Raw genomic sequence first — 56,315 nt, 5'->3', positions numbered from 1 at the left:
GGCGAGCGAGAACAGCATGCGAGCGCACGAGTACAGCCCGCTGTTGCCCACCGAGAGCAGGGCGGTGATGACGACGAAGTTCATGATGTCGGCGGCGTACGGCACACCGACGATGTCGAAGACCTCGACGAAGGGGCTCTCGCTGACGCCCGCCTTGTCGTAGGGCAGGAGGGCGGCGATGACGACGATCGAGCCCACGAACAGCACCAGCAGACGCAGCACCGTCGAACGCAGCGCGCGCGGGATGTTGCGGGCCGGATCCTTCGTCTCCCCCGCGGCGACGCCGACGATCTCCGCCCCGCTGAAGGCGTAGAAGACCGCGAGCGAGGTGATGAGCACGCCGCCGAGGCCGGCCGGCAGGAGCCCCTCGGGCGTGACGAAGTTGCTGAGCAGCACCGCCTCGTGCGGCTCGGACGACAGCGGGGTGAAGCCGAAGATCGCCATGCCGCCGAGGACGATGAGCGCAACGATCGCGAGGACCTTGATGAGGGCGAACCAGAACTCCGTCTCGCCGAACACGCGCGCCGAGATGGCGTTCAAGGTGAACAGCACCGCCGCGAAGACCACGCACCACACCCACACGTCGACGTTCGGGAACCAGCGCTGCATGAGGATTCCGGATGCCGTGAACTCGGACCCCAGAGCCACCACCCAGCACAGCCAGTACAACCACGCCGTGGCGAATCCGGTCGCGGGACCCATCGTCCGGGCGGCGTAGATGTGGATCGAGCCCGACACCGGGTAGGTGACCGCGAGCTCGCCCAGGCACACCATGACGAGCCACACCACGAACGCGCCGAGCAGATAAGCGAGCACGGCGCCGAGCGGACCCGCCTGCGCGATCGTGTAGCCCGAGCTGAGGAACAGCCCCGACCCGATGACACCGCCGAGGGCGATCATGACGAGGTGCCGGGCGCTCATCGCCCGGCGGAGCTGCCGCGGCTCGGTCGATCCGGCGGTCTCGACGGAGGGACCCGAGGGTCGGTTCATGGTGCTTCTCGCATTCGTCGTCGAGCCCGCGCGTTCGGGCGACCGCAGGTCAGAGTAGTTCATGACCGCTGGCTACGCTGAACGGGGCGCACCGAGTCCCCCCGGTGCGGCAGGAAGGACGCCGAGATGGCCGATCGCCCCGACCGCACCGTCAGCGACACCCTCGCCGAGGCGAGCCTCGCCGTGCACGGCGGGATCGAGCTCGACAGCACCCGCGCGCTGCGCACACCCCTGGTGATGTCGAATTCCTTCGCGCTGCCCGACGATCCCAGCGAGATCAGCTGGTCGGCGACCGCGCCCGGCCTCTACACGCGCAACACGGGCGTCAACCAGCAGGCTCTGGAGCGCAAGCTCGCGGCCCTCGAGCGCGGCGAGGACGCCGTGGCATTGGCATCCGGGGTCGCCGCACTGCACGCGGTGTTCTTCACGCACGTGCGAGCGGGAGATCACGTCGTCGTCAGCGACGTCGTCTACGAAGCGACCTGGCGGCTGTGGACCGACCTGCTCCCCCGCCGGTACGGCATCGCGGCGACGTTCGTCGACGTCTCCGATCCGGATGCCGTGCGCGCGGCGATGCGTCCCGAGACCCGCCTCGTGTGCGTCGAGGCCATCGCCAACCCCACGACGAAGGTCGCGGACGTGGCTCTGCTCGCCGATATCGCGCATGAGGGCGGGGCCATCCTGATGGTCGATTCGACGTTCACCCCGCCGCCCTTCTACCGCCCGCTCGCCGACGGGGCCGACCTCGTCGTGCACTCGCTGACGAAATACATCAACGGGCACGGCGACGCGATGGGCGGGGCCGTCATCGGACGGACCGAGCTGATCGAGCCCATCAAAGCCGACGCGATGGTCGACGTCGGAGGGGTGATCTCCCCGTTCAACGCGTGGCTGATCCAGCGCGGGTCGGTGACCCTCCCTCTCCGTCTTCGGCAGCACTTCGCGTCGGCGCAGCGGGTGGCCGAGTTCCTCGAGGCGGATGAGCGCGTCGCGTTCGTCGCCTATCCGGGTCTGCCCTCGCATCCGCAGCACGAGCTCGCTCGCCGCCAGTTCGGCGGGGAGGATTACGGCGGGATGATGGCGTTCGCGGTGACGGGCGACCCGGACGCGCAGAACCGTTTCGTCGCGCAGCTGCGCCTCATCACCTCGGGCTTCTCGCTGGGGCACGACGACAGCCTGATCGTGCACACCGCGGCGGACGGCCCGCGCACGGCGACCTACCCCGAGGAGTTCCGCCGGTACGGTCACCTGCGCCTGTCGGTGGGACTCGAGGACGCCGACGACCTCATCGCCGACCTCGGGGCGGCGCTGGAGGCGTCTCGGCTCTGACCAGGGCCGTCGTTCAGGATGCCGGGAACAGCTGCGCGATCGTGGTGAGGACACCGTGGTCGGCGTTGGAGGGTGCCCGGTGGCGGGCGCGGGCGACGACCTCGGGGTGGGCATTCTGCATCGCGTAGGACCACTCCGCGGCGTCGAGCATCTCGAGGTCGTTGAGGTAGTCGCCGAAAGCGGCCGTCTGAGCCGGCGCGATGGCGAGGGCGTCCTGCAAGCGGCGCAGGGCGGCGCCCTTGTCGACACCGGGGTTCATGATGTCGGCCCAATGGCGGGCCGAGACGACCACGCGGTGCGTCGCCGCGATCTCGTCGAGGGCGCGTCCGACGCTGTCCTCGGCGGGTGCGAAGTCGTAGATCGCGATCTTGAGGACGTCGTCGTCGATGTCGAGCAGGTCATCGACGGCCTCGAGCGCGGCGTAGTAGGTCGCCGCGTGCGCGGGGAAGGTGCCGTCGGTGCGCTCGATGTAGGCGGAACGCTTGCCGCAGACGACGACGCCGAGATCGTAGCCGTCGGCCACTAGGGTCCGAAGGTGGTGGATGGCGCGCTCGACCACGGCGGGCTCGATCACGTCGGCGGCCACCTCCTCGCCCGCCCGAACGACGTAGGCGCCGTTCTCGGCGATGAACGTCATCTCGCTCGAGGCAGCACCGAACGCCTGCTGAAGGGTCGCCATTTGACGCCCGGAGGCGGGCACGAAGGACACGTCACGCTCCGCGAGGCGCGGCAGCATCTCCCAGAGGGGAGTCGGGATCTTGCCGTCGGCGTCGAGCAGGGTTCCGTCCATGTCGACGGCGATCAGGCGGATGTCGTGGTCGGGCACCCGTCCATCCTGGCAGGGCGGGGTGAGGGGGCGGCGATGTCGGTCGGTCGGGGGCGCGGGCGCGGGCGCACACGAACCGTCCGGAACCCCACGGTCCCGTTCGAGCCCGCGGGCGGCGGTCGGCGACGGTCAGAACGGCATCGGTTCTCGGCGCCGAGGGTGGGGTGGCGTCGGTGGTTCGTCGGTGGTGAATCGCACGGCCGGCGCGTACGGCAACGGATGGTCGGTGTAGATCCGCCCGGTGGGTGAGGTGAACTCGATGACTCCGCCGGGGAGTTGTCGGACTTGCCAGCGGGTGAATTGTTTCTGGGTGTGGTGTCGTTGGCAGAAGTGGCAGAGGTTACACACGTGGGTTTTGCCGCCGAGGGCGTAGTCGAGGTTATGGTCTACTTCGCAGCGGATCGCGGGGGCGGTGCAGCCGGGCCACCGGCAGTGTCGGTCGCGGGCGCGGAGGTATCGGTCGATCGCGGCGCTCCGCTGATACGTGTCGGTGCAGAGTACGGCCCCGGTGACGGGGTTCGTCACCACGCGGTCCCAGGGCACTCTCGTCGTCTCGGCGAGGTGTCGGGCGGTGTCGATGTCGATGGGTCCGTGTCCGACGAGTTCGGCGGGGTCGATGTTCTCCCGCTCGGGGTTCAGGACCGACAGTGCGGGGACGACGACTTGCACCCGCGCGCGGATGGCGCCGAGTGCGCCGGGGCCGTCGTCGGTGCGGGTGGGGTCGGCGTCGGGGGCGGCGGTGAGGAGCAGATCGGCGAGGATGTCGGCGCGCACCTGATCCGCGCTGCGAGCGTCCGGGTCGGCGTCGCCGCTCGTGCCCCCGCTTGGGATCGGGTTGCCCCCGTACGCTTCGCCCCCAGTCGACTCGGAGGCAGAGGCAGAGGCAGATGCAGACGCCGTGTCGCCGGATCGGGAAGGCGGGCCCGCAGTGGTCTCGCCCGCCGGTGTCAGACCGAACGCGGCGCCCGCCCCGTCTCGCGTCACCGCCGCAGGCTGTGGCGCGTCAGCGTCCTGCCGCGCGTCGATCAGCGCCCGGGACTGCTGCGTCAACCGGTCATAGATCCCCACCGCCAACACCGTCGGAAGAGTCGCGATCAGATCGGACATCCCGTTCTCACCCCGCACCACCCGCACGCATCGTTCCTCACGGCCCCGCTGGTGCCGTTCCGTGATCGTGGTCGGCTGCAACCGCTCCGCCAGAGTCGCCAACCGTGCCCGCAGCCGTCCGGGACTCAACCCCTCCGCCGTGGCGACGGCGAGAACATCGAACTCCCCGCGCTTGTCGAGCGGCACCGGGGTGCCGGCATCCATGATCGCCTGCACATGAGCCCGGGAGAGCGCGCCCGCCTCCCACGCGTCGACCGTCGCCGGAAAGTGATCGATGAGCGTCATCGCTCGCCCGATCTGCGCCTGCACCGACCGGTCGGACAGGCACCCCGCTGCCGCGATCTCCGACGCCACCTCCCGCAGCGCCATCTCCGCCGCCCGAGACGAGGCCCGCTGCCCGCCCATGACCTCGAGGGACAGACGCCCCGCGCGGGCCAGCGCTCGGGTTCTGCGGGCTTCGGCGGCCGCGAGAGCGGCATCCGCGTCGAGCACCTCGCGCAGCACGACCGCAAGGGGGTCGGCCCCGTCAGGTGGTGGGGGTGAAGGTGTCGGAAAGCTCATGCAGGCATGCTAGCCCGAACCTCCGACATTGGACCGCTGACCGGGGCTTTCTGTGGATAGATAAGGCAGTTCAGCCCCTGGGGAGGAGCCGTCGCTGAACAAACCCGCGGCGGCGAACCTATGAATAACGAAAAGATCACGGCACCCTCTTCCGATCCGTTACCTCACCGTTATAGAGTGCTTGCACGGTAGTTGTTTTGCTGTGGCAGCTACCGACATGTGATTGCAGGACACTCTGGTGCAGGAAAGGGCCGGTCGGGAATCCCCCGACCGGCCCTTCGTCTTCCTGGGCCGCACGCCGGTCCTCGGCATCCGGCCTTCGGCTCGACGACGATCGCCGAGACAGCAGCGGAGTCAAAGCACCCCGACGTTGCGTCGAACAGAGCAGCCCGTAGCCCGCAGACGAAGTCACCAGACCAAAGCCCCGCCCGAGCACGGACGCCGCGCAGACCCGGGCTCACGCACTGCCTGCGAGCGCCCAGCCGACGCCGTCGCACCACACCTTGCCCTGAATACCGGGCCCGCACGCTCGGCCAACTCCGACGCCAAGCCGCCCCCGTCTGAGCCCCCGACCCCCGACCCAACCCACTGAAGACACCCCCGCGGCGAAACCACGCCACCCACCCCGCACCAGAACCAACACCCGGCAACACGACGCCCCGACCCCCACTCCAACCGAGGAGGATGGCGGAGTGAAGGATGCAGATCTGACCGAGCCCGACGGGCGCATCGTGCTCGTTCGCCACGGCGAGACGGAGTGGAGCCGCAGCGGCCGACACACCGGCCTCACCGACATCCCGTTGACAGAGACGGGGGCCTACAAGGCCGAGCTGGCGGGCACCCTGCTCGCCACGCGCCGCTACGACCTCGTGCTCACGAGCCCTCTCCAGCGAGCCGTGGAGACCGCGAACCGCGCGGGCTACCCGGGGGCGGAACCCGATCCGCGACTCGTCGAGTGGGATTACGGCGCCTACGAGGGACTCACCACGCCGGAGATCGTCGCGCAGCTGGGTCGCCCCTGGACGATCTGGCAGGCGGGCGCCCCCGCCGGCGACACCCCGGGCGAGAACGTCGAGCAGGTCACCGCGCGCGCGGAGTCGCTCCTCGCGGAGCTGCGACCGCGCGTGCGGGCCGGAGACCAGATTCTGCTGTTCTCGCACTCGCATTTCTTGCGGGCGTTGGCCGGCACCTGGCTCGGCCTGACCGCCGCGGGCGGCCGCTACTTCGTGCTGGGGACCTCGGCGGTGAGTGAACTCGGCCTCGAGCACGGCAACGAGGTCATCACGCAGTGGAACCACGTCCGCGGCCGGTGACTCCGAAGCGATCGGGTAACGACGAAAATCGGTCACGAAAATATAACGGCGACCTCTTCCCCTCCGTTACCTCACCGTTATAGAGTGCTCGCACGGTAGTTGTTTTGCTGTGGCAGCTGCCGACATGTGATTGCAGGACACTCTTGGTGCAGGGACAAGGGCCGGTCGGAAGCCTCTCCGACCGGCCCTTTCTCTGTGCGGATGCCGCCGCGCCGCCGCCCCGGTCCGCGCAACGCCGAGAGCCGCTGCGAACGTCGGCCCAACGGCTGCGGGCGCCGGAACCTACGTCACCCGCCCTCACCCGTCGTCTCATGCGCCCGAATGCATCCGCCGCGCAACCCCCACCCTGATCGCCCCCGCCTCGGGCGGAAATCCCCCGCTCGCCTCTACGCTGAAGGGATGACCGATCGACGCCTCGCCGTGCAGGCCTGGGAGAGCCTCTTCCGCGCGCAGCACGAGGTGTTCGAGGACATCCGTTCCGATTTCGACAGCAAAGAACTGACGCAGGCCGAGTACGACGTCCTCCTCACCGTCACGCGCGCGCCGCGCATGACCGCGCGCCTGCGCGACGTGACGGGCAACATGCTCATCAGCCAGCCGAGCGTGTCGCGTCTCGTCGAGCGGATGGTGCACCGGGGACTGCTGACCAAATGCGCTGACCCGGAGGACGGGCGGGGTTCCCTCGTCACGGCCACCGAGAACGGCGCCGTGGTCTTCCGGCGCATCGCCGCCGCGCACGGACGCTCGATCGCCGAACGCATGGCGCGCCTCGACGACGACGAGCTGGCGCAGCTGTACGAACTCACCGCGAAGCTGCGCGGCACCGTCTGAGCGCGACGACCCTCAGCACTCGATGACGTTGACCGCGAGGCCGCCCTCGCTGGTCTCTTTGTACTTCGTCGACATGTCGATACCGGTCTGACGCATCGTCTCGACCACGGCATCGAGCGAGACGTAGTGCGAACCGTCGCCGCGCAGCGCCAACCGCGCCGCGGTGACCGCCGTCGACGCCGCGATCGCGTTGCGTTCGATGCACGGGATCTGCACGAGACCGCCCACCGGGTCGCAGGTGAGCCCCAGGTGGTGCTCCATGGCGATCTCGGCGGCGTTCTCGATCTGCCGGTTCGTGCCGCCCATCACCGCGGTCAGCCCACCCGCGGCCATCGCGCACGCCGAACCGACCTCGGCCTGGCACCCGCCCTCGGCTCCCGAAATGGAGGCGTTCGCCTTGAACAGCGAGCCCAGGGCGGTCGCGGTCAGCAGGAACCGACGGATGCCCCGGCGCCGGTTGGCGTCGGCGACGTCGTCGTCGTCCCAGTGCGAGACCTCGGTGCGCGTCACCGCGTGACCGTCGTAGCCGAGCAGTGCGCTGCCGACGAGCTCGCCGTGCGGGGTGACGGCATTGCCGACGCCGAGCCCGGAGTCGGCGAGGAAACGCCACCAGTACATCGCCACCGCCGGGAGGATCCCCGCCGCCCCGTTCGTCGGCGCCGTGACGACCCGACCGCCGGCCGCGTTCTCCTCGTTCACCGCGAGAGCGAACGCCCCGAGCCACTCCCCCGGAAGTTCTCGATGACCGTCGGCTTCGATGGCATCCAGTTGACCGCGGATGACGGCGGCCCGGCGTTTGACCTTCAGGATGCCGGGCAGCACCCCGTCGTTGTGCAGTCCGGCGTCGACGCAGGCGGCCATCGCGTCCCAGATGCGATCGAGGCCGGCGGCGATCTCCTCATCGGAACGCAGCGCCGCCTCGTTGAGCCGCGCGGCCTCGGCGATGGTGATGCCGCGCTCGTCGCACAGGGCCAACAGGGTCGCGGCGTCGTCGAAGGCGAGCGGGAGGGGCGCGGACGCCACCCGGGGCGGCTCCCCCTCGCGGCGGATGAACCCGCCGCCGATCGAGTAAAACGTCTCTTCCGCCAACGCGGCTCCGTCGGCGTCGCGCGCGACGAGCGTCATGGCGTTCGGGTGACCGGGGAGGCGGGTGCGCGGCTCGAGGGCGATGTCGCCCTGGGAGAAGGGCACCTCGTGCTCGCCGGCGAGCGCCAGCGCCCGGCCATCGGGCCAGTCCGACCACGCCCGGCGGACGGCAGCCGGGTCGACGGTCTCGGGATCGAGACCCTGCAGTCCCGCGACGACCGCGTCGGGGGTGCCGTGACCGATACCGGTGGCCCCGAGCGAGCCGTAAAGCGCACAGGAGACGGATGCCACACGCTCCAGGCCGCCGTCGGCGCGCAGGCGGGTGACGAAGTCGAGGGCGGCCTTCATGGGGCCGACGGTGTGGGAGCTCGAGGGTCCGATCCCGATGGAGAACAGCTCGAACGCGGAGGTGTATGCGCTCATCCCGCCAGCGTACGTCTCCTCCCCGACACCCGCCGGTCACCGTTGCGCCACGCCCGGGATGCACGCGGTTCGGGGCCGATTAGACGTCTCACACGGTCCCGGCTATGCTGGACCACGGCCTGCGCGCCGTTTCGCGCGGAGGCCCTGCGCCCGTAGCTCAATGGATAGAGCATCTGACTACGGATCAGAAGGTTAGGGGTTCGAGTCCCTTCGGGCGCACACTGTGTTGAGACAGTGAAAGGCCTGGTCCAGGAGTAATCCGGACCAGGCCTTGTCTCATTCTTGGACGACAAGTCACGGAGGCTGGGCAATTGAGGGGCATTTCGCGCCCCAGATCGAGAGCCCTCAGTTAGTGACGACAAGCCGCTCAAAGGTGCACGCGCCGCGGTGATGTACGGCGACACATCGGTGTCGGGGGTCGACCGTAGCGTCTGCCCATGCCCTCCCGCAGATTGAGCCCACGCACAGCCCTGGATGTCGCATGGTCGGCGACGATCACCAGGAGCTTGCTCACGAACGATCCCGGGCCCGTACTGGATGAGCTACGCGCGCTCGCCGGAGACGATCACGCTGTGCGCCGCGCTCGCCGCCGAGATCGACGGCGCGGGCCCGTGGTTCAGGTACATCGAGAACGGCGCTCACGTGGCAGTCACGGCGCTCCCCGCGCGTAGCTGCGCGTCGGTCTCGACCATCCACGCCGAGACCTCGGCGCAGGCGTATCGCCCTCTCTTGCGCGGCATTGGACCCACGCCCGAGTCGGTCCAGGCTCGCAGCGCAGCGGTGGAGATGCCGAGGCGTCTGGCTGCCGCGGAGGTGGACAGAGACTTGATGGTTGCCATACCCAACAACCTGTCGAGTCCCGATTGAACGTTCGCCCGTCGCACAGTAAAGATCACCCGCCGAACGCCCAAAGTCACCCGAGGTGCGGGTGCCCGAGCGGGAGCGGCCATTCAAACGGCTACGACTGCCCCGTCTCCTGAGGAATCCGAGAGGACCGAAAAGTCCAACGTCTCTGACGATTTGAGGAGCTTGTACGTGTATTCCGCGTCCGACACGACACTCAACTCGATAGACGCCACTTCAACGGTCGCGTCGGGCAGGACTGCATCAGCGAGGGCGTCGATCCACAAGTCCCACAGCACGACGACCGCAGCGTCGTTCTCGGCCTCGATGTTCTTCAAGATCAGCTGAGACACACGCTCCATAGTCATGGTTGCAGGCATCTCGCCACTCTTCAGGTCTGTGACCGTCGCTACGCTCCAACGCCACGACGAGTCTCGGGCGTCGGCCGGGGGCAAGCATTCCTCGGGGATGACGGCGGTGATGCTGATGTCCCGACCGGCAGACTCCCAATCGAGGCAGGAGATGCGAAATTCGTCGATCAGCCGTAGAACTAGCGCTCGCGACGTGTTCTTTTCGTGCCAATCAGCGATCTTGCTCTTCATCTTGCTCAGGCAGTCGTGAACTGCGTCGGGGAAGGCAAACCGATGAAGTCCACGACCGATCCGGGCGGACAGACGGTCCGCGGCTTCTCCGCTTCGCTCCTGGACCGCGTGGGTTAGAACCGCAGCGCCATTCAAGACAGCCCGAGGGACGGAGATTATGCGTTCCAGATCAGCGACGTGGTTCGGCTCCGCGCCGACTGGGATCAGTAGCGGCTTGGCTCCCTTGCGGACCGCCGACATCACCGATGCGGGCACCTCAGAGACGGGCGCTACCAGGACACGGTCACGATCTTGGACCAAGTCGCAGGTCTGACTCATTAGGACGACACCGTTCGGCGTTTCGACCTGCTCGGGGTCTTTGTCGTCACCGACCCAGTAGCTGAGATGGTCGAGCGCGACGGTGTCGCCTTGCGCAGCCTCGCTCCAATTCAGCGGCTCCCCCAAGCCGCCCCGATCCGGGCTCACAGACCCAGGCGTTCCTCAACCGGAACGCCAAATTTGATTCTCTGCGGCGCGTCCGCCTTGGCTGCGAACTGCTTGAAGAGGCTGGGTCCGTTCGAAGAATCGAGAAGAATCTTGCGCCGCTCTTCCGGCGAGCGTGCGGACAGCGAGAAGACCAGCATCTCCAGCTCGCGCAGCCGCTCCTCATGGACCGGAGCTATCGCGGTGCCAGCCGCCCAGTTGTGAATCGACCGCCGAGACACCCCCATGAGCCGACCCAGCTGATCCGCCGTCAACCCAGACTCCACCTTCAGATTGGCCACGAGCGCAGACAGGTCATCGGCGGGCTCCGCCTGAACCGCAAAGGGGCCCGTTGCCGTTCCGATACCGGCATGAAGTACCTCGTCGGAGAAAATCATCCAGGCCGACTCCGCTGCTTCGCGCGGCTCGTCGATAACAACGGCCCAAGGCGAGACAATCATTGCGAGCGACGCCGTGATGCCCAGTCCGGTCGTGGTTATACCGCTCATGAGTGACCATCCAGTCGCTGTTCCGCTTGTTCTTTGAGCACCAGTTTAAAGAAATCGTAGGCCGTGTCGGCCAGTCGACCGGCGACTGCCTGAATTTGGCCGCTCGAATAGACCATCCTCAACTCCTGCGAGGCGTCCAGATCCAGCACCCACGATTGAAGGGGTACTGGCTGGATGGACGGGTCCATTGTTTCGTTGGGACCGAGATAGCCAGACCGCACATGCAGAGTCACGTCTTCCGCCCTGTAAATAGCCTGGCTCAGGGTGTTGACGAGCTGCACGCCGTGGTCCCCCTCTAGACCCGCCATTCCCAAGACGCGACGGTCGAAGATCTCGGGCAGCTCAGACATGAAGTCAGGCTCGGACAGACGGTTCACATACCGAACACCCACGCGATCTGTGACCTGAATCTTCAGCACGCTGTGCAATAGGCCAACGATCTGGTCTAGACGTTCAGCCAACTCGGAGTAGCGGTAGTCCTCGTGGGGGGCGCAGTAGAGACTGACGAATGTCTTCGTCAGTTGAACGACCCACACATCGTCGATGGATCGCCATTGATAGGTGGTTTCACCTCGAACCTGCTGCACACCCTCAGGGGTGATTTGAAATCCCTGATCAACGATCTCGTGGTACAGCGGGAAATTGTCTAGGTTCTTGCCAAACGTGAGCGCAAGCTCTTTGAAGTCCAAGGCGAGATGGCCATGCTCGGGCCAGCGGACCTGTACCAGGACGAGGGCCAGGGGCGCGCGGGACATCTCCACACGGCGCTTTGGGTCGCCGGTGAACGGGCGGAAGCGCACTCTTTCGGTCATGCTTCACACTCTATTTCACACCCCCGACATTGAGCCAGGGGGAACCTAGGAGCATATGATGCAACACCCAGGAGCCCCCGCGAGACGCTGAGCTTCACTGCCGAACAGCGGGTCGCGTGGTGAACCTGGCGCGGGGGTTCTTCGCCCTGCCGACCGTGGTCGACTCGTGGCCCCTCCCGTCCCACAGGGTGGCGGCTTGTGTCCATTCTAGGGCGTGAGTGGCCCCTAGGCTGTGGCCGTGAGCGACGGAGAGTACGGGTGAGCGACGCAGAGCCGAATCAGTTTCAGACGATCCACGAAGAGTCACCCTTCCCGGATCAGTACGAAGCCGAGTGGGCGCAGGTAGAGCGTTTCATCGGGCGGTACATCATCGACTGGAACCACATCGAGTTCTTCCTGTCGATGGGCATCGCGGCGAAGGCCCGAGGCGTACCCAACCTGCAACGCGCGCTCACGACTCAACCGGCGCGGAGCAAGATCGACTTCCTGAGGGGGATACTCCCGTCGACCTGGGATGAGGGTGAACGGCTCATCGCTCACCTGGAGGAAGGCAACTCCTTCCGTAATGCGCTGGCCCACTCCAGCTTGGCCATGGGGGGCTTCGACGGCACACGCCAGCGAGGTTGGCATCTGTGGAACGTCAAGGGAAGGGACGCACGTCTAGACCTCCCCCACGAAGTGCGCGCGGATCGACTCGCCCGGGTAGCCGTTCTGAAACAGGCGGTCATGGCGCTCATGCATGACGGCTACATGACCGCTGACATCGACCCGAACACCCTCTCGTTAGCCGAACGAGTCCTGCGCGCCCCGGGGGGATGGAGCACTCGCAAGGACTGGGAACTCTTCCGCGAGACCGCGCTCAGCATGTTCCCGCCGGCGAGCTAGTTCCTGTCGGTGCCCGTCGTGGCCTCGATGGCCGTCACGTTCGACGGCTTCGGCGCGGGGAGGGTGGGCATGCGGTCGGCAAGCTCGGCGGAGCGGTCATTGACGCGGTGTAGATAGTGCTCCACCGTCGTCCGCACATTCGCATGGCCCATGGCATCCCGAACCTCGAGAGGCAATGCGCCCGCGGCCATCAGGTGCGAGGCGGAGAAGTCGCGGAGGTCGTGTTCGCGAACCCGGCCACGTACACCGGCTGCATCCTGGGCGGGCACCCATGAGTCATCGAACGCGCTGTCGTGTATGAACTCGGAGCGCCCGTTCGGGGGGAATATCAGGGAGCCGTCGAACTCCCCGACGTACGCAGTGAAGTGGTCGTCGATGACCGTAATCATCCAGGCCGGGAGCGTGACCGCGCGGATGCCCTTGCTGCTCTTCGGCGGGCCGTCAATCCACGCCTCCCCCGTCACATACTGGGCCTGCCGCGTCACAGCGACGGCGTAACGCCCGTCGATGAGGGTGAGACCGCTACGTCGCAGGGCGCGCCACTCAGACAGGCGCAGGCCCCCGTACGCGGCGATCAGAACCCCAAGCTTGAACCGAGCATCGACGTGCTGGTGCGTGATGGCCAACTCTTCGACGGTGGGCGGGCGGAACGTCTTCCCCGCGGAGGTCTTCGTGAGCTTGGCCGACACAGGGTTCACCTGCACGATGCCGTCTTCCTCGGCTGTGGTGAAGATCGCACGCAGTAGACGTGCCTCGGCGGCTGCTGCGGTCTTACCCACGGTCATGCGGTCGGCGTGCCATGTGCGGACGCGGGCGGGCGTGATGGCCGTAAGGGCGTCGTCGGCGAAGACGGAGAGGCCCTTCGCGAGTTGCCTCTCATACTTCACGCGCGTCTTGGGGCGGAGGGGTTCGCCCTTCGAGGTGGCGCGCTGGGAGACCCAGGTCGCGGCGTATTGCCCGAACGTCTCCGCGGCGAGCGCTTTCGGGTTTTTCCAACGTCCCGCGATGATGTCGCTGCGCTGACTCGACAGCCATGTTCGTGCGACGGCCTTCGTGTCGAACGTCATCGGCGCGCAGTACCGCACGCCCTCGTGCAAGTAGCTGGCCTGCCACCGGCCATTCGCGCGCTGACGGAGGGTGCCCCGATCCTCGCGGTTCGCCTTGTAGTTTCGCGGCTCCGTCATGGCGTCCCCTCTGATGGCTTGGGCATTCTGTGGGCATTCCAGAATGTCCAAACGAGTCCACAGGCGTCCGTACGATCAGAAGGTCTATAACTGAAGTTCGCGAATTTACGGGTCTGAGCGCGGCATTATCAGCGGCGACCGGATGCCCACGTGAGTGCAGCATCTGACTACGGATCAGAAGGTTAGGGGTTCGAGTCCCTTCGGGCGCACACTGTGTTGAGACAGTGACAAGCCCCGGCCGTGAGGAAACTCCGGCCGGGGCTTCTTCCGTTCCCGGGAGTGCCCGCACACGGCGGAGAGCGCGCCTCAGCGCGACGCGGATTTCTTCTTACGCCTCTCCTCCGACGCGACGGCGTCGGCGTCTTCGTCGCGTTCGGCCGCCGCTTTCTCTTTCGCCCGGCGCTTGGCCTGCGAGGCGAGGCGAGCGAGGTCGACCATGCGGAGGGCGTCCATGCGCGCCTTACGCATCTGCGCGTACTCCGGATCGGCATCCGCGGTCATGCCTTCGACGTCGAGTCGCTGGCTGAGGTTGGCCTCGACGTCTCCCCATGCGGCGATGCGCGCGTCGGCGACGAGTTCTTTCACCCGCTCGGGGTCGTCGGCGAGCAGGCGCAGTTCTTTCGCGACGCCGCGCGACTGCTTCGCCCGGCGACGCAGGTTGCGCGTGTCGCGATCACGGTAGTCGTGAGTGCCCGAGGAGTCCGAGAAGCGACCCCACGCGCGCTTGCGCTGGTGGGTGACCCGCTCGGCCGCCTGGTCCTGCTCATCGGCCAGCGCGCTCAGCGTGGTGCGCGCGAAGTCGGCGAAGACGTCGCCGTCGAACTGGCCCCCGCGGGCGATGGTCTCGACGAGGATGCGGTTGCGCACCGCGAGACGCGCTGCCGCGATCGCGATCGACAGCCCCTCGGCGATGGCCTCTTTCGTGCGCCCCACGTGACCTCCCGTCCCAGGCTATCGCCCGGGGCGTCGCCGCGCTCAGCCGAGCTTCGCCACGACGGCCGCCACGCGACGGGCACGGGTCTCGGCCGCCTTCGAGGACTCGACCTGGGTGACGTGCGCCTTGCGCGCGCTGGGCGACAGCGCATCGAACGCCTCACGCACGCCGGACTCGGCGAGGGCGCTCGCGAGATCTTCGGGCACCTCGACGGTGCGCGGAGCGGTGTCGAGGATGAGGTCGACCGAGATCGGGTCGCCCCCGGACAGCCCGGTGGCGGCCCTCTTGTCGGCGGAGAAGGGGATGAGGAAGCGCCCGCCCATGACGCCGATCGTGCTGGCGTAGACGTAGCCGTTCACATCGACGGTGACAGCGGCGCGTTTCCCGCCACCCAGCTCCTCGACGACCTCGGGCGGGACCTCGATGCCGGTGTTGTTCCCCATCTGCGACAGGGTCGTGTCGAAACGCATGAGCAGAGTGTGCCAGAGCGCCGCGCTAGGTGAACAGTGCGAGAAGCGCAATCCCCTCCGCGCGTGTGCGTGTCTGCCCTAACGTCATGGGTGTTGCGGAGGGCCTCGGAGAGTACTCGGGGGCCTTCTGTCGTATCCGGGGTTCTACCGGAATGCGAGCATGCACGCAAAGGCCAATCCGAAACAGGGCTTACCTCCGAAGATATGGAGAGGCGGCCGGACGGTCGCTGCCAACACACTGGGAGGTTCATCATGAGCTCATCGCCCAACCGCATCGTGGCCACCGTCTTCGGTGCCGTCTACCTTCTCGTCGGTCTGCTCGGCTTCGCCGTCACCGGCGGCGTCGGATTCATCGCCACCGAGGGCGGACTGCTCCTCGGCATCTTCGCCGTCAACCCGCTGCACAACATCGCCCACCTCCTCATCGGTGCCGCGCTGCTGGTCGCGGGCCTCGCGAACGCGCGTGCCGCGAAGGGCGTCAACACCACGGTCGGTGCCGTCTACCTGCTGCTCGGTATCGTCGGCTTCTTCCTGGTCGGAACCGCCGCGAACATCCTCGCGCTGAACACCGCCGACCACTTCCTGCACCTCGCCAGCGCCGTCGTGCTGCTGGGTGTCGGCCTCGGCACCGAGCGCAACGTCCCGCGTACCGCGGCGGTCTGATCGTGACCGCTGCGACCTTCACGAGGTCGTGGCCCTCCGTATCCGCGTGGGGGGCCGGCCTCATCATCGCCGCCCTCGGCGCGGGTGCGATCGTCCGTTCCGATTCCGGGGCCGCCGCGAGCGGCCTCGGAATCGGAATGGTGGTCCTCGGGCTGGCGTCGCTCGCGTGGGGCGCCGCCACCCTCTCGACGGGACGCCTCGTCGTCCCCCGAGTCGCTCTCGGCGGAGCTCTCGCCGCTCTCGCCGCCACCACGGCGTTGATGTTCGTCGCTTCGGCGCACACGAGCATCATCGGTGTGGCCGCGGCATCCCTCCTGCTCGTCGTGGTGGGAGCCACCACCGCCGTGCACCTGCGTCGCCGCGCTCCGCAGAACCGCCGCAGCGCCCAGCCGATGAGCGTCACCGGACTGCTCGTGGCTGCGGCCGTCATCGCGGTCCTCGTGACGCCGGCCCTCGGCGCGACCCAGGATGCGGTCCTCCTCCGCGACGACGGCACGGTCCCGGTCGTCACCCACGACGGACATTGAGCCCGCTCCCAGCGCCCGCCCTCTCAGACGGTGGCACGCTGGAAGGGTGACCGACGCGACGATCTCCTCGACACCGGCCTGGGTCCAGTCGCTGCGCGGCAAGATCCTCGTCGCGCTGGCGGGCGACCCGACCGGCATGGCCCCGTACGTGCGCGCCATCGCCGACGGCGACGACACCGGCTACTTCGTCGAGAACGGCCCCGCGTGGACCGTGCACGCCGGAATGGGGACGCTGGTGGCCGGCATCCGGGCCCTGCTCCTGCAGGCGCTGCACCCCGGAGCCCTCGCGGGCGTCCACGACTGGTCGCGCTACCGCGAGGACCCCATCGGACGCCTGACGGGCACCGTGCGCTGGGTCATCACCCTGACGTACGGCTCGAAGACCCAGGCGGATGCCGAGACCGCACGCGTCGGTCGATTCCATCGCCGGGTGAAGGGCGAATACCGCGCCGGCGACGGGTCCGAGCGGGCCTACACCGCCGAGGCCGCCGACCTCGTGCGCTGGGTGCACCTGGCCTTCACCGACGCGTTCCTCGCCGGGCACGAGGTGTCGCGCACGCCGATCCCCGGCGGTCCCGACGCGTACGTCGCCGATTGGGCGACCGCGGGCCGGCTCATGCGCGTGGTCGACCCGCCCCTGACACGCGCGGCGCTGCGGGCGGAGATCGACGGGTTCGCCGACCGCGGGGAACTCCGCGGTGACGAGCGCGTGGCCGAGGTGGTCTCGTTCCTGCGCAAGCCGCCGTTCCCCGGGCTCATGGGCTTGTCGTACCGGGTGCTGTTCGCCGCCGCTGTCGCGACCATCCCCCGCCGCTACCGCGTGATGCTCGGCGTGCGTCGCTGGCCGCTGCCGGTGCTGACCCTCACGCGGGTCATCCTGCGCATCACCGAGCGCGCCCTCGGCTCGGGTCCGCGCGCTCAGGACATGGCCCGGCAACGGCTGCGGAGGCTCGAGAGCGAGACGGCATGAGCGACGACCCCCGCCAGTCCGCCGAGCGCTACCGGCTCGACCGCGCTCTGCGCGAGAACGGCCTCGAGCCGGAGCCGCAGGCGGAGGGGCCGGCGCGCGGATCGACGGCGGCGGAACGGGCCGCCTTCGTCGAGACCTCGATCCAGCAGGCGATCCGGCGCGGAGAGTTCGACGGCCTTCCCGGGGCCGGCAAGCCCCTGCCGGATCTCGGCGGATCGCACGACCCGGACTGGTGGATCCGTCGGAAGATCGAGACCGAGCAGCTCACCGGCCTCGGCCCGCCCGCTCTGACGCTGCGCGTCGAGCACGCGGAGATCGCGCAGAGGATGGATGCCATCGCCCACGAGGCCGACGTCCGCGAAGCCCTCGAGGACTTCAACCGCCGGGTGCTCGAGGCGCGCCGCCAGTTGCTCGGCGGCCCTCCGGTGGTCACCCCGACGGTGGATGTGGATGCCGAGGTGGCGGCGTGGATCGAGCGACGGCGGGTGCGCGAGGAGGCGGCGGCGATCACCGCGCCGACGCGCCGACGGCGCCGGTGGCTCGGCCGACGGAGCTGAGAACCGGCCTCCAGGACGAGGCGGACGGGGCCGCGTCAGAGCGCGGCCAGAGCCTCGGCGCGCTGCACCAGCGCCCGCGCTCGAGCGAGGGTCGGCGCGTAGGACCCGTCGACCGGGCCGTCCGGCGTCGACGACAGCAGGGACCGCGCCGCCTCCACGTCGACCGGCGACGGCGTGAAACCTGCGTGGGCGCCGGGGACGGCGGCATCCTGGAGCGCGAGAGTCCCCGTGAATCCCATCGCGACGGCGTGCACCGCGGCGTCGCGAGCCTGATCGACCGGACCGCAGGGGCCGTCGATGGGACCGGCGATGCCCGCGGCCGCCGAGGCCACCACGAGCTGCGCGCGCGGCCACGACAGGGCGATGCGGTCGGCCGCCATGCCCGTGTCGCGACGGAAGTCGCCGGTGCCGAAGGCCAGGCGACGCGTCGCCGGGTGGGCGGCGATCGCCGGGGCAGCCAGGAGCGCCGCGGCCGACTCGACCATGGCGACGATCGGCGTTCCCGGGGGGAGGGATGCCGCGACGTGAGCGACGTCGGCGGGCCCGGCGCACATGGCCAGGACGACGCAGGCGAGGCGGTCGTCGAGCTCGCGTCCGAGGGCGAGGTCGGCCTCTCCGTCGCGGGTCCCCGCCGCGCTGATGCGCAGCCACACCGGCGCCTCGTCGGCGGCCGCGCGGGCCCGGTCACGCCCCTCGGCCTTGCGGCCGGCGGGCAGGCCGTCCTCGAGATCGAGCACGAGGACGTCCGCCGCGGTCTCGAGCCCGCCCGCGAGAGGCGAGCGGAGCATCCAGGTGCGCGCGAGGTCGACGCGCGCGGGGGCGGGGGCGGCCGAAGCCGCCCCCGCCGGGGTGTGCGCGATGGTCACGAACGGCTCCGAGCCGCCGCCTCCGCCTCCGCCTTGGCACGGAAGGCGTCGAGCGTGTTCGTGTCGACGGTGGTGGGGCCGGCCCCGACCTCTGCCGAGGCGAGCTCCTTGGCATCCGCAGCCTTGCTGACCGAACCGTGATCGTCGCCGGTCAGCAGGTTCTCGTCGAACGGGATGTTGCCGGCGAGCACCTCGCGGACGCGCTGTCCGTCGTACTCCTTGGTCCACGCGCCGATCAGCATGGTCGCCACCGCGTTGCCGGTGAAGTTGGTGACGGCGCGGGCCTCGGACATGAAGCGGTCGATGCCGACGATCACGCCGACGCCGTTGACGAGGTCGGGGCGGTAGGCCGAGAGGCCACCGGCGAGCGTCGCCAGACCCGCACCGGTCACGCCGGCCGCGCCCTTGGAGGCGATGATCATGAAGATCATGAGGCCGATCTGCTCCGGGATCGACATCGGCGAGCCCATGGCCGAGGCGATGAACAGCGACGCCATGGTCAGGTAGATCGCGGTGCCGTCGAGGTTGAAGGAGTAACCGGTCGGAACCGTGATGCCGACGACCGGCTTGGACACGCCCAGGTGCTCCATCTTGGCGATCAGGCGGGGCAGGGCGGCCTCGGACGAGGAGGTGCCGACGATGAGCAGGTACTCGCGGCCCAGGTACTTCATCAGCGTGAAGATGTTGACGCGGGTGACGGCGTACAGGAGCGTGCCGAGGACGCCGACGATGAACACGAAGCACGTGAGGTAGAACGCGCCCATCAGGATGCCGAGGCTGATGACGGCCGCGAAACCGGTCTTGCCGACGACGGCGGCGATCGCGCCGAAGGCACCGATCGGGGCGAGCCACAGGATCATGCCGAGGATGCGGAAGACCAGAACCTGGAAGTTGCGGATCGCGTCGACCATCTGCGCACCGCGCTCGCCCATGCGCTGCAGGGCGAAGCCGACGAGCAGGGCGATGAAGAGCACCTGGAGGATGCTGCCGCCGGTGAAGGCGGAGAAGAACGTCGTCGGGATGATGCCGAGGATGAACTCCTGGGTGGTGGTGGGCTCGGCCGACGACTCGTAGGTCGCGCCGGCGATGTTGAGGCCCTCACCGGGGTGGATGATGTTGCCGACGATGAGGCCGATGATCAGCGCGAACGACGACATGACCAGGAAGTAGACCATCGCCAGGCCGCCGATCTTGCCGACCGTGGACGCCTTGGCGATCGAGCCGATGCCGACGACGATCGTGCAGAAGATCACCGGGGCGATCATCATCTTGATCAGGCTGACGAAGCCCTTGCCGATCGGCTCGAGCGTGGTCGCGAACGCGGGAGCGACGAGACCGACGACGATACCGCCGACGACGGCGATGATGACCGAGATGTACAGCCAGTGGTTGCGATCGATCTTCTTACGCGGACGACCGTCGCGCGTGGTGCGGAGTGACAGAGCCATCAGGGGATCCCCTTTTCTAACGCCTTCGTTGAGTCCGGCGGGGGCGCCGGTCGATGTGACGACTTTGATCGAGGCGGGACGAGGGGACCACTTGTGGTCGTATTGTTCACGGCATGAGCGAGAAAGGACGAGGGATGCGATTGAGCGTGGGCGGCCGCCTGGCTCTCGTGTCGCTCGGGGTCGTCGTGCTGGTCGCCGGCGTGCTCGCCGCCCTGCTCTCGGTGCAGCTGAGCGACTCGGGGCAGCGCGAGGCCGCGCAGGTGACCCGCTCGGTGGCCGAGACCCTCGCCCACGAACCCGAGGTGGCCGCCTTCGTCGCCGCTCGCGACTCCGACGCCCTGCAGCCGATGGTGGAGCAGATCCTGCCCGACGCGGCGCTTTCCTTCGTCACGATCATGACGCCCGACGGCATCCGGCTCACCCACCGCAACCGCTCCGAGATCGGCCTGCCGTACCAGGGGTCTCGAGACGAGGCCCTGGCGGGAGAGAGCTACACCGAGGTGTACGAGGGCACGCTCGGGCCGTCCGTGCGCACGATCGTGCCCATCCGCGACGGGGGCGACGAGAACGGCCCCATCGTGGGACTCGTCGCCGTCGGCGTGACGCTCGGCGCCGTGCAGCAGGACCTCGCCGCCCGCGTGCCGCTGATCGTCGCGGCATCCGCCGCCATCGTCGGCTTCGGCGTGCTGGGGGCCCTCTACGTCCGGCGCAGCGCGCGGCGGGTGACCGGTTCGTACACGCCGAGCGAGCTGTCGCGACTGGTGGAGAGCTACGAGACGGTGCTGCACTCGCTGCGCGAAGGGCTCGTCGTGACCGACCGTGACGGGCAGATCGTGCTCTACAACGACGAGGCCGCCGACCTCCTGGGGCTCCCGCCCGCGACCAGCGGACAGACCTCGCTCGACCCCCGCGACACCGACATGGACGCCACGCTGGCCGAGGCGATCGCCACGGGGAGACGCATGGTCGAGGAGACGGTCGTCAACGGCGAGCGCGTGCTGCTGGTCAACCAGGAGGAGTCGCGCGATCTCGCCGGGCGCCGCGCCCCCGAACGCGGTCGCGTCATGACGTTGCGCGACCGGTCCGAGCTGCAGGCGCTGCTGGGCGAGCTGGAGGGCGTGCGCACCCTCAGCGACACCCTGCGGTCGCAGACGCACGAGCACGGCAATCGCCTGCACGCGCTGCTGGCGCTGCTGGAGCTCGGGCGCATCGACGACGCACGGCGGTTGATCGTGGCATCCACGGGGGAACGCCAGGAACTCGCCGACCGCCTCGTCTCGGACGAGGACGACGCCGTCGTCGTGGCGCTGCTGCTCGGCAAGCTCGACGAGGCCGCCGAACGGGGCGTGCGCCTCGACCTCGACATCGTCGAACCCGCCCCGGCCGTTCCGTTGACCGCTCCCGAGGCGGTGACCGTGGTCGGCAATCTCGTCGACAACGCCCTAGATGCCGCGTCCGCGGGCGCCGAGCCCCGCTGGGTGCGCGTGAGCCTCCGTGAATCCGGGGGCGACGCCGTGCTCGAGGTCGCCGACAGCGGAGCCGGCTTCGACCCCGCACTGGGCGACCCCTTCGTCTACGGCGCGTCGACGAAGACGGCGCACGTTCCCGGGGGACGCGGCGTGGGCCTCGCTCTCGTGCGGGACATCGTCGCCGCCCGCGGTGGGACCCTGCAGCTGACCGCCGCCCCGACGGCCGTGCGCGTGTTCCTGCCGGTCGTCGCGGAAGCGGTGACCCCGTGATCCGCGTGCTCGTCGTCGACGACGACGCCCTCGCCCTCGAGCTGCACAGCGCCTACGTCGAGCGGGTGCCCGGATTCGAGGTCGCCGGGCAGGCATCGGGGGCGCGCGCGGCGATCACCGCCGTCGCCGACCCCGAGCGCCGGATCGATCTGGTGCTGCTCGACATGACCATGCCCGACGGCAACGGCCTCGACGTCGCGCGGCGGCTGCGGGCGATGGGATCCGGCGTCGACATCATCGCCGTGACCGCGGTCCGGGATGCCGCGACCGTCCGCGCCGCGGTGTCGATCGGCGTCGTGCAGTACCTCATCAAGCCGTTCGCGTTCACCGCTTTCCGCGAACGGCTCGACGCCTACCGCACCTACGTCGAGGGGCTCGACCGCGCTGCCGGGGAGGCGACGCAGTCCGAGGTGGACGCGCTGTTCGGGTCGCTGCGCACCGTGGCGGCCCCCGTCCTGCCGAAGGGGCTGAGCGAGGAGACGCTGCAGGCCGTCGCGGAACGTGTTCGCACGGCGGAGGGGGCGGTGTCGTCGACCGAGGTGGGCGAGCACGAGGGGATGTCGCGGGTCACCGCGCGGCGATATCTCGAGCACCTCGCCGACGTCGGGCGGGTGCGCCGTGTCCCCCGCTACGGCGGCCAGGGCCGCCCCGAGATCACCTACGCCTGGGTGCGGGGGTAGGGCGTCGACGACGTCCGCGAGGTCCCTGAGCCTGTCGAAGGGACCGGAGATTTCGACAAGCTCAGCCTCCTGCGCCCCCGAAAACCCGGAGCGAACGCGACCACCCACGCCTCGCGAGGTCCCTGAGCCTGTCGAAGGGACCGGAACCCGCGACCACGCCTCGCGAGGTCCCTGAGCCTGTCGAAGGGACCGGAGACTTCGACAAGCTCAGCCTCCTGCGCCCCCGAAAACCCGGAGCGAACGCGACCACCCACGCCTCGCGAGGTCCCTGAGCCTGTCGAAGGGACCGGGACCCGGGCGACGTTTCCCACAGGGTTCGCCGCGCAGGATCGTCGCGCTGGCAGGATCGGCGGATGCCCTGGACCTACATCCTCGAATGCCGCGGCGGGTCCCTCTATGTCGGCAGCACCGGCCGAGAACTCGAGAGCCGCGTGTGGGAGCACAACAACGACGACGAGATGGCGGCATCCTTCACCCGCAGACGGAGGCCCGTGCGGCTCGTATACGCAGAGTGGTTCGACGCGGTCGAGCTGGCCTTCCTCCGGGAGAAGCAGCTCCAGGGCTGGCGACGCGAGAAGAAGCTCGCGCTCATCGCCTCCCGCGGAGCAGACCTCCCGAGGCTTGCGCAATCTGGTCCAGGATCGGTGACTTCGACAGGCTCAGCCACCTCCGCCGAAGCACCGATAGGCACGGGATCCGGAAACGACCGGTGACTTCGACAGGCTCAGCCACCTCCGCCGTGCAGAGGTCCGATGGCTCAGAGGGAGAAAGCGGCGCGGACGCCCTCGTTGACGACCTCGCCGGCGCGGACGTTCAAGCCCTTCGCGAGGGCGGGGTCGGCGGATGCCGCGGCCTCCCAGCCCTGATCGGCGATGCGCAGGATGTACGGCAGGGTGGCGTTCGACAATGCGCGCGTCGAGGTGTGGGGCACGGCGCCGGGCATGTTCGCGACGCAGTAGTACAGCGCCTCGTGCACGCGGAACGTGGGCGCGTCGTGGGTGGTCGGGCGCGAGCCCTCGAAGCAGCCGCCCTGGTCGATGGCGATGTCGACGAGCACGGCGCCCGGCTTCATCGCGGCGACCATCTCGTCGGTGACGAGCTTGGGCGCGGCGGCACCGGGAATGAGCACCGAGCCGATCACGAGGTCGGCGTCGGCGAGCTGCTCCGCGATCTCGAGGCGGGTCGAGGCGCGGGTCTCGATCGCGCCGCCGAAACGCTCCTCGAGCTGACGGAGCTTGGGCAACGAGATGTCGACGACGGTCACACGGGCGCCGAGACCGAGGGCGTTCGCCGCGGCGTGCTCGCCCGCGACACCGCCGCCGATCACGACGACCTTCGCGCGCGGCGTACCCGGCACACCGCCGGGGAGCAGCCCGCGACCGCCCGAGGCGCGCAGCAGGTGGTGCGCGCCCTCGATGATCGACAGGCGTCCGGCGACCTCGCTCATCGGCGCGAGCAGCGGCAGCGCGCGATCGGCGGTCTGCACGGTCTCGTACGCGACCGCGGTGGTCCCCGCGGCCACGAGCGCGTCGGTCAGCGGCCGGTCGGCGGCGAGGTGCAGGTAGGTGAAGAGGGTCAGATCGTCGCGGAGGAAGGCGTATTCAGGCGCGATCGGCTCCTTGACCTTGACCAGCAGCTCGGCCCGCGCCCACGTCTCTTCCGCGGTGGCGACGACCTCGGCCCCGGCCGCGCGGTACTGCTCGTCCGAGAAGCCGCTCCCCTCGCCTGCCCCGGCCTGGACGACCACCTCGTGACCGCGGTGCACGAGGGCGTCGACACCCGCGGGGGTCATCGCGACGCGGTTCTCGTTGTTCTTGATCTCGGTCGGCACACTGACGCGCATGGGTTCCTCCTCGAGCGGATGAGCGTTGCGGAGAGAATCGCAGAAATGTTTGTTTCGGTGGCGTAACCCCGATGATCCTTCGGGTCTGATGGCATGCAGGGCGATATCATCGGATGCCGGGGGCTTTCCCGATCCCCGGACGCGAAGGATCTGCGATGGCCGACGACGACCTCCACCCGCTCGACGCGCGGATCATCGAGCTGCTCTCAGCCGACGCCCGGATGACGAACGCCGCCCTCGCCGAGGCGCTCGGGGTCGCGGCATCCACCGCCCACACCCGTCTGCGCGCGCTCGTCGACCGCGGGCTCATCACCGGCTTCCACGCCGCCGTCGACCAGAGCAAGCTCGGGCGGGGGCTGCAGGCGATCGTGGGGGTGACGCTGCGCCCGGGGCAGCGACAGGAGAGCATCCGCGCCTTCGCCCACGAGATCCGTCGTCACCCCGACGTGATCCAGCTGTTCTTCCTCGGCGGGGCCGACGACTTCCTCGTGCACATCGCGGTCGACGATTCGTCGGCGGTCCGCCGGTTCGTCGTCGACCACCTCTCGGCGCGGCACAGCGTGGCATCCACGCGCACGAGCATCATCTTCGAGTACCACCGCAACGCCCTGGCGGCGGACTTCGACTGATCGCGACACCCCGCGTGAGTCGCCAGGAATTGTCGCTTCGCGGCACGCGGAGGCGACAATTCCTGGCGACTCACGCGAGGGATCAGCGGACGGCAGCCGCGATCGCGGCGATGTCGGCCGGGGTCGAACGGCAGCAGCCGCCGACCAGGCGCGCCCCGGCGGCGACCCACGAGGGCACCTCGTCGGCCAACGGGGCGGCACTGCCGTGCCAGGTGCGGGTCGCGGCATCCCACCGCTCCCCCGTGTTCGGATACGCCACGAGCGGCACGTCGGGAGCCTCGGCGAGCGCGGCGGTGACCGTCGCGGGGGCGCAGCAGTTGACGCCGACGGCCAGCACGTTCGGGACGGATGCCGCCGTGCGCAGCGCCTCGGCTCGGGATTCGACCGCTGCGAAACCGGTGCTGTCGGCCGAGACGCTCACGAACGCCGGCAGCCCCAGCTCGGCGAGCTCGAGCGCCAGGGCCTCGACCTCGAGAGGAGAGGGGATTGTCTCGATCGCGAGCACGTCGGCGCCCGCGTCCGCAAGGATGAGCAGGCGCCGCCGGTGCAGCGCGCGCAGCTCGGCAACGCTCAACCCGTAGTCCCCGGTGTACTCGCTGCCGTCGGCGCGAAGCGCCCCGATCGGACCCACGGATGCCGCGACGACGACATCGCCCGCCTCGCGCGCGAGCGACACCGAGCGGCGCAGCAGCGTCTCGACCTCGGCATCCGGGATCGATCCGCCGACGTTCAGCTGGTACGAGGCGGTGATGACCACCTCGGCTCCCGCGGCAACGAACTCGGCGTGGGCGGCGCGGACCTCGTCGGGGTCGTCGCGCAGGACGCGGGCGGACCACAGCGCCGAGGTGACGTCGTTACCGCGGGCCTCGAGCAGGGTGCCGAGCCCGCCGTCGAGAACGACGGGGCGCTGCGCCACCGTCGCGGCGAGGTCGATCACGCCTCGTGCGTCTCGCCCGCGGCGAGCACCCGCAGCGCACTCGCGAGCAGCGCCTGGTCGGCGCGGCTCACGTCGCGAAGCGCCTCGGCCTCGAGGCGTACGAGCTCGGTCATCGCGGCATCCACGCGTTCGATGCCCTCGGGCGTGATCGCGACGAGGATCGCGCGCCCGTCGGACGGATTCGGGCGACGGTGCACGAGCCCGCGCTCGGCGAGCTTGTCGAGGCGATTGGTCATCGCGGCGCTGCCGATCATCGTGGCCGTGATCAGACGCGTCGCGCTCAGCTCGGTGCCCGCGCGGCGGAGCACGGCGAGCACGTCGAACTCCCACACGGCGATTCCGGCGCTCGCGAACGCCTTCGCGCGGAGCTTCGACAGGTGGAACGCCGCACGGCGCAGCCGCGACATCACGTCGAGGGGCGTCAGGTCGACGTCGGGCAGGAGCTGCGACCATGCGTCGATGAGGAGGTCGACCTCGTCGTCTTTGCTGCTCGCGGTAGGCATTCTTCGACGGTACCGGAGCCGCGGGGTGGTGCGGCGCGCGGCGGGGTGTGCGCCGGCCGAACTCCTGAGAAAGCGCGCGGGTCCGGGCGCGGGGCCGCTTTTCGGGGTAGCCGGGACCGGGTGCGTGCGCCGGCCGAACTCCTGAGAAAGCGCGCGCCCCGGGCGCGGTGGCCCCCGACCGGGCCGGGGGGGCGGGCGCCGCGCGCCAGCCGAACTCCGGAAGACCCGGCAGCCCCCGTGCAACCGCAACCGCCGGGGCCCTGGTGAGGGCGGGCCCTCCACGCCCCATCGGCGGGAAGCAGGAGTTGCGCGAGACACAGGTCCGCAGACACCTCAGGAGGTGCGCGAGCCGCGGAGCGCGGGCTCAGGAGTTGCGCGAGACACAGGTCCGCAGACACCTCAGGAGGTGCGCGAGCCGCGGAGCGCAGGCTCAGGAGTTGCGCGAGCGCGGCGGGGCCGTCGTGCCGCGCGCGACGAGGCGCGTGGGGAGCTCGATGTGGGTCTCGGGTAGCGTCTCGCCGGCGAGCAGGGCCAAGACCATGCGCACCGCCTCGGCGCCGAGCCGCTTCATCGGCTGACGCACCGTCGTGAGCGCCGGCTGGGCGCGAGCCGCCTCGGGCACATCGTCGAAACCCACGACGGACAGGTCATCGGGCACCCGCAGCCCTCGCGCGGCGGCGACCTCCACGATCGACAACGCCGACAGGTCGTTCGCGGCGAACACAGCCGTGGGCGGATCGTCGAGCGCGAGCATCGTCTCGGCGGCCTCGCGCGCGACGTCCTGCTCGTAGCGACCCACGCCCACCAGCGCGGGGTCGAAAGGGATGCCGGCGGCCGCCAACCCCGCCCGGTACCCCGACGCGCGGGCCACCGCCGACCGCAGATCCGGCCGACCCGCGATGAAGCCGATGCGGCGGTGTCCGAGCTGCACGAGATAGTGCACGGCCTGCTGGGCGCCGGTGTAGCTGTCGGATTCCACCGTCGGCACGTCTCCCCGCCCGGTGTGCGGGTCGATCGCGACGATCGGCACGTCGCTCGAGACGTTGACCACCGTGGGGGTGACGATGATCGCCGCGTCGATGAGGGTACCGCTCAGGCGGCTCAGCGAACGCCGCTCCCAGCCCTCGCCGTCGCGGCGTGCGCCGGTGTAGGCGAGCAGGTCGTAGCCGGTGTCCGACAACGCTCCACCCACGCCCTTGAGGATCTCCGCCGAGAACGGCTCGATGTCGGCGACGAGCACGCCGATCACGCCCGTGCGCCGCGAGCGCATGCTGCTGGCGACCAGGCTCGACTCGTAGCCGAGCGTCTTCACGGCGTCGAGGACCCGCCCCACCGTCTCGGGGGAAACCCCGTAGCGGCCGTTCACGGCCTTCGACACCGTGGCTACCGACACACCGGCCGCCGCGGCGACGTCGTGGATGGTCGTTCGCCTGGTCATGGCATCCGACCCTAGCGTGGAAATCATTTTCGAAAACGTTTGACGACGACGCAGAGCCCGCGCGACACTGCTCACACCTCGGCGGGCAGCAGACCCCGAGAAGCGCACGAACGGCGAAGCAGCCGCACACCGACGCGTCCCACGGCGCACCTCGACGAAGAGAAACGGGAATCACATGAACACGCGCAAGATCCTCGCCGCCGCGGCCCTCGCCGCCGCCGGCACCCTCGCCCTCGGCGGCTGCGCCGGAGGCGGCGGAGGGCAGAACGCCGACGGCTCCGTCACCCTGACGCTGTGGCACAACTCCACCACCGGCGACGGCAAGCAGTACTGGGAGGACACCGCCGCGGCCTTCGAAGCGGCCAACCCCGGCGTCACCATCGAGATCCAGTCCCTCCAGAACGAGGAGATGGACGGCAAGCTGCAGACCGCCCTCAACGCCGGCGACGCCCCCGACCTGTTCATGGCGCGCGGCGGCGGCAAGCTCGCCGACATCGTCAAGGCCGGGCAGGCGATGGACCTCACCGACAAGATCGACGCGGATGCCAAGACCGCCCTCGGCACCTCGCTCGGCGCCTTCGAGGTGGACGGCAAGAACTACGGCATGCCCGTCGCCGTGCTCCCCTCCGGCATCTTCACCTCGCAGGACCTGCTGACCGCCGCCGGCGTCACGGCCGCGCCCGCCACGATCAGCGACCTGGAGGCCGCGAACACGAAGATCCGCGCGACCGGCGTCGCCCCCATCGCCGTCGGCGCCAAGGACGCGTGGCCCGCCGCGCACTGGTACTACAACTTCGCGCTGCGCGCCTGCTCCAAGGACGTCCTGGATGCCGCGGCCGAGAGCCGCAGCTTCGACGACCCGTGCTGGCTCGAGGCGGGCGAGAACCTGCAGTCGTTCCTGCAGACGCAGCCGTTCAACGAGGGCTTCCTCACCACCGCCGCTCAGCAGGGTGCCGGATCGTCGGCGGGTCTGCTCGCCAACCACCAGGCCGCCATGGAACTCATGGGCGCGTGGAACCCCGGCGTGATCGCCTCTCTCACGCCCGACGAGCAGCCGCTCGCGGACCTCGGCTGGTTCCCGTTCCCTGAGGTCCCCGGCGGTGACGGTGAAGAGGGCGCCATCATGGGCGGCGTCGATGGGTACTCGTGCTGGGTGAACGCCCCCGCGCAGTGCACCGACTTCCTGAACTTCCTGGTGAACCAGGAGAACCAGGAGCGCTACGCCGACGCCTTCCAGACGATCCCCGCCTCCAGCGAGGCGACGGGCGCCGTCACCACGCCCGCCCTGCAGTCGGCGCTCGAGGCCTACACCGCCGCCCCGTACGTCTCGGTGTGGCTCGACACCCTCTACGGCCAGAACATCGGCAACGCGTTGAACGTCGCCGTCGTCGACCTGTTCGCCGGCAAGGGCAGCCCGCAGGGCATCGTCGACGCCGTCAATGCGGCCGCCGCGCGCTCCTGAGGACACCGCACATGACCAGCCAACTCGCCGCCCAGGCGACGGAGGCCGGGGCTCGCCGCCCGGTCGAGGAGGGCGCCACCCGCGCCCCCTCGGCCGGGCGGCCGCCCGTGCGGCGCCGTCGGGAGAACTGGCGGATCCGCGGCGAGCTCGCGATCCTGCTGGGCCCCGCGCTCGTGGTGTTCGTCTCGTTCGTCATCCTGCCGGTGGCCCTCGCCGCCTACTACGGCTTCTACAGCTGGTCGGGCTTCGGCACCCCCGCCGAGGTCGTCGGCATCCGGAACTACGTCACGATCCTCACCGACCCCGCCTTCCACGAGGCGCTCGGACACAACGCGTTCATCGTCATCGGATCCCTCGTGCTGCAGGGCCCGCTCGCGCTCGGACTCGCCCTGCTGCTGAACCGCAAGATGCGGGCGCAGTCCCTCATCCGCGTGCTCATCTTCGTGCCCTACGTCATCTCGGAGGTCGTCGTGGGCCTCGGCTGGGGCCTCATGCTGCAGTCGGGCGGCGCGCTGAACGGGGCGCTCGAGAAGATCGGGCTCGGTGCCCTCCGCGCCGACTGGATCTCCGACCCGGCGCTGGCAATCTGGACGCTGCTCATCATCATCACGTGGAAGTACATCGGCTTCGCCGTGATCCTCTTCCTCGCCGGACTCCAGGGCATCCCGGAAGAGCTCAGCGAGGCCGCCGCGATCGACGGCGCGTCCTACTGGCAGATCCAGCGGCACATCGTGCTGCCGCTGATGGGCCCGACCATCCGCATCTGGGCGTTCCTGTCGATCATCGGCTCGCTCCAGCTGTTCGACCTCGTCTGGATCATCTGGGGCCAGTACGTGGCCTCCACCGCGGGCACCTCCACCATGGCCACCTACATGGTCGCCAACGGCCGCAACGCCGGCAGCTTCGGCTACGGCTCGGCGGTGGCCGTGGTGATGTTCCTCATCTCGCTCGCCGTCGCGCTCGTCTACCAACGGTTCGTGCTGCGCCGCGACACCGCCGGCGCCGTCACGGGAGGCTCGAAATGACCGCCACCGCCACGCTCGTGACCCCGCGGACTCCCCGTCGGCGTCCCGCCGGATCGACCCGCGGGTCTTCGGTGCTCGTCGGCTTCGTCGCGCTGCTGCTCATCGGCATGATGCTCGCGCCGGTCGTGTACATCATCCTCGGCGGCTTCCGCTCGAACGCCGAGATCACGGTCGACCCGGCTGGATTCCCGACCGTCTGGAACTGGCAGAACTACTCCGACGTGCTCGGCAGCAGCGTGTTCTGGGGCCAGGTCGCCAACTCCGCGATCGCCGCGATCGCGACGACCGTCTTCGTCGTGGCGCTCGGTCTCATGGCCGCCTACGCCCTCTCGCGCTACCGCTTCCGCGGCCGCGGCGCCGTGTACGCGCTGTTCACGGCCGGGCTCATGTTCCCGATGACCGTCGCGATCACCCCGTTGTACATCCTCGTGCGCAGCCTCGGCCTCATGAACTCGCTCGCCGGTGTGATCGTGCCGCAGATCGCGTTCGCGCTCCCGTTGACGATCATCATCCTGTCGCCGTTCCTCGCCGCCATCCCGAAGGAGCTGCAGGAAGCGGCATCCATCGACGGCCTCGGCCGGCTCGGGTTCTTCTGGCGCATGGTGCTGCCGCTCGCCGTCCCCGCGGTCGTGACCGTCGGCATCCTGGCCTTCGTCAACAGCTGGAACTCGTACATGCTCCCGCTGTTCATCCTCAACAACGAGGCCGCCTACACGCTGCCGCTGGGCACCCAGGCGTTCGCCTCGCAGTACTCCGTCGACACGGCGCGCGTGCTGGCATTCACCTCTCTGTCGATGATCCCCGCCCTGCTGTTCTTCAGCGTGTTCGAGCGGCGGATCGTCGGCGGCCTGACCGGCGCCGTGAAGGGCTGATCCACCATGACCATCCACAACACCGACGTCGGTGCTGCCCTGACGCCCGGCTTCTCGCCCCGCGTCCAGGCGCTCGTCGCCGAGATGACCCTCGACGAGAAGCTCGCGCAGCTCGTCGGCTACTGGGTCGACCAGGGCGACGAGGTCGTCGCTCCCCTCTCGGGCGAGAAGGTCACCTCGACCGCCTACACGGATGCCACCGTCCACGGCCTCGGCCACCTCACGCGCGTGTACGGCACCCGGCCGGTCGACCCGATCGAGCGCGCCGAGTGGCTGTGGGGCGAGCAACGACGTCTGCAGAACGAGACGCGCCTGGGCATCCCCGCCCTCGTGCACGAGGAGTGCCTGACGGGGTTCGCGGCCTGGCAGGCGGCGACCTTCCCGACGCCGCTCGCCTGGGGCGCCTCCTTCGATCCGGATGCCGTGGAGCTCATGGCATCCGCCATCGGCCGCTCCATGCGCGACCTCGGTGTACACCAGGGGCTCGCGCCGGTGCTCGACGTCGTGCGCGACGCCCGTTGGGGGCGCGTCGACGAGTGCATCGCCGAAGACCCCTACGTCGTCGGGACCATCGGCACGGCCTACGTCCGCGGACTGCAGGACGCCGGCGTGCACGCCACCCTCAAGCACTTCGTGGGGTACTCCGCCTCGCGCGCCGGGCGCAACCACGCCCCTGTGTCGGCCGGTCGGCGCGAGCTGCAGGACGTGTTCCTGCCCCCGTTCGAGATGGCCGTGCGCGACGGCGGGGTGCGGAGCGTCATGAACTCGTACACCGAGATCGACGGCGTGCCGGTGGCCTCGAACTCCGAGCTGCTGACCGACCTGCTGCGTCGACGCTGGGGCTTCGACGGCACGGTCGTCTCCGACTACTTCGCCGTCGAGTTCCTCCGCTCGATGCACGGAATCGCCGCCGACCGCGGCGAGGCCGCGCAGCTCGCCCTCGAGGCCGGGATCGACGTGGAGCTGCCCGGGCCCGACGCGTATCCGCACCTGGCCGAGCGGGTGGCATCCGGTGCCCTCCCCGAAGCCGTCGTCGACCGTGCCGTCGCGCGGGTGCTCGCGGAGAAGGAGGATCTCGGGCTCCTGGATGCCGACTTCTCCGACGCCCCGACCGCGGTCGACCTCGACGACACGGAGCACCGGGCGCTCGCCCGCCGTCTCGCTCTCGAGAGCGCGGTGCTGCTGCGCAACGACGGGGTGCTGCCGCTGCGCGCGCCGGGACGCATCGCGGTGGTCGGTCCGAACGCCGACAGCGGCGAGGCGCTGATGGGCTGCTACTCCTTCGCGAACCACGTGCTCGCGCACCACCCCGGCGTTCCCCTCGGGTTCTCGCTGCCGACGGTGCGGGAGGCACTGACGGAACGCTTCGGCGAGGTCGCGTACGCGCGCGGCTGTGCGGTCGAAGGCCACGACACCTCCGGCTTCGCGGACGCCGTCGCCGCCGCCCAGGATGCCGACGTCGCGATCGTCGTCGTCGGCGACCGCGCCGGGCTCTTCGGTCGCGGCACCGTCGGCGAGGGCAACGACGCCGACTCCCTCGATCTGCCGGGCGTGCAGCGCCAGCTCGTCGAGGCGGTCGTGGCGACGGGGACCCCCGTCGTGCTCGTGCTGCTGTCCGGGCGCCCCTACGCCCTCGACTGGGCGCTCGACACCGCGGGCGGTCCCGCCGCGGTGCTGCAGGCCTTCTTCCCGGGCGAAGAGGGCGCGCCCGCGCTGGCCGCTCTCCTGGCAGGGGATGCCACGCCCTCGGGGCGCCTCCCCGTCTCGCTCCCCCGCTCCGCCGGCGCGCAACCGTACTCGTACCTGCACCCGATCCTCGGCGGGCCGTCGGGCGTGACGAGCACCGACCCGACGCCCGTGCGGCCGTTCGGGTTCGGGCTGTCGTACACGACGTTCGAACGCGGGGACCTGCGGGTGGACGGGGTCGCGGCGCCCGGAGCGGCACCCGTCGAGGGCGTCGGCCTGAGCGCCGAGCGGGGCGCCGGCGGGCCGGCATCCGGAGCTTCTGCCGAGGTGCGTGCCGGCGACGCGTTCACCGTATCGGCGCGCGTGACGAACACCGGAGACCGGCACGGGGCGGACGTCGTGCAGGTGTACGCGCACCGCGCGGTGGCCAGCGTGACCCGCCCGGTTGCGCAGCTCGTGGCGTACGCGCGGGTCGAGCTCGCGCCCGGCGAGAGCGCCGAGGTGCGATTCACCGTGCCGGCCTCGCGCCTGGCCTACAGCGATCGGGCGATGCGGCGGGTCGTCGAGCCGGGCGAGGTCGAGCTGCGCCTCGGGCCCTCGTGCGCCGAGATCGACGAGGCGGTGGCGCTGCGGATCGTCGGGCCGACGTACGAGCTGGGGGTCGAGGACGCGCGGATCGTCGAGGTCGAGGTGCGGCGGGGCTGACGCCCACCCCTGTCGAGTGTCCAGGACACGCCGCCTCCCGGGGGGCGTGCGGCGTGTCGTGGACACTCGGGCGGGGAACCGCGCGGCGCGTTCGGCAGGTCCGGGGCATTCGGGCGGGGCCGAGGGGCGCCCGGTGAACGCCGGCCGCAACCCGCGTTAGCGTGGACCCACGCCATCGACGCCGCGGAAGGACCCGATGACCCTGCACGACGAGACCGCTCCCCCGGCCACCGACGCGCGCTCGGCCGCCGCCGCCGAGGCGTCGCGGCCCGCCATCGGCGACGTCGTCGGCAACGCGGCATCCCGGATCCACCCCGACCACGACGACGCCCGCGCCGACCCGTGGTCGATCGATCTCGAGCGCATCCAGTTCTCGCCGTACTTCTCGCGGCTGTCGGCCGTGACGCAGGTGGTGTCGCCGTCGATCGGCGGGGCGCCGGTGCACAACCGCCTCACCCACACGCTCAAGGTCAGCGCTATCGCCCGGGTCGTCGCCCTGCAGCTCAACACCCGCTCGCGCCAGGCCGGAGAGGGCGACGTGTGCAACGCCACGGTCGTCGAGGCCGCGGCCTACGCCCACGACCTCGGCCACCCGCCCTTCGGACACCTCGGCGAAGCCACCCTCGACCGCCTCGCGCGCACCGAGCTGGGCCTGCCCGACGGCTTCGAGGGCAACGCGCAGACCTACCGCATCCTCACGGCCCTCGACGTGATCGAGAACGCCCCCCGCGGACTCAACCTCACCGCCGCGGTGCGCGCGGCCTCGGCGAAGTACCCGTGGGCTCCGTCGGTCGAGGCGGCCGACGTGGAGCGGACCGGCCCGCCGCGCGGCATCCGTCGCTCCCCCGACGGCGCCTACCGCGTGCACAAGTACTCGGCGTACGACATCGATCTCGACGATCTGACCCAGGCCCGGACGGGGGTGGATGCCGAGCCCCTGCGCCAGAGCATCGAGGGCGCTGTGATGGATCTGGCCGACGACATCGCCTACTCGGTGCACGACGTCGACGACTTCTACCGCGCGGGGATCCTCGACCACGCGCCGATCGCGGCGGAGTTCCGCGGCTGGCTCGACGACGTGCTCGAGTGGCGCGAGCGCGACGACGCCGAGGTGCGCGCCGAACTGCAGCCCGGAGCGGGACTCGAGCGCCTGCGCCGCAAGATGCGCCGCGACGACCCGTGGATCGCCGACGACGAAGCCTTCCTCGCCGCCGTCAGCGACGTGGATGCCGAGATGGTCACCGATCTGCTCGCGCGCCCGTTCGACGGGTCGCTGACCGCCGAGCGCCGGCTCGCAGCCTTCACCGATCGCTGGATCCGCCGGTTTCAGGAGTCGGCGCAGCTGCGCCCCCTGGACACGCCCCGCGCCGGTCCCGTCGTGCTCTCGCCGTGGGCCTGGCACCACGTCGAGGTGCTGAAGTTCGTGCACAAGCGCTTCGTGCTGAGCCGCCCCGACCTGGCGATCCAGCAGCGCGGCATGAGCCGGATCCTCGCGCGCTCGGTGCGCGCACTCGGCGAGTGGCTCGACGACGACCTCGACCGCGCCCGCACGCCCCGCCGCTTGCGCGAGCTCATCGCGCTGGCGCGGGAGCAGTACGCGACCCTCCCCGCCGAGCGTCGCCCCTCGGATGCCGAGGTCGAGACGCTCGCGCGCTCCCGCGGAATCGTCGACTACGTGGCATCCCTCACCGATTCGCAGGCGTTCGCGCTGTCGGAGGCGATCTCTGGTCGCGCCGACCGCCTGTGGGCGCTGGGGCAGCGCCTGTAGTCCTGCCCGGGCGCGTTCTGCCGTTCGGGGTGGGCGCTGCCGTTGACTCATCACCCTGGGAACCGCGCATTCTGGGACACACCCCTGCCGGAAGTGGGACATGGACACAGCACCGGATGCCACGGCATCCATGTCCCAGAAGGTGCGGGCTGAGCACCCCTCATGCAGCACAACTTGGGACACGCCCCCGTCGAAAGTGGGACAAGGACACAGCACCGGATGCCGCGCCATCCATGTCCCAAAAGGTGCGGGCTGAGCACCCGCGAACCGCACAATCTGGGACACGCACCCACCGAAAGCGGGACGGGGACACAACACCGGATGCCGCGGCATTCGTGTCCCGAAAAGTGCGGGCTGAGCACCCGCGAACCGCACAATCTGGGACACGCCCCGCGGAAGGCGGGACACAGGCCCCGCCGCCCGAGACCCCGGCGGGAACGAAGAGTGCCCCGACCCGAAACAGCCCACCGCTGCCGGGGTCGGGGCACGATCCGAGCGCCGGAGATCCGGCGGCCCGGCGCGCGTCCCGAGCGAACAGGACACGCGAGTGCCGCGTCACCCCGGGGCAGTGCGGCGCCCGGGGTGACGGGTCTTACAGGCCCTGGGCCAGGCGGTAGTACGCCTGGTTCCAGCGCAATTCGCTCTGGAAACCGCGGACCGTGGTGTCGTCGTCGATGACGACGAGCTCGGTCTTGGCGATCTCCGCGAAGTCGCGGAACACCTCGATGCCCACGGCCGTCGTCATGACGGTGTGGTGGGCGGCACCCGCGGCGAGCCAGCAGCCGGCCGAGGTCGCGAAGTCGGGGGCGGGCTTCCACACGGCGCGGCCCACGGGGAGCTTCGGCAGATCGGGGGCGTCGACGTTCTCGACGACGTTGGCCACCAGGCGGAAGCGGTCGCGCATGTCACTCATCGCGACGACGAGGGCGGGACCGGCGTCGGCGGTGAAGACCAGGCGCACCGGGTCGTCCTTGCCGCCGATGCCCAGCTCGTGGATCTCGAGGCGCGGCTTCTTCGTCGTGAGCGAGGGCGAGACCTCGAGCATGTGGGCGCCGAGGATCCGCTCCGAGCCGGGGACGAGGTCGTAGGTGTAGTCCTCCATGAGCGAGGCGCCGCCGGGCAGGCCCGCGCCCATGACGTTCGCGACGCGCACGAGGATCGCCGTCTTCCAGTCGCCCTCGGCGCCGAAGCCGTAGCCCTCGGCCATGAGGCGCTGCACCGCGAGACCGGGCAGCTGCTTGAGCGCGCCGAGGTCTTCGAACGAGGTGGTGAAGGCACCGAAGCCGCCCTCCTCGAGGAAGGAGCGCAAACCCAGCTCGATCGCCGCGCCGTCGCGCAGCGACTGGTGGCGCGCGCCGCCCGGAAGCAGCTCGTCGACGACGTCGTAGCTGTCGACGTACTCCTGCACGAGCGCGTCGACATCGGCATCCGATGCCTGCTCGACGGCCTCGACGAGCTCGTTGACGCCCCACGTGTTGACCTGCACGCCGAAACGCAGCTCGGCCTCGGTCTTGTCGCCCTCGGTGACGGCGACGAAGCGCATGTTGTCACCGAAGCGGGCGAGCTTGAGCGTGCGGGCGGCGGTCCAGCCGGCGGCGGCGCGCTCCCAGTCCTCGATCTGCTGACGCACGGCCGGGTTCGACACGTGGCCGACGACCGTCTTGCGCGAGACGCCGAGACGCGTCTGGATGTACCCGAACTCGCGATCGCCGTGGGCGGCCTGGTTGAGGTTCATGAAGTCGAAGTCGATGTCGTTCCACGGCAGCTCGACGTTGGCCTGCGTGTGCAGGTGCAGCAGCGGCTTCTGCAGGGCGTCGAGCCCTGCGATCCACATCTTCGCGGGGCTGAAGGTGTGCATCCACGCGATCACGCCGATGACGTCGTCGCGGCCGTTGATCTCGAGCGCCATGCGGCGGATGCTGTCGGAGTCCTTCAGCACGGGCTTCCAGACGACCTTCACGGGCAGGCCGTTCAGGCCCTCGACGACGGCCTGCGACTGCTCGGCGACCTGCTTCAGTGTCTCTTCGCCGTAGAGGTTCTGGCTGCCGGTGACGAACCAGACCTCGTAGCCGTCGAGGTCGTTCTTGAGGGGAGTGCGAGTCATGTTCTTTCCTGTCGTTCTCAGAGGGATGCCACGGCGGCGGCCTCGACGGCGAGGCCCGCGCGGTAACGGTCGAGGTAGGTCGAGAACCCGGCGACGTCGGCCGGGTCGGGGTCGGCGGTCACGATCGGCGCATCGGCGAAGATCGCCTCGCGCAGGTACGTGTCGAGGTCACGGCCCTGGCCGTCGGCGACGTACGCTGCGAGCACCGCGATGCCCCACGCGCCGCCCTCGGACGCCGTCTCGGCGACCGCGACGGGCGCGTCGAGCGCCGCCGCGAGGAAGCGCTGGGCGACCCCGGCCGTGCGGAACATGCCGCCGTGCGCGTACATCTTGTCGAGCTGCACGCCCTCGCTGTGGAGCACGTCCATGCCGAGAGCGAGCGTGCCGAAGACGCCGTAGAGCTGCGCGCGCATGAAGTTCGGCAACGTCAGGCGACTGTCCGGCGTGCGCACGACGAGCGGGCGGCCCTCGTCGAGGCCCGCGATGGGCTCCCCGGCGAGGTGGTTGTAGGCGAGCAGCCCTCCGGCGTCGGCTTCCCCCCCGAGCGCGGCGGAGAAGAGCGCCGCGTAGGTGGCATCCGGGGTCACCGGCGATCCGGCGGCGGCGGCGAACGCGGTGAACATGTTCGCCCACGCGGCCAGCTCGCTCGCGCCGTTGTTGCAGTGCACCATCGCGACCGCGTCGCCCGAGGGCGTCGTGACGAGGTCGAGCTCGTGGTGCACCTGGCTGAGCGGACGCTCGAGCACGACCATCGCGAAGATGCTCGTACCGGCGCTGACGTTTCCGGTGCGGGGCGCGACGGCGCAGGTCGCGACCATGCCGGTGCCCGCGTCGCCCTCGGGAGGAGCGAAGGGGATGCCGGGACGCAGTGTTCCACTCGGGTCGAGCAGCTGAGCCCCCTCGGCGGTCAGGTTCCCGGCGGAGGTGCCGGCGACGAGCGACTGCGGGAGGAGGTCCTTCAGCGCGGGGACGCGGCCGGCGGCGAGCGCGTCGTACCGGGCGACGAGTTCGGCGTCGTAGTCGCGGGTGGCGGAGTCGATGGGGAACATGCCCGAGGCGTCCCCCACGCCGAGCACCTTCTCGCCCGTCAGCTTCCAGTGCACGTAGCCCGCGAGGGTGGTGAGGAAGCGGATCTCGGGCACGTGCGGCTCGGCGTCGACGACGGCCTGGTGCAGGTGCGCGATCGACCAGCGCAACGGGATGTTCACGCCCAGCAGCTCGGTGAGCTCGGCCGCGGCGACACCGGTGTTCGTGTTGCGCCACGTGCGGAAGGGGGCGAGCAGCTCACCCTCGGCGTCGAACGCGAGGTAGCCGTGCATCATCGCCGAGACGCCCATCGCGGCGTAGCGCTCGGGGGTGACGCCATGGGTCTTCTCGACATTCGCGACCAGCTCGGCATAGGCGGCCTGCAGGCCCGACCACACGGCATCCAGGGAGTAGGTCCAGAGCTTGTCGGCGTAGACGTTCTCCCACTCGTGGGAGCCGACCGCGAGCACCTCGGCGTCGGGACCGATGAGGCAAGCCTTGATGCGGGTCGAGCCGAGCTCGATGCCGAGGCTCGCGCGGCCTTCGGTGATGTGGGCGTTCATCGGCGGTCGTCCGTGCTCTGTCCGTAGACGTTCTGGTAGCGGTTGTAGAGGGCGTCGATCTTGTCCTGCGGGATCGGGATGAGCGGGCCGGCCTCGCGCGCGATGTGCACGGTGCGGGCCACGTCCTCGAGCATGACGGCGGCCTTCACGGCGTCCTTCGCGCTCGCGCCGATCGTGAAGGGACCGTGGTTCTGCATGATGACGCCGCGCGAGCGGTGGCCGCGCAGGGTCTCGACGATGCCGCGGCCGATCGAGTCGTCGCCGATGATCGCGAAGGGGCCGACCGGGATGGGGCCGCCGAACTCGTCGGCCATCGCGGTGATGACGCAGGGGATCTCTTCTCCCCGGGCAGCCCACGCGACGCCGTAGGTCGAGTGGGTGTGCACGACACCGCCCACCTCGGGCATGTTGCGGTACACGTAGGCGTGGGCCGCGGTGTCGCTCGAGGGGCTCCGCTCGGACCCGGGGGTGCCGGGGATGGCGTTGCCGTCGAGGTCGCAGAGGATCATGTTCTCGGGCGCCAGGTCGTCGTACGAGACGCCGGACGGCTTGATGACGAAGAGATCGGCGCCGGGCACGCGGCCGGAGACGTTGCCGCCGGTCCAGACGATGAGGTTGTAGCGCACGAGCTCGGCGTGCAGCTTCGCGACGTCGGCGCGGACGGCGTCGATCGCCTCCTGCACCTCGGGCGTGAACGTGGCGGCATCGGACACGCGTGTCTCCTTCGACGGTGGTTCGGGTGGTGGGGCGCGGCGCCCTCGGGTCGTAATGTTACCGGTAACATCCCGGTTCCGCGAGGGGCGGTTCGGCGGCGGGTTGGGCGGGCGCGGCCTGGGCGCCGGGGCGGGCGCCGGGCGGCGGGCGCCGGGCTCACACGATCCGCACGAGACGACACGCTCCGGTGCCGCAGCATCGTGTGGCCTCGTGCGGATCGTGTGATCTCGGCATCCAGCGGCGTGCGCGCCGCCGACCCGCGCCGGGCGCTGAGCCGCAGGCGGCACCGACCGGGGCGACCTCAGGCCGGCGCGGCCGTCGATTCGCGGACGACCAGCACCGGCGCCGCGGGCACGTCGGCGGCGTCGCCGAGCACCGCGGCCACTGCGTACTCCGCCTCGCCCTCGACGTCCAGTCGCACCGTCGTGAGCGCGGGCGTGTAGAACGCGGCATCCGGGTTGTCATCGAACCCGGTGACCGACGCGTCGGCGGGCACCTCCACGCCCCGGACGGCGAGGCCGGCGATCAGCCCGAGGGCCATCTGATCGTTGGCGACGGCGACGGCCGTGGCCCCCGCGGCGATGCGCGCGGCGACCGCGTCGGCGACGGCGGATCCCGAGGCGGCGCTCCAGTCCCCCTCGACGCGATCGACGAGGTCGAGTCCTCGACGGGTCACGGCGTCGGCGACGCCGGCGGTGCGGGCGAGGGCCTCGCGCCAGTCGGAGGGCCCCGCGAGCTCGACGATCGAGCGATGTCCGAGGTCCGCGAGATGATCCACGACGAGGGCGGCCGCATCGCGCTGGCGGATCCCGGATTCGCCGTACAACGGCACGATCGGCACGTCGTACCCCTCGAGAGGAGCAGCCCCGTGCGCCGCGACCAGCACGATCCCGTCGACGCCCTGATCGAGCAGGTGCCGCACCGCGGCGTCGATGTCGGCCGGGTCGTCCGAGTCCGTGTAGGCGGTCGAGATCCACCGCCCGCGCGTCCGCGCCGCCCGCTCGAGAGCGGCGATCCCCGCCGAGGGCCCGTGCAGGACGGCATCGGATGCCACGACCCCCACCGTGCGCGTCAGGCTCGTGCCGAGCGCCCGCGCGGCGTTGTTCACGCGGTAGTCGAGGTCGGTGACCGCGGCGAGAACGCGTTCGCGCGTGCTCTCGCGGATGCCGGCGTAGCCGTTCAACACGCGCGAGACGGTCTGCGTGGACACACCTGCGGCGGCCGCGACCTCGCGCACGCCGATGCGTTTGCCCGCCACCTCGCTCATGGTCCCTCACAGTAGCGCCGCGCGGAGCGCGCGACGTCGGGTCGGGGTGCGTGGACGCGCGCGCAACCCCCTCGGCGATCGAGCCCCGCCCGGGGTGCCATGTGGGCATGACCTCGGGCACCGGCATCCCCCCTCTTCCGCGAGCGCCGATCGCGCGCCTGATCGGGACCGCTCTGGCCCGGGTCTTCGCGGTGGGGCAGCGCCTGCGTCCGCCGCGTCCGATCCACAGCCGCGGTGTCGTGCTCAGCGGCACGATCGCGTGGATACCGGATGCCGAGAGCTCGGGCATCGCGTGGATCGACCGTTCGCCCGGGCACCCGGTGCCCGTCGTGGCCCGCGTCTCGCGGTCGGTGGGGCTTCCCGCTCCGCTGCCCGACGTGATCGGGCTGGCTCTGCGGACGGAGACGGGCGGGCGGCCGGTCGACCTCGAGCTCGCTTCGACGGGCCGGAGTTTCCCCGCCCGCTTCGCCCTGCTCCTGCATCGACGGGCGGAGCGCGCGACGCTCGGCGCCCTGTTCCCGTATCGGGGGCCGCGCGGTCCGGTCCTCCTCGCGGCGCGCACGCATCACGGTCGGCCTCCGGCGACCGATCCGCGCGAGCTCGATCCCGCGGACGACACCTCGTGGACGCTCATCCTCGCGCACGCCACGGCGCGGGGGCCGTGGCATCCGTTCGCCCGGGTCGAGCTACGGCTCGACCTCGACCAGGACGACCGGGGTCTGCGCTTCGACGCCGTGCGACATGCGCTCCCCGGGGCACGCGCGTACGCCTGGGTTCGGGCGGCGCGGCAGCCGTCGTACGTCGAGGTGCAGCCGCGCGCAGCGGAGCTCCGGATGCCGCGATCGACGCGCTCGGAGGCGGAGGAGCGGATGCCGCGGCGGACAGGCCAGCAGGGGCCCGGCGCCGAGCGGAGGCCCCGTGCGGTACTCGCGCCGCCCTGCGGTGCGGAAACACCGTGCGGCACTGCGGGGAGAGCCGTGCGGCACTGCGCCACCCTGCCGCGCGGGGCTCCCCGGCCGCACGCAAGCCCCTGCGACGCTGACCCACCTGGCCGCGCGGAAACCCGTGCGACGCCGGTTCACCCGGAAGCGGCGGGAACGTAGCGCGGGAGGCCGTCCGCCTCGCCGTCACGCACCCACGTCAGCCCCTCCGCCTCGAGGAGCTCGGCGGGATCGTCCACGTCGAGGTCGCGCTGGAGCGAGGGGGCGTCGAGGCGGATTTTGACCATGGCGCGACGCTACGAACCAGCCGACGGAACGGCCAGGCCGTTGACATCTGGGACGTGGGATCGCTCCCGCGAAGAGCCCGCCGACGCCCCCCTTACAAAGCGCCGACGGGCCCGGTCCTACTCTGTCGCACGCCGCGCGGCGATGGCATCGTAATTTCTACGGATTTCCGGGCGGTGGTCGGACTCGACGGCGCGCGTCGTGGCGACGGTCCACTCCACCGGACCGCCGGCGAGCACACCCGCCGCCTGGCGCGCGGCCCCGAGCGCCACATATTCCCCCGCCGCCGGCACCACGATCTCGGCGTCGAACACCTGCGCCGCGATGCGCGCCACGCCCTCGTTCGCCGCCGCACCGCCGATCAGCAGGATCCGGTGCACCTCCACGCCCTGCTCCTGGATGGCCTCCAGCCCCACCGCGAGGCCGCTCAGCATCCCCTCGATCGCCGCGCGCGCGAGGTTGGGACGGTTCGTGGATGCCAGCGTCAGGCCGCTCAGCGAAGCCGTGGCGTCGGGCAGGTTCGGTGTGCGCTCCCCCTCGAACCACGGCACGAGGACGACGCCGCCCGCCCCCGGCCCCGCCTCTAGCGCCAGCGCGCCGAGGTCGTCGTGGGACACCCCGAGCAGATTCGCCAGGGCGTCGAGGACCCGGGCCGCGTTGAGCGTCGCCACGAGCGGGAGGAACCGGCCCGTGGCATCCGCGAATCCGGCGACGGTGCCCGTGGTGTCACGGGTGGGCGCATCGGCTACCGCGAACACGGTGCCCGAGGTGCCCAGCGACACGACGACGTCGCCCACGCCTGCGCCGAGTCCGAGAGCCGCGCCGGCGTTGTCGCCCGCGCCCGGGCCCACCAGCGCTCCCCCCGGCAGCGCGCCGGCGCTCTCCCACGGGCCGAGCACGCGCGGCAGCACCGCGTCGTGTCCGAGGGCGCGGCGGAACAGGTCGAGGTCGTAGCCGTCGGCGCCCCAGTACGCGGTCCCCGAGGCATCGGAACGGTCGGTGACGAGCTCCTCGAGTACGGCGTTGCCGGGTCCGAAGCCGCGCAGACGCCAGGTGAGCCAGTCGTGCGGGAGCGCGACGGCGGCGACCCGGGCGGCGTTGTCGGGCTCGGCGTCGCGCAGCCACCGCAGCTTCGTGCCGGTGAAGGACGCGACCGGGACAGCCCCGGTCCGCTCCGCGTACTCGGCGGCGCCGACCTCCTCGATGAGGTCGCGCGCGGCCTGGGCCGAACGCGTGTCGTTCCACAGCAGCGCGTCGCGGATCACCGCGCCGTCCGCGTCGATCGCGACCATGCCGTGCTGCTGACCGGCGATGGAGACCGCCGCGATGTCGTCGAGGCCGCCCGCCTGCCCGATGGCATCCTGAAGCGCGACCCACCACGCCTCCGGATCGACGGAGGTGCCGGCCGGGTGCGACGCGCGCCCCTCGCGCACCACGCGCCCGGTCTCGGCGTCGACGACGACGACCTTGCACGACTGCGTCGACGAATCGACTCCCATGACGAGCGCCATGCTCTGCCCTTCTGATCTTGTTGCTGCGAGTCGGGGGCGCGTGCCCCCTCTTGGCGTCGAGTGTCCAGGAAACGCCGTATCCGCCGCATCCGTTGCGGCGTGTCGTGGACGCTCGACCGGTGGGATGCCGCCCGCGCGGGGTGGCGACGCCGGGTGAGTGTCCAGAACACCCGGGGACTTTTCGCGAGCGTCCGGGTGTCTTGGACACTCGAGGGAGATGCGGCCGATCCCGGGACGGGACCGCAGGCGGCGGCCCATACCGGGGCGGGAGATGTCGAGGTGTCCGGGAAACGCCGCCCCGGGGTCTCCCCTCTCGGCGTGTCCTGGACACTCGACAGGTGCGGTGCGGTGCGGGCCCCGGCCCCGGCCCCGGCCCCACGGTCGAGTGTCCAAGACACCCGGAGAGATTCGAGGATCGTCCGGGTGTTCTGGACACTCAACGGGTGCGGTGCCGGCCCCGGCCCGGGCCCCACGGTTGAGCGTCGAAGACACCCGGAGAGATTCGGGAACCGTCCGGGTGTTTTGGGCACTCCGCGAAGCGCGACGCCGGGCCGGTCACGGCGCCGACGGGCGGGAGACGCCCGCACCGGCGGCGACCAGCCAGGGCCCGGATGCCACGGCATCCGGACCTACGAGGCTCAGCGCGCGCCGAGCAGGTGCTCGGTGGCGAGCTGCTGCAGACGGACGAAACCGAAGCCCTTGCCGCCGAGGTACGCGTCGGCGTCGAAGTCCTCGTAGGCCGAGCGGTCGGCGAGGAAGTCGTCGTAGGTCTCGCCCTCGTTCAGCGTCGGCTGCGACAGCTCGAACACCTTGGCGGCCTCGAGCGCCTCCTGCACCTCGGGGTCGGCGCGGAAGGCCGCGGCGCGCTCCTTGAGCAGCAGGTAGGTGTTCATGTTGGCCGAGACCGAGTCCCAGACGCCCGTCTCGTCCTCGGTGCGCGAGGGCTTGTAGTCGAAGTGACGGGGGCCGTCGTACGCGGGGACGCCGCCGGGGCCGCCGTTCTCGAGCAGGTCGACCAGGGCGAAGGCGTTGTGCAGGTCGCCGTGGCCGAAGACGAGGTCCTGGTCGTACTTGATGCCGCGCTGACCGTTGAGGTCGATGTGGAAGAGCTTGCCGTGGTACAGCGCCTGGGCGATGCCCGCGGCGAAGTTCAGGCCCGCCATCTGCTCGTGCCCGACCTCGGGGTTCAGGCCCACGAGCTCGGGACGCTCGAGCGAGTCGATGAACGCGATCGCGTGACCGAGGGTCGGCAGCAGGATGTCGCCGCGCGGCTCGTTGGGCTTCGGCTCGATCGCGAAGCGGATGTCGTAGCCCTTGTCGGTGACGTAGTCGCCGAGCAGGTTGACAGCCTCGCGGTAGCGCTCCAGCGCCTGGCGGATGTCTTTCGCGGAGTCGTACTCGGCGCCCTCGCGGCCGCCCCACATGACGAACGTCTTCGCGCCGAGCTCGGCGGCGAGGTCGAGGTTGCGCAGCACCTTGCGCAGCGCGAAGCGGCGCACCTGGCGGTCGTTCGAGGTGAAACCGCCGTCCTTGAAGACGGGGGCCGAGAAGAGGTTGGTGGTGACCATCGGGGTGACGATGCCCGTGTCCGTCATCGCACCCTTGAGGCGGTCGATCTGCGTCTGACGCTCGGCGTCGGTGGAGCCGAACGCGAACAGATCGTCGTCGTGGAAGGTCAAGCCGTAGGCGCCGAGCTCGGCGAGCTTCTCGACGACGTGGACCACGTCGAGGGGCTTGCGGGTGGGGCCGCCGAAGGGGTCGGTGCCGTTGTAGCCGACGGTCCAGAGACCGAACGAGAACTTGTCGTCGCGGGTGGGGGTGGGCATTCCTGCTCCTTCGCATGGACGCGCGCGTGCACCGGGGTGCACATCGGGTTTGTTGGTGCTCACAACATATACCCCGGATGCCGCGGCGTCCAGCAGAAGCCGGAAGTCAGCGCGGAAGCGCGTCCTCGATCGCGGCGATGACCTCGGGGGCGTCGGGCTGCGTGCGCGGGCTGAAGCGCGTGACCCGGCCGTCGGGGGCGACGACGAACTTCTCGAAGTTCCAGGAGATGCGGCCCGTCTTGCCCTCGGCATCCGGGGTCGTCGTCAACTCCTTGTACAGCGGGTGGGCGTTGCGCCCGTTGATCTTCACCTTCTCGGACATGGGGAAGGTCACGCCCCACGTGGCGGAGCAGTACTCGGCGATCTTGTCCTCGTCGCTGAGCTCCTGCAGGAACTGATTGCTGGGGAAGCCGATCACCGTGAACCCGCGATCGCCGTAGGTCTTGTGCAGCGCCTCGAGGGTCTCGTACTGGCCCGCGAGGCCGCAGCGCGAGGCGACGTTCACGACGAGGGCCGCCTTGCCGTCGGTCAGCGCACCGAAGGTCGTCTGCTCGCCGCGGATGGTCGTGATGGGGATGCCGGAGAGGTCCATACGCCGATCCTGGCACCGTCGCATCTGCCCGGGGTGGGAATCGGCTCAGCCGTGGCACAGTGGTCGGATGGTCACCGCGGGCAGTCGAGGCGACGGCATGCGCCGCGCCAACCTGTCGCTCGTGCTGCGCACCGTGCACCGGGAGGGTCCGCGCACGCGCGCCGCGCTCACCGAGACCACGGGCCTGAACCGGTCGACGATCGCCGATCTCGTCGGCGAACTGCAGCGCGCGGGGCTCGTCGTCGAACGCGCGTCCGAGGCGCAGGGCCGGGTGGGGCGTCCCTCCCCGATCGTCGAGCCCGACCCCCGCGTCGTGGCGATCGCGGTCAACCCCGAGGTCGACGCCCTCGACCTCGGGGCGGTCGCCCTCGACGGCACGATCGTCGCGCGGGAACGCCTCGAGCAGACGGCCCTGCTCACCCCGGAGCGCACGGCCGAGCTGGTCGGCATCCATCTCGATCGGTGGCGCAGCGGTGTTCTCGCCGAGGCGCGCCTGATCGGTGTGGGCGTCGCGGTGCCGGGCCCCGTGCGGGCGTCCGACGGCCTCGTACGCGAGGCCCCCCACCTCGGATGGCAGGACGCTCCCCTGGCGGATCTTGTGACGGATGCCACGGGCCTCGCCGCCCACGTCGCCAACGACGCGACGCTCGGCGCGGTCGCCGAGCACCTCTTCGGCGCCGCGCGCGGGGCGCACGACGTCGTCTACCTCAACGGCGGAGCCAGCGGTATCGGCGGTGCCGTGATCGTCGGCGGGACCCCGCTGGGAGGTGCGGGCGGGTACGCCGGGGAGTTCGGCCAGAACCGTCCCGGCATCGCCGAACCGGGCGATCGACGCGCCGCGGACGGCGTCCTGGAGGACGAGGTGAGCAGGGCGTTGCTGCTCGACGTCGTCGGCGGGGCGCTGCGCGACGACACCGCTCTCGCAGCGGCCCTCGCCCGCAGCACCGACGCCGCGGTGCGGGCCGAGACCGACCGGCAGCGGCGCATCCTCGCGACCGCTCTCGCCAACGCGGCGAACGTCATGAATCCCGCGGTGATCGTCCTGGGCGGCTTCCTCGCCGCCCTCGCCGAGCTCGACCTCGACGGCCTCGACCGGGCCGTCCGCGCGCAGACGGTCCCCGCCTGCGCCGAGGGGCTCCGGCTGGCCGTCGCCGAACTCGGCGAGAACCGCCTGCTGGTCGGGGCCGCGGAGGCCGCCTTCGAGGCCGCGCTGTTCCCGACGCGCTGAGAGGCGGCGCGCGGGGCCGGGGCCGGGGCCGGGGACGGGGCCGGGGACGGGGCCGGCGGCGGAGGGGAATCGGGCGGCGGAGGGCGCTGTGCGCTCCGGCATCCTCCCTGCGCGGATTCCCCTCCCCTCGCCGCCGCCGTCGTCCCGGCTCGACCCCGATGTCGGTGGGGCAGGGCAGGATGGAGCCGTCGATGCGAGGAGAACCGATGACCGAGACACGTGCCGCCGGAGCCACCTGGTCGGGCAACCACCGCTACCGCGCCACCGAGGTGCAGCTGCCCGCCGACCTCGACGAGCTCGCCGAGGTCGTGGCATCCGCCGATTCCCTGCGCGTGCAGGCGACGCGCCACACCTTCAACGACATCGCCGACGCCGAGTCCGCGCTCGTCTCGCTCGAGCGTCTTCCCGTGCGCGTCGAGATCGACGGCGACCGCGCGCGCGTCGAAGGCCTGGTCACCTTCGCCGAGCTCGCCCCCGTCCTCGAGGCCGAGGGGCGCGCGCTGCACAATCTCGGCTCGCTGCCCCACATCTCGGTCGCCGGCGCGACCGCAACGGGCACCCACGGCTCGGGCATCGGCAACGGCAACCTCTCCAGCGCGGTCCGCGCCGTCGAGCTGATGGATGCCGACGGCCGCACGCACCGCATCGATCAGGAGCACGAGTGGTTCGGCGCCGCCGCCCTCAGTCTGGGCGCTCTCGGGGTCGTCACCGCCCTCGAGCTGCAGACCGAACCGACCTACGAGGTCACGCAGCAGGCCTACACCGGTGTCGCCTGGGACGACATCGTCAGCGACATCGAGGGGGTACTGGGCGGCTCGCGCAGCGTGAGCGTCTTCACCACGTGGGGCGACCCGGAGCACGACCTCGTATGGGCCAAGAGCGACATCGGCGCCCCGTCGTGGGTCGAGGAGCTCGGCGGGCGGCCGGTCGGCGACGACATCCACCTCGGTCGCATCCGCACCGTCGACAACACCACCCCGCGCGGCACCGCGGGGCCGTGGCACACGCGTCTGCCCCACTTCCGTGCCGACGCGCTGCCGAGCGACGGCGACGAGATCCAGAGCGAGTACTTCGTGCCGCTCGTCGACGCACGGGAGGCCCTGGCGGCCGTTCGCGCCCTCTCGGCGGCCTTCGACGACCAGCTCCTCGTCACCGAGTTGCGCACCGTCGCGGCCGACGAGCTGTGGCTGAGTCCGGCGTACCGGCGCGACGTGCTCGCGATCCACTTCACCTGGCGCAACGACACCGACGGCGTGCTCGCGGCGCTTCCCGCGATCGAGCAGGCCCTGGCGCCCTTCGATGTCCGTCCCCACTGGGGCAAGGCGTTCACCCTGCCGGGGGAGCGGATCCGCGCGACGCTCCCCCGCGTCGACGACTTCCTCGCCATCGCAGGCGAGGCCGACCCGCGGGGCGTGTTCCGCAACGACTACCTCCGGCGGACGCTGAGCCTCTGACGTCGAGCACGGGCGAAGGTCCGTGAGCCGGCCGAAGGAGCCGATACCCGCGCGACGCGGGGAGGCTTCGACAGGCTCAGCCACCTCGGCGCCAGGTCCCCTCGCGCCGGACCGAGGAAGCGACGCCGCCCACCGCGGCGCCGCCACCGCGGCATCCGGGATCAGCGGCTGGAGTAGCCGCCGTCGATCGGAAGCGAGACACCGGAGATCATGCCGGCGCCGTCGCTGAGCAGGAACACGATCGGGGCCGCGATGTCGTCCTCGGTGGCCCACTTGTGCAGCGGCATCGCCTCGAGGAAGGGGCCCTCGATGTCGGGGCGGCCCCAGTACCAGGCCGACATGGGCGTCATGACGACCGTGGGGTTCACGCTGTTCACGCGGATGCCGTAGCCGCCGAGCTCGAGGGCCGAGACGCGCGTGATGTTGTCGAGGGCGGCCTTCGACGAGCCGTACGAGATGTGGCCGGTGAGGGCGACGAGGCTCGCCTGGCTCGAGACGTTGACGATTGCGCCGCCCTTGCCGACGCGGATCATCTCGCGCGAGGCGTACTTGGTCACCAGCAGGGAGCCTCGGGCGTTGATGCTCATGACCTTGTCGAAGACGTCGATGTCGGTCTCCATGGGGGTCGCGATCTCACCGCCCCAGCCTCCGCAGTTGACGACGCCGAAGAGGTCGCGGCCCTCGATCGCGCTGCGGATCTCGTCCTCGGACTCGAGGTCGAAGACGACGGGCTCGGCGCCCGTCTCCTCGGCGATCGCGGCGACGCTGTCGGCGGTGCGCCCGGCGGCGAGGACGGTCGCCCCGGCGGCGACGAGGTGTCGCACGGTCGCCCCGCCGATGCCGCCACCGGCGCCGGTGACGAGGATGGTGCGGTCGGTGAATTCGGTCATGGAGAGCTCTTTCGGGGGCTTCGAGGTCGAGGACGACGGCGGTGTCGTCGCGGCCCATGATAACCACAGAATCACGCGGATGACTTCGGTGTCATGACGAATTGGTCTCGAGTGTTGACACCGGTGTCACGGTGGGCTTACCGTAACCGGAGTTCGACCGGCGAGCCCTTCGCCGGAACCGCTTCATCGACGCAGCACTCCGACGTGCGGCGTCCCCGGAAGGACCACACCGCCGTGACCCCCACCTCGGAGAACGCCGCGCCGACCACCGCCGCGACCGTGCACCTCGACGACCTCGTCGACCGTGCACGGCAGCTGGTCGCGACCGGCGAGCGCCGCGTCCTGGGCCTGTGCGGAACCCCCGGCGCGGGCAAGTCCACCGTGAGCGACGCCCTGCTCGCCGCCCTCGGCGACGACGCGGTGCTGGTCGGCATGGACGGCTTCCACCTCGCGAACGAAGAACTCCTCCGCTTGGGCCGCCGCGACCGCAAGGGAGCTCCCGACACCTTCGACGTCGACGGGTACGTCGCCCTGCTCGATCGCATCCGGGCCGGGCACACCGTCTACGCTCCGCGCTTCGACCGCAGCCTCGAGGAGTCGATCGGTTCGGCGGTCCTCGTCCCCGCCGACGTCCCGCTCGTCATCACCGAGGGCAACTACCTGCTGCACGACGAGTTCGGGTGGGATGCCGTGGCCTCCCGCCTCGACGAGGTGTGGTTCCTCGACATCGAGGCGCACGCCCGCCGCGAGCGACTCATCGCCCGCCGCCTGTCCCACGACCACCCCCACGACGAGGCCGTCGCCTGGGTCCGCGAGGTCGACGAGCGCAATGCGCTCGTCGTCGAACGCGGACGCCACCGCGCCGATCTGATCGTCACCGTCTCCGATGCCCCCGTCGGCCCTCACGAAGGAGCTTCCTCATGAGCACCACCACGACCGTGCCCGTGCTGCAGGCGCGCGGCCTGTCGCGTCAGTTCGGTTCCGTCCGCGCCCTCAACAATGTGGACTTCGAGGTCTACCCCGGTGAGGTCACCGCCCTCATCGGCGACAACGGCGCCGGCAAGTCGACGCTCGTGAAAGCCCTGTCGGGCAACCTCGCCGTCGACGAGGGCGAGATCCTCTTCGACGGAAAGCCGATCGACATGTCGAACCCCCAGGTCGCCTCGAGCCTCGGCATCGAGACGGTGTATCAGGACCTCGCGCTCGCTCCGCACCTCGACCCGGTGCAGAACATGTACCTCGGCCGCGAGATCCGCCGCCCCGGCATCGCGGGCGCGCTCGGGTTCATGAAGACCAAGGACATGGCGAAGGCGTCCCGTGCCGCGTTCGACGAGCTCGGCGCGACGGTGCGCTCGCTCACCTCCCCGGTCGGCGAGATGTCGGGCGGTCAGCGCCAGGCCATCGCGATCGCCCGCGCGGTGCACTGGGCCTCGCGCGTGGTGTTCCTCGACGAGCCGACGGCCGCTCTCGGCGTGCGTCAGACGAAGAACGTGCTCGAGACCATCCGGCGCGTGCGCGACAAGGGCATCGCCGTCGTCTTCATCTCGCACTCGATGCCGCACGTCATCGACGTGTCGGACCGCATCCAGGTGCTGCGCCTGGGTACCCGCGTCGCGAACATCGACGCGAAGGACACCTCCATGGAAGAACTCGTCGGGCTCATGACCGGCGCCGTCACGAAGGACGACCAGAAGTGAGCCTCAAGACTCCCCCGACCGAGACCGTCGCGATCGGCACGTTCGACGACAACAAGAAGACCAACCCCGTCGCCGCGGTCCTGCGCACCCAGGCGTTCCAGATCCTCCTGGTGCTGCTGGCGATCATCATCGTCTTCAGCATCATCGCCCCCGAGTCGTTCGCCCAGTGGACGAACTTCCGCCTCATCATCCAGAACGCCTCGATCCTCGCCGTCCTGGCGGTGGGTATGACCTACGTCATCATCACCGCCGGTATCGACCTGTCGGTCGGCTCGGTGCTGGTGTTCTCCGGCGTCGTCTCCGCCCTCGTCATGCGGGCTCTGGGGGGCGAGGGCTGGGGCGTCGCGGTCGTCGGCATCGTCGTCGCGGTGCTCAGCGGCGTGTGCTGGGGTCTGCTGAACGGCTTCCTCATCGCGAAGGCGAAGATCCCGCCGCTCATCGTGACCCTCGGCTCGCTCGGTATGGCGCTGGGTCTCGCGCAGATCCTCACCGGCGGCGTCGACATCCGCGACGTGCCCACCGTGCTCACGGTCTCGATCGGCTACGGGAACGTCTTCGGATCCGTCCCGATCATCAGCGTCATCGCCCTGGTCGTCGTCGTGATCGGCGCGATCGTGCTGCACTTCACCCGCTTCGGCCTCTACACGCTGGCCGTGGGCTCGAGCGAGATCGCCGCCCGCCGGGTCGGCGTGAAGGTCGACGCGCAGCTGATCAAGATCTACACGATCTCCGGCGCCCTGGCCGGGCTCGGCGGCATCCTGTCGCTCTCGCAGTTCTCGACCACCGCGATCGCGGGGCAGTCGCAGACCAACCTCAACGTCATCGCCGCCGTCGTCATCGGCGGAACGTCGCTCTTCGGCGGCGTCGGCACGATCATGGGCACGGTCGTCGGCCTGTTCATCCCCGCGGTGCTGCAGAACGGCTTCGTCATCACCGGCGTGCAGCCCTTCTGGCAGCAGGTCGCCGTGGGCGCGGTGCTGATCGCGGCGGTGTACGTCGACCAGGTCCGCCGTACGGCCGCCACCCGCGGCAACTCGCAGGGCCTCTGGCGAAAGTTCCTCAGCGGAGGTCGGCGCGGCTGAGCCGCGGCGGCATCCCTTCCTCCAACCCCTTACCAACCCGACAACCAAGAACGGTGATCACGATGAAGTGGAACAAGAAGGCGACCGCACTGACGGTCTTCGGCATGGCGGCGACGCTGACCCTCGCGGGCTGCTCCGGCGGCTCGGCCTCGGGCGGCGCCTCCGGTGGCGCCGACGGCGGATACAAGATCGCGTTCGTGCAGGGCGTCGCCGGGGATGAGTTCTACATCTCCATGCAGTGCGGCATCCAGGCGGAGGCCGAGAAGGAGGGCGCCACGGTCACCACGCAGGGCCCCGAGAAGTTCGACCCCACCCTCCAGAAGCCCATCGTCGACGCCGTCGTCGCCTCGAAGCCCGACGCACTGCTCATCGCGCCCACCGATGTCTCGGCCATGCAGGCACCGATCGCCGCCGCCGAGGCCGCGGGTATCAAGGTCGTCCTCGTCGACACGACGCTCGAGGACCCCTCCGGTGCCGTGTCGCAGATCTCCAGCGACAACGAGGGCGGCGGCGCCGCGGCCTTCGAGGCCATCCAGAAGGCGAATCCCAACGGCGGCAAGGTGCTCGTCGTCTCCACCGATCCCGGTGTGTCCACCACCGACGCGCGCGCCCAGGGCTTCGAGGACGCCGTGAAGGAGGACAGCAAGTTCGAATCCGTCGGTGTGCAGTACTCGCACAACGAGCCGTCGACCGCCGCCGAGATCGTGACCGCCGCGCTGCAGAAGGACCCCGACATCGTGGGCATCTTCGCCGCGAACCTGTTCGCCGCCGAGGGCTCCGCCACCGGCGTGCAGCAGGCCGGCAAGCAGGGCCAGGTCACCATCGTCGGTTTCGACGCCGGCCCCGCCCAGGTCAAGGCCCTCGAAGCCGGCACCGTCCAGGCCCTCGTCGCCCAGGAGCCCGCCACCATCGGCTCTGACGGAGTGAAGCAGGCCATCGCCGCCCTCAAGGGCGAGGCCACCGAGGAGAAGATCCAGACCGGCTTCACCATCCTCACGAAGGACAACATCAACGGCGACGGCAAGGACGCGGTCTACAAGTCCTCCTGCTGACCCACCCCCCTCTCGCGTGAGGGGTCATCAACTGTCGCCTGGGACGCTCGCGGGCGACACCGAATGACCCCTCACGCGAGAGGAACACAGGATGTCGGGTCCCGGCATCCACCCCCCTTCCCTCCCCGCGTGAGTCGCCAGGATTTGTCGCTTCAGACCCCCTCGAAGCGACAAAAACTGGCGACTCACGCACAAGAATCCCGGAGCCCCGCATGACCGAACTCACCGCCGGCGCCCTCGCCACCCTCGACGGGCGCGTGTCCGTGCCGACGTACGACCGCGCGGCCGTGCGCTCGCGCATCGTGCATGTCGGGGTCGGCGGATTCCACCGGGCGCACGAGGCGATGTACCTCGACCGTCTGCTCGAGGCCGGTGACACCGAATGGGGCCTGTGCGGGGTCGGGGTCCTCTCCTTCGACGCCGCGATGCGCGACGCCCTCGCCGCCCAGGACGGCCTGTACACGCTCGTCACCACGGCCCCCGACGGCACCTCCACCGCCCGCGTGGTCGGCTCGATCGTGGAGTACCTCTTCGTCCCCGACGACCCCGAGGCCGTCGTCGCCAAGCTCGCCCACCCCGACACCGCGATCGTCTCGCTCACCATCACCGAGGGCGGCTACGGCATCGACGACGCCACGGGCGAGTACGCCCCGCGCGACGAGGCGACCCTCGCCGACCTCGACGGTTCCGCCTCCCCGCGCAGCGTCATGGGCCTGCTGACCGAGGGCCTGCGTCGGCGCCGGGATGCCGGCATCCCGGCCTTCACCGTCATGTCGTGCGACAACATCCAGGGCAACGGCCATGTCGCCCGCGCCGCGCTCCTCGGGTTCTCCGAGCGGCGGGATGCCGAGCTGTCGGCGTGGATCGCCGAGCACGTGTCGTTCCCCAACTCCATGGTCGACCGCATCACCCCCGTGACCACCGATGAGACGCGCGCCGCGGTCGCCGAGGAGTTCGGCATCCGGGACCTCTGGCCCGTGCGCAGCGAGTCCTTCGCGCAGTGGGTGCTCGAGGATGCGTTCCCGGCCGGTCGGCCGCCCTTCGACGAGGTCGGTGTGCAGCTCGTCGACGACGTCGAGCCGTACGAGCTCATGAAGCTGCGCTTGCTGAACGCCTCCCACCAGGCCATGAGCTACCTCGGCATTTTGTCGGGCGCGACCTACGTGCACGAGGTGTGCACCGATCCGCTCTTCGTCGGCTTCCTGCGCGGGTACATGCACGAGGAGGCGATCCCGACGCTGCGCCCGGTGCCGGGCATCGACCTCGACGCCTACTGCGACGAGCTCATCGCGCGCTTCGGCAGCGAGGCGATCCGCGACACCCTGGCACGCCAGGTCGTGGACGGCTCCGACCGCCTGCCCAAGTTCCTCCTCCCGGTGGTGCGCGAGCAGCTGACGACGGGCGGGCGGATCGATCATTCCGCTCTCGTGCTGGCGGGCTGGAGCGTGTTCCTGGAGGGTCGCACCGAGACCGGAGAGCCGACCCCCGCGGTCGACAGCCGCCTCGACGAGCTCCGCGCGATCATCGCCGACGATCCCGCAGCCCTGCTCGACTACGCGCCCGTGTTCGGCGACCTCGGCCAGGACGCGCGCCTGCGCGAGGCCTACCTGTCGGCCCGCGCGTCGCTCGCCGAGCGCGGTGCGCGCGGCGCCATCGCAGCGCTCAGGGCCTGATCACCTCGCGGCGTCCCCGTCACGCGCGGGGCAGGCCCCGCAGGAACCCGGTGATCGAGTCATGGAAGCGCTCGGGCTCCTGGTTGGCCTCGTTGCAGTGACCGGTGGCGTCGAACGCGACCAGCTCGGTTCCCGGATGCCGCTGGGCATAGGCCATTGAGCCCGAGAACGGCACCACGGGGTCGACACGGCTATGCACGATGAGGGTCGGCAGATCGGCGCCGGGGCGCGGCCCGTCGGCCCAGTTCAGGGCCCGCGCGTCGACCGCCTCGACGAGTCCGAGCGCGCGGGCACCGAGGCCGCTGCGCAGCACACGCATGGATGCCGCGGCGACGGTCCGCGGCAGGTGCGCGCCGACCACGGCGTTCTCGACCACGCGCGTCCAGTCCAGCGCTGGGGCCACCAATACGAGACCCGCGATGGCGTCGCGGTGCGCGGACTGCTCGAGGGCGAGCATCGCGATCGTCGCCCCCATCGACCACGCGACGAGCACGATCTCGCGCGCGCCCTGCTCGACGGCGTACCCGATGGCGTCGTCGACGTCGCGCCACTCGCGCGTGCCGAGGGAGGAGGGCAGAGCGTCGGCGGGCGCCGCCTCGTCGTCGCCGGCGTACGACACCACGAGCGACATCCACCCCGCGTCGACGGCGGCGGGCGCCGAGCGCAACGCGCCGTGCCGGCTGGAGCGCAGGCCGTGGACGTGGATGGTCCAGCGACCGTCGGCCGCGGCCTCGTCGCCGATGAGCCACGCGTCGGCCGTCCCCCCGCGGCGCAGCGGGATGACGACGTGCCGGGTGGGACCGACGTGCTCGGGCGACCCGACGCTCTGCGAGGTCCACGCCCCCGCCGCCGGTCCGTCGTCGACACCGCCGGGCCGTCTCTCCAGGGAGCGGACGATCCGGTCACCGTCGACCCGGACGGTCTC

The 56,315-nt window shown here is 70.5% G+C and carries 52 protein-coding genes and 2 tRNA genes (2 of these 54 cut by a window edge); 28 read left to right on the top strand and 26 right to left on the bottom strand.

Translation table 11 applies throughout. The features are described from left to right. Nucleotides 1-990: the 5' portion of an amino acid permease gene (locus Q9R20_RS09295; protein ID WP_311249084.1), read on the bottom strand. 462 nt of this gene lie to the left of the window's left edge; only the first 990 of its 1,452 coding nucleotides appear in the window; it begins with the start codon at nt 988-990; its stop codon lies off the left edge, out of view. A gap of 126 nt (nt 991-1,116) precedes the next feature. Here Q9R20_RS09295 and Q9R20_RS09290 point away from each other — a divergent pair, with 126 nt between their 5' ends. Next, nucleotides 1,117-2,319 carry an aminotransferase class I/II-fold pyridoxal phosphate-dependent enzyme gene (locus tag Q9R20_RS09290; RefSeq protein WP_311249083.1) on the top strand — a complete coding sequence of 401 codons (1,203 nt, stop codon included), beginning with the start codon at nt 1,117-1,119 and terminating at the stop codon, nt 2,317-2,319. A 13-nt stretch (nt 2,320-2,332) separates the two neighbouring features. Here the strand turns inward: Q9R20_RS09290 and Q9R20_RS09285 are convergent, their stop codons facing one another. Together Q9R20_RS09285 and Q9R20_RS09280 are read right to left on the bottom strand one after the other, a co-directional pair. Then, nucleotides 2,333-3,145: a Cof-type HAD-IIB family hydrolase gene (locus Q9R20_RS09285; protein ID WP_311249082.1), complete on the bottom strand. Its 813-nt coding sequence runs from the start codon at nt 3,143-3,145 to the stop codon at nt 2,333-2,335. A 129-nt stretch (nt 3,146-3,274) separates the two neighbouring features. Next, nucleotides 3,275-4,813, bottom strand: coding sequence for a DUF222 domain-containing protein (locus Q9R20_RS09280; RefSeq protein ID WP_311249081.1), 1,539 nt, complete (start codon nt 4,811-4,813; stop codon nt 3,275-3,277). 692 nt (nt 4,814-5,505) lie between these two features. Here Q9R20_RS09280 and Q9R20_RS09275 point away from each other — a divergent pair. Further along, on the top strand, nt 5,506-6,126 hold the full coding sequence (locus Q9R20_RS09275; protein ID WP_311249080.1) for a histidine phosphatase family protein: 621 nt from the start codon (nt 5,506-5,508) through the stop codon (nt 6,124-6,126). Between the two features lie 399 nt (nt 6,127-6,525). Then, nucleotides 6,526-6,957: a MarR family transcriptional regulator gene (locus tag Q9R20_RS09270; protein ID WP_311249079.1), complete on the top strand. Its 432-nt coding sequence runs from the start codon at nt 6,526-6,528 to the stop codon at nt 6,955-6,957. 12 nt (nt 6,958-6,969) lie between these two features. Here the strand turns inward: Q9R20_RS09270 and Q9R20_RS09265 are convergent, their stop codons facing one another. After that, nucleotides 6,970-8,466, bottom strand: coding sequence for an L-serine ammonia-lyase, iron-sulfur-dependent, subunit alpha (locus Q9R20_RS09265; protein WP_311249078.1), 1,497 nt, complete (start codon nt 8,464-8,466; stop codon nt 6,970-6,972). A 146-nt stretch (nt 8,467-8,612) separates the two neighbouring features. On the opposite strand from Q9R20_RS09265, the gene Q9R20_RS09260 reads away from it, so the two are divergent. Both Q9R20_RS09260 and Q9R20_RS09255 read left to right on the top strand, forming a co-directional pair. Continuing rightward, nucleotides 8,613-8,685: transfer RNA gene (locus Q9R20_RS09260), tRNA-Arg, on the top strand. A 318-nt stretch (nt 8,686-9,003) separates the two neighbouring features. Continuing rightward, the gene (locus Q9R20_RS09255) at nt 9,004-9,333 is read left to right on the top strand and encodes a hypothetical protein (RefSeq protein ID WP_311249077.1); all 330 of its coding nucleotides are present in this window, start codon (nt 9,004-9,006) and stop codon (nt 9,331-9,333) included. Between the two features lie 83 nt (nt 9,334-9,416). On the opposite strand, the gene Q9R20_RS09250 is transcribed toward Q9R20_RS09255, so the two are convergent. From Q9R20_RS09250 to Q9R20_RS09240, 3 genes are read right to left on the bottom strand one after another with little or no spacing between them, the layout of a single operon-like run. Beyond that, a complete protein-coding gene (locus Q9R20_RS09250; RefSeq protein WP_311249076.1) occupies nt 9,417-10,376 on the bottom strand; it encodes a hypothetical protein in 960 nt (319 codons plus the stop codon). Further along, nucleotides 10,373-10,882 (bottom strand): hypothetical protein, encoded by a 510-nt coding sequence (locus tag Q9R20_RS09245; protein WP_311249075.1) that lies wholly within the window; start codon nt 10,880-10,882, stop codon nt 10,373-10,375. The genes Q9R20_RS09250 and Q9R20_RS09245 overlap by 4 nt, the downstream gene beginning before the upstream one ends. Then, on the bottom strand, nt 10,879-11,694 hold the full coding sequence (locus tag Q9R20_RS09240) for a TIGR04255 family protein (protein ID WP_311249074.1): 816 nt from the start codon (nt 11,692-11,694) through the stop codon (nt 10,879-10,881). The genes Q9R20_RS09245 and Q9R20_RS09240 overlap by 4 nt, the downstream gene beginning before the upstream one ends. A 258-nt stretch (nt 11,695-11,952) precedes the next feature. On the opposite strand from Q9R20_RS09240, the gene Q9R20_RS09235 reads away from it, so the two are divergent. Continuing rightward, complete coding sequence (locus Q9R20_RS09235; protein WP_311249073.1) at nt 11,953-12,579, top strand: hypothetical protein; 627 nt, start codon at nt 11,953-11,955, stop codon at nt 12,577-12,579. Here Q9R20_RS09235 and Q9R20_RS09230 read toward each other — a convergent pair. Beyond that, a complete protein-coding gene (locus Q9R20_RS09230; protein ID WP_311249072.1) occupies nt 12,576-13,646 on the bottom strand; it encodes a tyrosine-type recombinase/integrase in 1,071 nt (356 codons plus the stop codon). The two genes, Q9R20_RS09235 and Q9R20_RS09230, sit on opposite strands and share 4 nt — an antisense overlap. 226 nt (nt 13,647-13,872) lie before the next feature. On the opposite strand from Q9R20_RS09230, the gene Q9R20_RS09225 reads away from it, so the two are divergent. Beyond that, a tRNA-Arg gene (locus Q9R20_RS09225) sits at nt 13,873-13,972 on the top strand. Nucleotides 13,973-14,069: 97 nt separating this feature from the next. Here Q9R20_RS09225 and Q9R20_RS09220 read toward each other — a convergent pair. After that, nucleotides 14,070-14,696 (bottom strand): asparagine synthase, encoded by a 627-nt coding sequence (locus Q9R20_RS09220; protein WP_311249071.1) that lies wholly within the window; start codon nt 14,694-14,696, stop codon nt 14,070-14,072. 42 nt (nt 14,697-14,738) lie between these two features. Next, nucleotides 14,739-15,167, bottom strand: a complete 429-nt coding sequence (locus tag Q9R20_RS09215) for a YdeI/OmpD-associated family protein (RefSeq protein ID WP_311249070.1) — start codon at nt 15,165-15,167, stop codon at nt 14,739-14,741. A 252-nt stretch (nt 15,168-15,419) separates the two neighbouring features. Between Q9R20_RS09215 and Q9R20_RS09210 the strand changes: the two genes are divergently transcribed. From Q9R20_RS09210 to Q9R20_RS09195, 4 genes are all read left to right on the top strand, one after another. Further along, nucleotides 15,420-15,830, top strand: a complete 411-nt coding sequence (locus Q9R20_RS09210) for a DUF4383 domain-containing protein (protein WP_264631631.1) — start codon at nt 15,420-15,422, stop codon at nt 15,828-15,830. Between the two features lie 2 nt (nt 15,831-15,832). Beyond that, nucleotides 15,833-16,357, top strand: a complete 525-nt coding sequence (locus Q9R20_RS09205) for a hypothetical protein (protein ID WP_311249069.1) — start codon at nt 15,833-15,835, stop codon at nt 16,355-16,357. A gap of 136 nt (nt 16,358-16,493) precedes the next feature. After that, complete coding sequence (locus Q9R20_RS09200) at nt 16,494-17,327, top strand: oxygenase MpaB family protein (RefSeq protein WP_396653681.1); 834 nt, start codon at nt 16,494-16,496, stop codon at nt 17,325-17,327. Next, entirely contained in the window at nt 17,324-17,884 is a 561-nt protein-coding gene (locus Q9R20_RS09195) for a DUF1992 domain-containing protein (protein ID WP_311249067.1), read from the top strand. Before Q9R20_RS09200 ends, Q9R20_RS09195 begins: the two co-directional genes overlap by 4 nt. A 35-nt stretch (nt 17,885-17,919) precedes the next feature. Here Q9R20_RS09195 and Q9R20_RS09190 read toward each other — a convergent pair whose 3' ends face one another. Next, nucleotides 17,920-18,750 carry an aldolase/citrate lyase family protein gene (locus Q9R20_RS09190; protein WP_311249066.1) on the bottom strand — a complete coding sequence of 277 codons (831 nt, stop codon included), beginning with the start codon at nt 18,748-18,750 and terminating at the stop codon, nt 17,920-17,922. Next, complete coding sequence (locus Q9R20_RS09185; protein WP_311249065.1) at nt 18,747-20,198, bottom strand: cation:dicarboxylate symporter family transporter; 1,452 nt, start codon at nt 20,196-20,198, stop codon at nt 18,747-18,749. Before Q9R20_RS09185 ends, Q9R20_RS09190 begins: the two co-directional genes overlap by 4 nt. Before the next feature lie 113 nt (nt 20,199-20,311). Here Q9R20_RS09185 and Q9R20_RS09180 point away from each other — a divergent pair, with 113 nt between their 5' ends. The 3 genes from Q9R20_RS09180 (at nt 20,312) to Q9R20_RS09170 (ending at nt 23,330) form a co-directional block, all read left to right on the top strand. After that, a complete protein-coding gene (locus Q9R20_RS09180; RefSeq protein WP_311249064.1) occupies nt 20,312-21,937 on the top strand; it encodes an ATP-binding protein in 1,626 nt (541 codons plus the stop codon). Continuing rightward, complete coding sequence (locus Q9R20_RS09175; RefSeq protein ID WP_311249063.1) at nt 21,934-22,617, top strand: response regulator; 684 nt, start codon at nt 21,934-21,936, stop codon at nt 22,615-22,617. The genes Q9R20_RS09180 and Q9R20_RS09175 overlap by 4 nt, the downstream gene beginning before the upstream one ends. Before the next feature lie 353 nt (nt 22,618-22,970). Next, nucleotides 22,971-23,330: a GIY-YIG nuclease family protein gene (locus Q9R20_RS09170; RefSeq protein WP_311249062.1), complete on the top strand. Its 360-nt coding sequence runs from the start codon at nt 22,971-22,973 to the stop codon at nt 23,328-23,330. Nucleotides 23,331-23,374: 44 nt separating this feature from the next. Here Q9R20_RS09170 and ald read toward each other — a convergent pair whose 3' ends face one another. Beyond that, a complete protein-coding gene (gene ald / locus Q9R20_RS09165; protein ID WP_311249061.1) occupies nt 23,375-24,460 on the bottom strand; it encodes an alanine dehydrogenase in 1,086 nt (361 codons plus the stop codon). A 155-nt stretch (nt 24,461-24,615) separates the two neighbouring features. On the opposite strand from ald, the gene Q9R20_RS09160 reads away from it, so the two are divergent. After that, the gene (locus Q9R20_RS09160) at nt 24,616-25,089 is read left to right on the top strand and encodes an Lrp/AsnC family transcriptional regulator (RefSeq protein ID WP_311249060.1); all 474 of its coding nucleotides are present in this window, start codon (nt 24,616-24,618) and stop codon (nt 25,087-25,089) included. 82 nt (nt 25,090-25,171) lie between these two features. On the opposite strand, the gene mmuM is transcribed toward Q9R20_RS09160, so the two are convergent. The 3 genes from mmuM to Q9R20_RS09145 form a co-directional block, all read right to left on the bottom strand. Continuing rightward, nucleotides 25,172-26,026 carry a homocysteine S-methyltransferase gene (gene mmuM / locus Q9R20_RS09155; RefSeq protein ID WP_311249059.1) on the bottom strand — a complete coding sequence of 285 codons (855 nt, stop codon included), beginning with the start codon at nt 26,024-26,026 and terminating at the stop codon, nt 25,172-25,174. Further along, entirely contained in the window at nt 26,023-26,529 is a 507-nt protein-coding gene (locus Q9R20_RS09150; RefSeq protein ID WP_311249058.1) for a MarR family transcriptional regulator, read from the bottom strand. The genes mmuM and Q9R20_RS09150 overlap by 4 nt, the downstream gene beginning before the upstream one ends. A gap of 430 nt (nt 26,530-26,959) precedes the next feature. Beyond that, nucleotides 26,960-27,967 (bottom strand): LacI family DNA-binding transcriptional regulator, encoded by a 1,008-nt coding sequence (locus Q9R20_RS09145; RefSeq protein ID WP_311249057.1) that lies wholly within the window; start codon nt 27,965-27,967, stop codon nt 26,960-26,962. A 175-nt stretch (nt 27,968-28,142) separates the two neighbouring features. Here Q9R20_RS09145 and Q9R20_RS09140 point away from each other — a divergent pair, with 175 nt between their 5' ends. From Q9R20_RS09140 to Q9R20_RS09120, 5 genes are all read left to right on the top strand, one after another. After that, nucleotides 28,143-29,429 (top strand): extracellular solute-binding protein, encoded by a 1,287-nt coding sequence (locus Q9R20_RS09140; protein WP_311249056.1) that lies wholly within the window; start codon nt 28,143-28,145, stop codon nt 29,427-29,429. Nucleotides 29,430-29,440: 11 nt separating this feature from the next. After that, complete coding sequence (locus tag Q9R20_RS09135) at nt 29,441-30,454, top strand: sugar ABC transporter permease (protein ID WP_311249055.1); 1,014 nt, start codon at nt 29,441-29,443, stop codon at nt 30,452-30,454. After that, the gene (locus Q9R20_RS09130) at nt 30,451-31,326 is read left to right on the top strand and encodes a carbohydrate ABC transporter permease (RefSeq protein ID WP_311249054.1); all 876 of its coding nucleotides are present in this window, start codon (nt 30,451-30,453) and stop codon (nt 31,324-31,326) included. Before Q9R20_RS09135 ends, Q9R20_RS09130 begins: the two co-directional genes overlap by 4 nt. A 6-nt stretch (nt 31,327-31,332) precedes the next feature. After that, nucleotides 31,333-33,717 carry a glycoside hydrolase family 3 N-terminal domain-containing protein gene (locus tag Q9R20_RS09125; protein ID WP_311249053.1) on the top strand — a complete coding sequence of 795 codons (2,385 nt, stop codon included), beginning with the start codon at nt 31,333-31,335 and terminating at the stop codon, nt 33,715-33,717. Nucleotides 33,718-33,913: 196 nt separating this feature from the next. Continuing rightward, a complete protein-coding gene (locus tag Q9R20_RS09120; protein WP_311249052.1) occupies nt 33,914-35,485 on the top strand; it encodes a dGTP triphosphohydrolase in 1,572 nt (523 codons plus the stop codon). A 592-nt stretch (nt 35,486-36,077) separates the two neighbouring features. Here the strand turns inward: Q9R20_RS09120 and araA are convergent. The 4 genes from araA to Q9R20_RS09100 all read right to left on the bottom strand — a co-directional run bounded on the left by araA (nt 36,078) and on the right by Q9R20_RS09100 (nt 41,159). Then, nucleotides 36,078-37,589 (bottom strand): L-arabinose isomerase, encoded by a 1,512-nt coding sequence (araA, locus tag Q9R20_RS09115; protein ID WP_311249051.1) that lies wholly within the window; start codon nt 37,587-37,589, stop codon nt 36,078-36,080. 17 nt (nt 37,590-37,606) lie between these two features. Then, nucleotides 37,607-39,178 (bottom strand): FGGY-family carbohydrate kinase, encoded by a 1,572-nt coding sequence (locus Q9R20_RS09110; RefSeq protein WP_311249050.1) that lies wholly within the window; start codon nt 39,176-39,178, stop codon nt 37,607-37,609. Continuing rightward, the gene (locus Q9R20_RS09105; RefSeq protein ID WP_311249049.1) at nt 39,175-39,891 is read right to left on the bottom strand and encodes an L-ribulose-5-phosphate 4-epimerase; all 717 of its coding nucleotides are present in this window, start codon (nt 39,889-39,891) and stop codon (nt 39,175-39,177) included. Before Q9R20_RS09105 ends, Q9R20_RS09110 begins: the two co-directional genes overlap by 4 nt. Nucleotides 39,892-40,193: 302 nt before the next feature. Continuing rightward, the gene (locus Q9R20_RS09100; RefSeq protein WP_311249048.1) at nt 40,194-41,159 is read right to left on the bottom strand and encodes a LacI family DNA-binding transcriptional regulator; all 966 of its coding nucleotides are present in this window, start codon (nt 41,157-41,159) and stop codon (nt 40,194-40,196) included. Between the two features lie 107 nt (nt 41,160-41,266). Between Q9R20_RS09100 and Q9R20_RS09095 the strand changes: the two genes are divergently transcribed. Next, entirely contained in the window at nt 41,267-42,262 is a 996-nt protein-coding gene (locus Q9R20_RS09095; RefSeq protein ID WP_311249047.1) for a hypothetical protein, read from the top strand. Here the strand turns inward: Q9R20_RS09095 and Q9R20_RS09090 are convergent. The 4 genes from Q9R20_RS09090 to Q9R20_RS09075 all read right to left on the bottom strand — a co-directional run bounded on the left by Q9R20_RS09090 (nt 42,238) and on the right by Q9R20_RS09075 (nt 46,314). After that, nucleotides 42,238-42,387 carry a hypothetical protein gene (locus tag Q9R20_RS09090; RefSeq protein WP_311249046.1) on the bottom strand — a complete coding sequence of 50 codons (150 nt, stop codon included), beginning with the start codon at nt 42,385-42,387 and terminating at the stop codon, nt 42,238-42,240. The two genes, Q9R20_RS09095 and Q9R20_RS09090, sit on opposite strands and share 25 nt — an antisense overlap. 117 nt (nt 42,388-42,504) lie before the next feature. Next, nucleotides 42,505-43,896, bottom strand: coding sequence for a xylulokinase (xylB, locus tag Q9R20_RS09085; protein ID WP_311249045.1), 1,392 nt, complete (start codon nt 43,894-43,896; stop codon nt 42,505-42,507). Nucleotides 43,897-44,534: 638 nt separating this feature from the next. Beyond that, nucleotides 44,535-45,722, bottom strand: a complete 1,188-nt coding sequence (gene xylA / locus Q9R20_RS09080; RefSeq protein ID WP_311249044.1) for a xylose isomerase — start codon at nt 45,720-45,722, stop codon at nt 44,535-44,537. A 106-nt stretch (nt 45,723-45,828) separates the two neighbouring features. Continuing rightward, a complete protein-coding gene (locus Q9R20_RS09075; protein ID WP_311249043.1) occupies nt 45,829-46,314 on the bottom strand; it encodes a glutathione peroxidase in 486 nt (161 codons plus the stop codon). Nucleotides 46,315-46,381: 67 nt separating this feature from the next. Here Q9R20_RS09075 and Q9R20_RS09070 point away from each other — a divergent pair, with 67 nt between their 5' ends. Continuing rightward, nucleotides 46,382-47,542 (top strand): ROK family transcriptional regulator, encoded by a 1,161-nt coding sequence (locus Q9R20_RS09070; RefSeq protein ID WP_311249042.1) that lies wholly within the window; start codon nt 46,382-46,384, stop codon nt 47,540-47,542. A 206-nt stretch (nt 47,543-47,748) separates the two neighbouring features. Beyond that, nucleotides 47,749-48,996, top strand: a complete 1,248-nt coding sequence (locus Q9R20_RS09065; RefSeq protein ID WP_311249041.1) for a D-arabinono-1,4-lactone oxidase — start codon at nt 47,749-47,751, stop codon at nt 48,994-48,996. Nucleotides 48,997-49,157: 161 nt separating this feature from the next. Here the strand turns inward: Q9R20_RS09065 and Q9R20_RS09060 are convergent, their stop codons facing one another. Next, nucleotides 49,158-49,886 carry an SDR family oxidoreductase gene (locus Q9R20_RS09060; RefSeq protein WP_311249040.1) on the bottom strand — a complete coding sequence of 243 codons (729 nt, stop codon included), beginning with the start codon at nt 49,884-49,886 and terminating at the stop codon, nt 49,158-49,160. A 234-nt stretch (nt 49,887-50,120) separates the two neighbouring features. Here Q9R20_RS09060 and Q9R20_RS09055 point away from each other — a divergent pair, with 234 nt between their 5' ends. The 5 genes from Q9R20_RS09055 (at nt 50,121) to Q9R20_RS09035 (ending at nt 55,390) form a co-directional block, all read left to right on the top strand. Continuing rightward, complete coding sequence (locus Q9R20_RS09055; protein ID WP_311249039.1) at nt 50,121-50,810, top strand: nucleoside/nucleotide kinase family protein; 690 nt, start codon at nt 50,121-50,123, stop codon at nt 50,808-50,810. Then, the gene (locus tag Q9R20_RS09050) at nt 50,807-51,583 is read left to right on the top strand and encodes an ATP-binding cassette domain-containing protein (RefSeq protein WP_311249038.1); all 777 of its coding nucleotides are present in this window, start codon (nt 50,807-50,809) and stop codon (nt 51,581-51,583) included. The genes Q9R20_RS09055 and Q9R20_RS09050 overlap by 4 nt, the downstream gene beginning before the upstream one ends. Next, entirely contained in the window at nt 51,580-52,665 is a 1,086-nt protein-coding gene (locus Q9R20_RS09045) for an ABC transporter permease (protein WP_311249037.1), read from the top strand. The genes Q9R20_RS09050 and Q9R20_RS09045 overlap by 4 nt, the downstream gene beginning before the upstream one ends. Before the next feature lie 62 nt (nt 52,666-52,727). Beyond that, on the top strand, nt 52,728-53,717 hold the full coding sequence (locus Q9R20_RS09040) for an ABC transporter substrate-binding protein (protein ID WP_311249447.1): 990 nt from the start codon (nt 52,728-52,730) through the stop codon (nt 53,715-53,717). A gap of 212 nt (nt 53,718-53,929) precedes the next feature. Then, complete coding sequence (locus Q9R20_RS09035) at nt 53,930-55,390, top strand: mannitol dehydrogenase family protein (protein WP_311249036.1); 1,461 nt, start codon at nt 53,930-53,932, stop codon at nt 55,388-55,390. Nucleotides 55,391-55,409: 19 nt separating this feature from the next. On the opposite strand, the gene Q9R20_RS09030 is transcribed toward Q9R20_RS09035, so the two are convergent. Further along, nucleotides 55,410-56,315, bottom strand: the 3' portion of a protein-coding gene (locus tag Q9R20_RS09030) for an alpha/beta hydrolase (RefSeq protein WP_311249035.1). Its footprint extends 231 nt past the window's final position; only the last 906 of its 1,137 coding nucleotides appear in the window; its start codon lies beyond the right edge, outside the window; the stop codon is at nt 55,410-55,412.

The organism is Microbacterium sp. PRF11, from assembly GCF_031844085.1.
Taxonomy (GTDB): Bacteria; Actinomycetota; Actinomycetes; order Actinomycetales; family Microbacteriaceae; genus Microbacterium.
Note: the sequence above shows the minus strand (reverse complement) of the source record. Positions and strands in the feature narration are given on the sequence as shown.

Coding starts and splice junctions, on each gene's coding strand:
- Q9R20_RS09290 (WP_311249083.1), top strand. CDS start 1,117: ATGGCCGATCGCCCCGACCGCACCGTCAGCGACACCCTCGCCGAGGCG.
- Q9R20_RS09280 (WP_311249081.1), bottom strand. CDS start 4,813: ATGAGCTTTCCGACACCTTCACCCCCACCACCTGACGGGGCCGACCCC.
- Q9R20_RS09270 (WP_311249079.1), top strand. CDS start 6,526: ATGACCGATCGACGCCTCGCCGTGCAGGCCTGGGAGAGCCTCTTCCGC.
- Q9R20_RS09265 (WP_311249078.1), bottom strand. CDS start 8,466: ATGAGCGCATACACCTCCGCGTTCGAGCTGTTCTCCATCGGGATCGGA.
- Q9R20_RS09255 (WP_311249077.1), top strand. CDS start 9,004: ATGAGCTACGCGCGCTCGCCGGAGACGATCACGCTGTGCGCCGCGCTC.
- Q9R20_RS09245 (WP_311249075.1), bottom strand. CDS start 10,882: ATGAGCGGTATAACCACGACCGGACTGGGCATCACGGCGTCGCTCGCA.
- Q9R20_RS09240 (WP_311249074.1), bottom strand. CDS start 11,694: ATGACCGAAAGAGTGCGCTTCCGCCCGTTCACCGGCGACCCAAAGCGC.
- Q9R20_RS09230 (WP_311249072.1), bottom strand. CDS start 13,646: ATGACGTTCGACACGAAGGCCGTCGCACGAACATGGCTGTCGAGTCAG.
- Q9R20_RS09215 (WP_311249070.1), bottom strand. CDS start 15,167: ATGCGTTTCGACACGACCCTGTCGCAGATGGGGAACAACACCGGCATC.
- Q9R20_RS09210 (WP_264631631.1), top strand. CDS start 15,420: ATGAGCTCATCGCCCAACCGCATCGTGGCCACCGTCTTCGGTGCCGTC.
- Q9R20_RS09200 (WP_396653681.1), top strand. CDS start 16,494: ATGGCCCCGTACGTGCGCGCCATCGCCGACGGCGACGACACCGGCTAC.
- Q9R20_RS09195 (WP_311249067.1), top strand. CDS start 17,324: ATGAGCGACGACCCCCGCCAGTCCGCCGAGCGCTACCGGCTCGACCGC.
- Q9R20_RS09185 (WP_311249065.1), bottom strand. CDS start 20,198: ATGGCTCTGTCACTCCGCACCACGCGCGACGGTCGTCCGCGTAAGAAG.
- Q9R20_RS09180 (WP_311249064.1), top strand. CDS start 20,312: ATGAGCGAGAAAGGACGAGGGATGCGATTGAGCGTGGGCGGCCGCCTG.
- Q9R20_RS09170 (WP_311249062.1), top strand. CDS start 22,971: ATGCCCTGGACCTACATCCTCGAATGCCGCGGCGGGTCCCTCTATGTC.
- ald (WP_311249061.1), bottom strand. CDS start 24,460: ATGCGCGTCAGTGTGCCGACCGAGATCAAGAACAACGAGAACCGCGTC.
- Q9R20_RS09160 (WP_311249060.1), top strand. CDS start 24,616: ATGGCCGACGACGACCTCCACCCGCTCGACGCGCGGATCATCGAGCTG.
- Q9R20_RS09150 (WP_311249058.1), bottom strand. CDS start 26,529: ATGCCTACCGCGAGCAGCAAAGACGACGAGGTCGACCTCCTCATCGAC.
- Q9R20_RS09145 (WP_311249057.1), bottom strand. CDS start 27,967: ATGACCAGGCGAACGACCATCCACGACGTCGCCGCGGCGGCCGGTGTG.
- Q9R20_RS09140 (WP_311249056.1), top strand. CDS start 28,143: ATGAACACGCGCAAGATCCTCGCCGCCGCGGCCCTCGCCGCCGCCGGC.
- Q9R20_RS09135 (WP_311249055.1), top strand. CDS start 29,441: ATGACCAGCCAACTCGCCGCCCAGGCGACGGAGGCCGGGGCTCGCCGC.
- Q9R20_RS09130 (WP_311249054.1), top strand. CDS start 30,451: ATGACCGCCACCGCCACGCTCGTGACCCCGCGGACTCCCCGTCGGCGT.
- Q9R20_RS09125 (WP_311249053.1), top strand. CDS start 31,333: ATGACCATCCACAACACCGACGTCGGTGCTGCCCTGACGCCCGGCTTC.
- Q9R20_RS09120 (WP_311249052.1), top strand. CDS start 33,914: ATGACCCTGCACGACGAGACCGCTCCCCCGGCCACCGACGCGCGCTCG.
- araA (WP_311249051.1), bottom strand. CDS start 37,589: ATGACTCGCACTCCCCTCAAGAACGACCTCGACGGCTACGAGGTCTGG.
- Q9R20_RS09110 (WP_311249050.1), bottom strand. CDS start 39,178: ATGAACGCCCACATCACCGAAGGCCGCGCGAGCCTCGGCATCGAGCTC.
- Q9R20_RS09100 (WP_311249048.1), bottom strand. CDS start 41,159: ATGAGCGAGGTGGCGGGCAAACGCATCGGCGTGCGCGAGGTCGCGGCC.
- Q9R20_RS09095 (WP_311249047.1), top strand. CDS start 41,267: ATGACCTCGGGCACCGGCATCCCCCCTCTTCCGCGAGCGCCGATCGCG.
- Q9R20_RS09090 (WP_311249046.1), bottom strand. CDS start 42,387: ATGGTCAAAATCCGCCTCGACGCCCCCTCGCTCCAGCGCGACCTCGAC.
- xylB (WP_311249045.1), bottom strand. CDS start 43,896: ATGGCGCTCGTCATGGGAGTCGATTCGTCGACGCAGTCGTGCAAGGTC.
- xylA (WP_311249044.1), bottom strand. CDS start 45,722: ATGCCCACCCCCACCCGCGACGACAAGTTCTCGTTCGGTCTCTGGACC.
- Q9R20_RS09075 (WP_311249043.1), bottom strand. CDS start 46,314: ATGGACCTCTCCGGCATCCCCATCACGACCATCCGCGGCGAGCAGACG.
- Q9R20_RS09070 (WP_311249042.1), top strand. CDS start 46,382: ATGGTCACCGCGGGCAGTCGAGGCGACGGCATGCGCCGCGCCAACCTG.
- Q9R20_RS09065 (WP_311249041.1), top strand. CDS start 47,749: ATGACCGAGACACGTGCCGCCGGAGCCACCTGGTCGGGCAACCACCGC.
- Q9R20_RS09060 (WP_311249040.1), bottom strand. CDS start 49,886: ATGACCGAATTCACCGACCGCACCATCCTCGTCACCGGCGCCGGTGGC.
- Q9R20_RS09050 (WP_311249038.1), top strand. CDS start 50,807: ATGAGCACCACCACGACCGTGCCCGTGCTGCAGGCGCGCGGCCTGTCG.
- Q9R20_RS09040 (WP_311249447.1), top strand. CDS start 52,728: ATGAAGTGGAACAAGAAGGCGACCGCACTGACGGTCTTCGGCATGGCG.
- Q9R20_RS09035 (WP_311249036.1), top strand. CDS start 53,930: ATGACCGAACTCACCGCCGGCGCCCTCGCCACCCTCGACGGGCGCGTG.